Below are 55,300 nucleotides of genomic sequence, written 5' to 3'. Positions count from 1 at the left end.
CATCCGCGCGCCGCAAGCCGCGGGTGGCATAGTGGCCGATGCGCAAAGCATGGCGCTGTTCCTGCGCGACCTGCTGGCCGGGCGCATCGTGTCGCGGGCCCATGTCGCGCTGATGACCCGGACGCTTTACCCGATGTTCGACCAAGGGCTTTGGTATGGCTTGGGCATGATGGTCTATGACGTGCCAAGCGCGGACGGCGCGCAGCTTTGGATCGGGCATTCGGGCGGGGTGCCCGGTGCCAAGGCGATCGTGGCCTATGCACCGGATCTGGATGCGATCGCGGCTGTCGCCCTGACGGGTGGCGGCTCGGCCGAAGCGACGGCACATCTTTTGTTCAAGGCTTTGGATGGAGGGACGTGATGTCCAGATTGCGGTTTCTTCCTTGGGTGTGTCTGGCTTTTCTGATGGCGGGCTGCGCAGACATCAACTGGCGCGGCACCTTTCAGGACTGGGCTGACTCGAGCTGCCGGGAAGAGGGCTATGGCTGCCCCGCTCCGCGATCCTGAAGGGCGCTTGGTCCGGGCCATCAGAATTTCTTTCGACAGATGTCGATTGGGGCGGCGTCCATTCGTCATGGTCATAGGGGCGCTGTTGCCCTTGTTTTCAGAAAGGATGACGACATGACACTGACGCAATTTCTGGGCGGAGGTGCGGCGCTTGTCGCGATATTGGCCGGGGCCACTCTTTTGCTGCCCCGGCATGTGCAGGTTGCCCGCGCGGCCATTGTGGCCCCCGATGCTGTCACGATCCTGCGGCTTGCCGCGTCTGGCGCGGGGTATCAGCGGTTCAACCCCTATCGCGACAGCGATCCCGACTTGGCGATCACGCTGTTCGGCCCCGAAAGCGGCATCGGGTCCGGCTTTCGGTTCGACGGGCGCGAGGGCAAGGGCACGCAGACCGTCGCGGCGCTGGCCTCCGATGCCGTGCGCTATGACATCGACCTTGGCGCGATGGGCCGCCCCGTGCAAACCATCCGCGCAGAGCGGCAAGGCGATGGCACCCATGTGATCTGGACGATGGAGGCCGATCTGGGCTTCAACCCCATCGCGCGCGTGATGGGGCTGTTCATGGACCGTATGGTCGGCCCTACGCTGGAGCGTGGGCTTGCCAAGATCAACACCCTTGCCTAACCCTGAACCACAGGAGATTTGACCATGCGCTATACCTTTCTGCTTTATTCCGACCCGGCAGATTTCGCCGATATGACGCCCGATGACTGGGCCGCCCTGCAAGAGGTCTACGGTGCCTATATCAGCGCCCTGAAAGACGCTGGTGTCTTTGTCGATACCGACTGGTTGCAACCCGTGCAGACCGCGATCACGCTCAGCCTGAAAGGCGGTGCCAAATCCGTGCAGGACGGGCCATTCGCCGATACCAAGGAAACGCTGGGCGGGTATTTCGTGATCGAAGTCCCCGATCTTGATGCCGCGATGGCCTGGGCCGAGAAATGCCCCGCCGCACGCAGCGGCAAGGTGGAAATCCGCGCCTCTGCCATGGGCGGGGCGTGAGCGACACATTTGCTGCCAGCGCCGCCGAACATGCGGCGCGGGTGTCTTATGGCAAGCTGTTGGCCGTTCTTGCCCGGCGCAGCGGCGATATTGCCGCGGCCGAAGACGCGCTGGCAGAAGCTTTTGCCCGCGCGCTGGATGTCTGGCCACGCGAAGGCGTGCCCAACCGGCCAGAGGCCTAGCTGCTGACAACCGCCCGCAACCGGGCCATCGACACGCAACGCCGCGACACGCGCCTGCGCTTTACGGACAAGGTGCCTGACATGCTGCCCCCTGATCCCGCGCAAGATGGGCCGGATGCCCGCCTTGCCATGATGCTGGTCTGCGCGCATCCCGCCCTTGGCACGGATATCCACGCGCCGCTGATGCTGCAAACAGTGCTGGGCGTGCAGGCGGCGGATATTGCACGCGCCTTTGCCGTGCCGGCGCCCGCCATGGCGCAGCGCCTTGTGCGCGCGAAACGCAAGATCCGCGATGCGGCCATTCCCTTCGTCGTGTCGGAAATGGCGCAGCTTTCCGACAGGCTGACAGCCGTGCATGAAGCGATCTACGCCGCCCATGCGCTGGATTGGCTGGCACCAAGCGATGCGCTGGGACAAGAAGCGCTCTACCTTGCCGACCTGTTGTGCCACCTGCTGCCGCAAGACGCCGAGGCCCATGGCCTGAGCGCGCTTATCGCCTTCACGCAGGCGCGGGCGCGGGCGCGCGTGGTGGCGGGTGTGCTGGTCCCGCTGGATGAACAAGACCCCACATTATGGGATGCTAGGCTGATCGCGTTCGGGCAGGCGGCGCTGGCACGGGCACAAGCGCGGCAGGCACCGGGCCGCTTCCAGATAGAGGCCGCGATCCAGGCGGTGCATCTGGACCGTGCCCGATGCGGGGGTGTCGACTGGCTGGCGCTCGATCAGCTTTACTACGCGCTTGACCGGATCGCGCCCTCGCTTGGTGCGTCTGTGGCCCGCGCGCGCGTCGTGGCCGAACGCTACGGCGCACAGGCCGGGCTGGCATTGCTGGACCAGTTGGATGCGCAACGAATTTCCGGTTTTCAGCCCTTCTGGGCCGCCAAGGCGCATTTGCTGGCGCGCGACGGGGCCGCAGGCGATGCCGCGCGCGCCTATGCCAAGGCCATTTCGCTTACGACCGAACCACCCCTGCGGCGCTATCTGGAAGCGCGCTTGGCACAGGTCTTGCGGCCCTAGTCCGGTGCGCTCACGTCCAGCACAACCGCACCACGACGGTGGCGCGTTTCTACCAGCCGATGCGCGTCTTGCGCCTGTGCAAGCGCAAAGCGATGCCCGATGACGGGGGTGAACTGTCCCGCCTCGACCATCTGGACCAGCCGCTGAAGGTCTTCGGCCCGATCCGGGCTGGTTGCGATTCGCGTCTTGCGCGCGCGAAACGGGTTTGCAAATGCCGCCCCGAATTCTCGCAAGCCGAAATTCAGCGGAAAGAACTGGCCACCGGGGGCCAGAAGCCGCCGCGCGGCAGTCGGGGCAAGCAGGCCGATCGTGTCAAGGATCACGTCCTGCCCGCCGGGCCACGCGTCTTGGCGCACAAGGTCATGGGCAATCTGGTGATCTGCGCCAAGGTCGCGGATGAAATCGATATTGGCGCTGCCGCAAACGCCCGTGACCTCTGCGCCCAAGGCCTTGCCGATCTGCACCGCATAAATGCCCACGCCGCCCGACGCTCCGATGACCAGCAAGCGCTGCGCGGCACCAAGCCGGGCGAAATCGGCAAGGAAACACAGCGCGCATAACCCCCCGAACGGCAGCGCTGCGGCCTGCGCATAGTCCAGCCTTGCCGGGATTTCCGCGATGGGGCCGTCTTGCGGGACGGCCAGATAGCCCGCCGATGCCCCGCCCGCCTGCGCGATGCCGAAAACCCTGTCACCGGGCCGGAAACGCGAGACATCTTGCCCCACCGCGACCACCTCGCCCGCGAATTCTGTCCCGATATAGGGGTTGCGGGGGCGCAGAATTCCGAACATCGCCCGCGCGGGAACCGCGAGGATGCCGGGGAAAGCCCCCGCCCGCAAACGCCAGTCGGCGGTGTTGACGCTTGCGGCATGAACCCGCAGCAACACCTCGTTGCGCTTGGGGCGTGGGACGGGGCGGGTTTCCAGCATCACCACCTCTGGCGGGCCGTAGCGGCGGCGCACCAAGGCGGGCATCTCCTGCGGGATCTGTGTCGGCTGGGCGCTAGTCATCCGTCTCAAGCTCCAGAATATCGCCGGGTTGGCAGTTCAGTTCCGTGCAGATCGCTTCCAGTGTCCGAAACCTGACCCCCCGCACCTTGCCAGAGCGCAGCAAGGACAGGTTCTGTTCCGAAATCCCGATGCGGGATGCCAGTTCGCGCGCGGTCATTTTGCGCTTTGCCAGCATGACATCAAGCCTGACAGTGATCGGCATGTCGCACCCCCGTTTGCGCCCTGCGCATCCGGGCGCAGGGGAGATGTCCGGAATTTTGTTTTAAAAAATTCATGTTTTATATTAAACAATAATAACGAATCATGATGCAACAGGTTTTCTCATGCGCGTCTCGAAGCACATCGCTTTCTTGCTTTGCTGCATTGCTGTCGCGGTGCCTGCCTGCACGGCTGTCACGCCTGCGGGCCTGATCGCGGCCAGCCGGCTGGACCCGCTTAGCGCACCGGCGGACGAGATTGCCGTCGCGCTCGGTGTTCCGCAATCGGTGCGACTTGGCCCCGGCGACGCGGTGTTGCGGATTGCGTTCCGGGGTGGGGCGGCGGCATCGACCGTGCAGATCGAGGAAGAGGTGCCGCTGCAAATCGCCGCGCAGCCAGACGGGGCGATCGCGCCGAATTCGCCGGATGAGCGGGTGTTCATCGCCAGCCTTGGCCCAGAGGATGCCGCGCGGTTCAGTGCCGCGCAGCGCGCCATTCAACTGGCCCGTGCGCAAGGGGTCGAGGGGAAGGGAACGCTGACGGCCGAAGTCGTGGACGGGTGCCTGACGGCACCATTGGCAGCAGAGTTTCCCATCAGCACTTGGCTGCGCAGCTCTGGCGATGGCCGCTTCGTGCCCCTGACCCGGCAGATCGATGCGTTCCAAAGCTTGGGGCCAGAGGGGGCGACGGCGCTGCGCAGCCGCTTGGCACCCTGCTAGGGGCCACCCCGCTGGACAAACCCGGCTACACGATTGCAGCCCGCCGGGGCCGATACCGCAGCGCAAGGATATGCAAGGACAGCAGCAGCGGCACGCCCGTCAATGGCAGCAGGTTCACAAAGGGCACATGCGCGTTCGCAGTGAAGAACGGGATCAGCGTGATCGCGCCCAAAACCAGCACATGGCTCAGATCGGCCAGCCCCAGAAGGTTCCACAAGCGGAACTGGCTGGGAGTGGCAGGGCGGCGTTTGAGCAGCAGCGCGCCGCCCACAAGCCCGACAAGAATGTCGCCTAAGCCCACCGACCAGTAAAAGCTTGCAGGCAACCCGCCTGCCACGCCGACCGCAAGCACGGACATGCCGAACACCATGCGCCAGACGGCCATGCCAAGCAGGGGCGTGGGGTCGAATTGTCCGGTGCGGTGGCGCACATGGGGGCCAAGCCAGAGTGCCGACAGGCCAATAAGCGCGATCAGGATCACGCCCGCTTGCCCCAATGGCGGCGGGGCCAGTCGCATCGCGCCAAGCGCCGGAACGTAGGACCACAGCGCTCCCCAGAGCAAGGTCGCAACCGGCGCCAGCACGATCCAGCGCGAGATCAAGGCCTTGCCGAAGACCAAACGCAACGCCCAACAAGCATGGGCCACCAAGGCAAGCGTCAGGACGTCTTGCAACAGGATCAGCCGCGCAAGGTCGCTCATGGTTGTGCCGGGGCAGCTAGTGCCGGTGCCATCCAGATCCCGACGAAATACTCGGGCACAACATCGGACAAGGCGTCCTCTGCCGCGTCGGGCATGTTCGACATAAGTAGCGTCCAGTCGCCTTGGGGCACGCAATCGGCGGGCAGGTCCACGGCCTGACCGGCATAATTGCCCATCACCAGCAAGCGCGTCTGACCGTCATCGCGGGTATAGGCGAATAGCGACGGATGGTCCGGCACCCGCATCTCGAAACGGCCTTCGCTGACCACGGCGCATGTGGCGCGCAGCTCTATCAGGGCGCGATACCATTCGAACACGCCATCGGGGTCGGCCCGATCCGCCGCCACGTTGATCTGGCTGTAATTCGGGTTCAGCGCCATCCAGGGTTGGGCGGTTGAAAAGCCCGCCCATGCGTCAGCGCTCCATTGCATGGGGGTGCGGGCATGATCGCGGGCGTTGGCGTTCGCACCAGCAAGAAAATCTTCCAGTGTTGCGCCGTTCGCGGTCATTTCCGCGTATTGGCCAAGAGTTTCGATGTCCCGAAACTGGTCAAGCCGTTCAAAGCTTGCATTGGTCATGCCGATCTCTTCGCCCTGGTAGATGAAGGGCGTGCCTTTCATCAGGTAGGTCACGGCAGCGAGCATCTTGGCAGAGCGCACCCGGTGCAGGCCATCATCGGCATAATGCGAAACCGGGCGGGGCAGGTCGTGGTTCGACAAATAGAGCGCGTTCCAGCCGTCCTCGGCCAGTGCCGCCTGCCAGTCCGACAGGATCATCTTGTGTGTGGGCAGGTCGAACAGGTTCGGGCCGAAACGGCCAATCGCCGGGTCCCACGCGGCCTGTATGTGGTTGAAACTGAACACCATATCCATCTCGCCCCGGTCGCGCCCGCAATACAGAAGCGCGGTGTCTGGCGTGACCGACCAGCTTTCGCCCACCGTCATGATGTCGCGCGCCGCAAAGCACGCGCGGTGCATGTCCTGAATGAAGCGGTGCATGTCCGGGCCTTCGTAATAGTGGCGCGCGTCGATGTCCTTGCCGACCAGTTCGATCACATCCATCCGAAAGCCGCCGATGCCCCGGTCGAGCCACCAGTTCATCATCTTGTAAATCTCTGCCCGCAGGGCGGGGTTGTGCCAGTTCAGGTCGGGCTGCTGCGGGCCGAAATGGCAATAGCAGTAACGCCGGATGGCTGGCACCCAGTGCCAGGCAGAGCCACCGAAACACGCGCGCTGGTCATCGGGGGGCGATCCGTCGGGTTGGGCGTCGCGCCAGTAGAAATAGGCGTGTTCCGGGCACTCAGCGCTTTCGCAGGCGCGGCGGAACCAGTCGTGATCTGACGAGCAGTGATTGACGACAAGGTCCATGACAATGCGGATGCCGCGCGCGCGGGCCTCTGCGACCAGCCGGTCGAAATCCTCCAGCGTGCCGAATTCGGGTGCGATCCGGTAGTAATCGGCAATGTCATACCCATTGTCCCGCATGGGCGAGGCATAGACAGGCGATAGCCAGATGAAGCCGATGCCCAGATCGGCCAGATGATCCAGCTTCGAGATGATGCCCGGAATATCGCCGATCCCGTCGCCATTGCTGTCGCAAAAGCTGCGCGGGTAGATCTGGTAGCCGGTGGCGGTTTTCCACCATGGCAAGGTCTGCTCTGTCATCGGGTTGGGTCCATTTGGTTGCAAGTCTGAAGAAGCTGGACGGGTCATTTCACCGACCCCGCCAAAAGCCCCCGCACGAGGAAACGCTGCATGGTGAAGAACACCACAAGCGGCACCGCGATGGACACGAAGGCCGAGGTCGCAAGGATTTCCCAGTCGCCCCCGCGCGTGCCCAGTAGTTCCACGATCTGGCGGGTCATCACCGTGGTCTGGCCAGAGCTGTCGATCAGGAACACCATCGCCACCAGCAGGTCGTTCCATGTCCACAAGAACTGGAACACTGCGAAACTGGCGAGCGCGGGAAAGCTGAGGGGCAGCACGATACGGGTGAAAATCTCGAAATCGGTCGCGCCATCGACGCGCGCGCATTCGATGATCTCGCGCGGCAGGCCGACCATGTAATTGCGCAACAAGTAGATCGCGAGCGGCAGGCCAAAGCCGGTATGCGCCAGCCACACCCCCAGATAGCCTTTGCCTATGCCAATGGCGTTGTGCAGGCTGAGAAGCGGGATCAGCGCCAGTTGCAGCGGCACAACCAGCAGGCCCACGATGGTGGCCACCAGCAGGGCGCGGCCCGGAAACTCCATCCACGCCAAGGCATAGGCGGCAAAGGCCGCGATCAGGATCGGGATGACCGTCGCCGGGATCGCCACTGTCAGCGTGTTGAAAAACGCCTGCCGCATCCCTTCGCGGTTGCCGGGGTCCAGCAGAACCCGGCGGTAATTCTCAAGCGTGAAGCTGGGCGGCACGGTGACGGTGACGAACACCCTCTGGCCGCGCCCGCTGATCTGCTCGGCACTGCCTTGCCAGAGATAGTCGCCATTGGTCTGCACGGTGATAGCCTCGCCCTCGGCAAGCTCTGCCCGCGTGCCGGGCGTATAGGCGTCCACATCGCGCGAAGAGACGCCCCAAGACAGCAGGTCGCCGGGTGCAGAGAGATCGGCCTCGGCAAACAGGTTGCCTTCGACGACGAACAGCCCACCCTCTGCCGCCACGCGGGCCAGATCGGGGTCGGCGGTGCGCAAGGTCTGGGTCTGTTCCGCCGGAAAGGCCGCGGCCCACCAGCCAGAGGACCGGATCTGGTCATTCGTGCGAAAGGACGATGCCAACAGCCCCAGCGTGGGAAAGACCCACAGCAGAACCAGCGCCAAAGCCGAGAAGTGAAGCGCCCAGACAAGCGCCGGTTTGCGGCCTGCGATACTGTCCATCAGCGCATCTCCCGGCGGGCGTTGCGCACGTTCCAGATCAGGATCGGTAGCACCATCAGCATGATGACCATGGCACTCGCAGACCCCACGCCCCAATCGCCGGCGCGGAAGAACTTGTCATACATGTAATTGGCCAGAACCTGCGTTTCCCACTGGCCGTTGGTCATGGCAAAGACGATGTCGAACACTTTCAGCACGACAATCGTGATCGTCGTCCAGACCACGACGATGGTGCCGGTGATCTGCGGCACCTTGATAAGAAAGAAGATCTGGAAGGGGCTTGCCCCATCGACAATGGCGGCTTCCACTGTTTCCTCTGGTATGCCGCGCAGGGCCGCCGACAGGATGACCATGGCAAAGCCTGTCTGGATCCAGATCAGAACGATCATCAGGAACAGGTTGTTCCAGAAGGGCAGGGTCAGCCACGCGATGGGCGCCTCGCCGCCGAATTGCAGGTAAAGCGCGTTCAGCACGCCGATCTGTGTCACATCTTCGGGGCGCGCGTCATAGATCAGCTTGAAGATGACCGCCGCGCCCACGAAGGAAATCGCCATCGGCATGAAGATCAGTGACTTGGCGATATTGCCCCAGCCGATCCGGTCGGTCAGTTGCGCGGCCAGCAAGCCCAGCGCGGTTGACGCGGCGGGCACGATCAGCAGCCACAGCACGTTGTTGCGCACCGCTTCCCAGAACTTGGCATCGTCCAGCATCTGCGCGTAATTGGCCATGCCGACAAAGGCGTCATCATTGTTGCGGTCGACCAGCGACAGGCGTAGCGTTTCGAACACCGGATAGGCCAGATAGAGCGCCAGAGCGGCCAATGCGGGCAGCAGGAACAGCCACGGGCGCAGCGCCGCCGCGCGGTTTATGTTGCGCCCCGCATTCGGGCCGCGTGCGGGAAAGATCACCCGGTCCAGCAGCAGGTTCGACAGGTAGAAATAGGCAACGCAGCCGCCGACACCGGCGGTAATGGTCGCCATTGCAAGCAGGGATGGGGACATGTGCCAAGCTCCGCAGGGAATATGAGGGCAGAAAAACCGGCCCGGCTGGGAGGAACGCCGGACCGGACGGGCAAAAGCGCTTATTTCAGCGCGTCCCAGCTTGACTGGATCGCAGCCGCGACAGAGGCCGCATCCGCGCCGCCCGAGTAATCCACCATCCCGGTCCAGAAACTGCCCGCGCCGATGGCACCCGGCATCAGGTCCGACCCGTCAAACCGGAAGGTCGTCGCCTCTTGCAGGATCTGACCCTGACGGCGCAGGCTGTCATTGTGGTAGGCGTCCAGGTTCACGCCGCTATGCGGGGTCAGGAAGCCCTGCGTCTCGATTGCCATCCACAGCTCGTGGGCGATGGGTGTTTTCAGAAACTCGATCAGGCCACGGGTCGCCGGGCTGTCATCTGTAATCGACACAAGCGTGCCTGCGCCCAGAACGGGGTTGCCGAGTCCGGCGCTTTCATAGGCCGGGAAATAGAAGAAATCGACATCCTCGCCGACATTGGTGCCATCGGGGAAAAAATGCCGGGATAAACGACGCCTGCCGGTGCATCATGCATTGCGGCGGGGCCGAGAACAGACCCAGCGGGCTGTCGCGGAAATCGGTCGCGGCGACCGCGCTTGCCCCGCCGCTGACAAAGGCGTCATTGCGCGCGAACCAGCCAAATTCCTCTATGGCGGCCACGATGCGCGGGTCGTCAAAGGCGATCTGGTTCGTGACCCAACCGTCATAGACCTCTGGCGGTTGGGTGCGCAGCAACAGGTCTTCGACCCAGTCGGTCGCAGGCCAGCCCGTGGCGGCACCCGACCCGATGCCAATGCACCAAGGCGTCACGCCATCGGCCACCATCTGCTCTGTCAGCGCGCGCAACTCTTCCATGCTGGCAGGCAGGTCATAGCCCAGATCCTCGAAATTCTCTGGCACATACCAGACCAGCGATTTCACGTTCACATTGTAGGAAAACCCGTAAAACCCCGCGACACCGTCGCAGCTGCCCAAGGCTGTCCAGGACGGCCCGGCGGCATAGGTCGCGCTCATCCACTCGGCGGTTTCTGTGCCCAGATCGGCCAACTGGCCCCGGCGGGCAAGGTCGCACATCAATCCCGGCTGCGGGAAAACCGCGATATTGGGCGGAGAGCCGGCTTCCACGTCGATCACGATCTGCTGCTCGAACGCGTCAGAGCCGTTGACCTGCACCTTGGCCCCCGTCGCCTGCTCGAAATAGGCCAGCACCGCCGCCCCGGCCTCTGCATCCGGGCCAAGCCAGGGCGAGGCCAGCGTCACCTCTTGCCCGGTATAATCATGCTCCGCTGCAAAAGCGTCGTAGCTATCCCAAGAGAACGGCCCCTCGCCGGGCGCGAAGGGCAAGTGTGTCTGCGCGGCGGCGGGCAGCGCGGCGGTGGCGAGGATGACAAGGGCCAGCTTGGAACGTCGTATGGTCATCGCGGTTTTCTCCTCCCGTGTGAATGCGCGGTTGCGCGTCGACAGGCGAAAGGTAGCGATGGGCTGGTTATTATTGAAATACGTTGTATCCTTATTAGTATAGTAAAAACCTATACTAGGGGGCGCTGATGGACCGACGACTTCGCCAGTTTCTGGCCGTGGCTGAAACCGGCAACGTGTCCTTGGCGGCAGAGGCGATGAATGTCTCGCAGCCCACGGTCTCTGTGAATATCCGCAAGCTGGAAGAGCTGCACGGCGTGGCGCTATTCCAGCGCAGTTCGCGCGGTGTGGTGCTGACCGAATACGGGCAAATCCTGTATGAGCACGCCCGCGTCATGGCGCGGCTAGATTCCCACGCGAATGCCGAGATACAGGCGCGCAAGCTGGCCGACCGCCCGGCGCTGAAAATCGGCTGTGGTCACGCGTGGTGGCCGCTTTTCGTGCGCAACGCGATCGACGCGTTTCGCCAAAGCGTGACAGACGCGACCGTGCATGTCGAGATTTGCAGCAGCTTCGACGGGCTGCGACACCTGATGTCCGGCGATGTGCAGTGTTTCATCGGCTCTCGGGTCAGGGCGATCAGCGAGGGGCTGGCCTTTTCCTTCGAGCATCTGTTCGATGTCGAAGACGCCTATTTCGTTCGCGCGGGCCACCCGCTTGCCCAAGGTCCGGTCCGCAGAGAAGACCTTGCCCGCTTTCCGCGTCTGGATGTCGCCCCCTTGGTCAATCGCCATCTGGGGATCGTGAACGCGCCGGGTTACGTGGCCGAACCCGACTGGAGCCATCCGCTGCGCACGCCCCTGTCAACCAATTCGGTCATGGCCGGGCTGGACCTGCTGCAAGACAGCGATGCCTACCTTGTCTATCCGGTCGCGGTGCAGCCGGAATTCAGCCGCGCCGATGTAGTCATTCTGGATGTCGAGGACCGCCCGCGCGACCGCATCCAGATCGGGGTCTATACGCTGTCGGACCTGAGTGTGCCGGATGTCGCCCAGCCGTTTCTGGATGGTCTGAGGGGCCATGATTTCACGACCCTTGTGTCGTTCTAGTGGACAAGGGCCAAGGTCGCCGCCTACCCGGGTCAAAGCCCGTAGATCGCGCCGAATTTCTCGTCCAGATAGGCCAGCAGCGCCGTTTCATCCGGCAGGGTGCCGTCGCAGGCATGGGCGATCGTCTCGACCGAGGGGCGCAGCCCACCATGGCGTTGCACCTTGTCCGCCAGCCAATCGGTCGCAAGTGTCAGATCGCCCGCAGCCAGTTGGGCATCCAGATCCGGGCAATCCCGGCGCAAGGCCGCGTTCAGGCAGCCCGCGTAAATGTTGCCAAGCGCATAGGTGGGGAAATACCCGAACAGCCCCACGGACCAATGCACGTCTTGCAACACGCCATTGGCCGGGCGGTCCACAGGATAGCCGAAATCGGCCGCGAAACGGGTGTTCCAAGCTTCTTCAAGGTCGCGTGGGGCCAAGCTTCCCGCGATCAGCGCGCGTTCCAGATCGAAGCGCAGCATGATGTGCAGGTTATACTGCACCTCGTCGGATTCGGTGCGGATATAGCCCTTGTGAACCCGGTTCACGGCGGCGTGGAAGGCATCCGGGCTGTCGATGTTCAGCGTGCCGAATTCAGCCTGCATCGCCCCGAACAGCCAGCCCGTGAACGCGCGCGAGCGGCCAAGCTGGTTTTCGTAGATGCGGCTTTGGCTTTCATGCACGCCCATCGACACGCCGTGCCCCAAGGGGGTGAGTGCGTAATCGGGCGCGATGTTCTGCTCGTAGGTGGCGTGGCCCACTTCGTGCAGCGTAGAATAGAGGCAGTTGAACGGGTCATCTTCGGCCACGCGGGTGGTGATGCGCACGTCCGACCCGGACCCGCTGGAAAACGGATGCACAGCCAGATCAATGCGGCCGCGGTTGAAATCATACCCGAACCGGCGGGCCAGATCATGCGCCAGCCGCATCTGCCCTTCGGCAGGGAAATGGCCTTGTAGGGCAGGGGGCGTGGGCGCGCCAAGAATGCGGTCGCGCAGGGCGACAAGCCGGGGTCGCATCCGGTCGAAAATGGCGGCCACTTGCGCGGCATCGCTGCCCGGCTCGTAATCCTGCATCAGCGCGTCATAGGCATCGCCCCCCTTGGCGATGGCCTGACCCTCTTCGCGGCGCAGGGCGACGACCTGCTCCAGCCACGGCAGGAAGGCTGCGACGTCATCGCCGGCGCGGGCTTCTTCCCAAGCGGTCTGGGCCAGCGCTGTGACGCGCGCGAGTTCCGATGCCAGACGCGCGGGCACGCTGGTGTTGCGGGCATAGTCGCGCCGCGCCTCGCGCAGGATGGCGTCGCCCACCGCATCAGGAGCATCGGCTTGCTCCAGCAATTCGCCCAGGCGCGGATCGGTGCGGCGTGCGTGCAGCACATCTTCCAGCGCCGCCATTTCCTCGGCGCGCTGGTCATTGGCACCGCGTGGCATCACGGTTTGCTGGTCCCAGCCCAAGCGCCCCGCGACCTCTGCCAAGGCCGCGGTCTGGCGCAGATGGGCGCGAAGGTCTGCGTAGGCGCTCATGCCTTTGCCCCGCGCAGGCTGTCGAAACGCGGGTATTGTGACAGGTGGCGTGCCCGGATGATAAGCACCCACAGCAACACGGCGGTCGCCTGATGGGCAATGCCAAGCTGCCATGGCGCGGCATAAAGCACCGTCACGATCCCAAGGGTAATCTGCGCCAGCAGGACCAACCCGACCGTGTTGAACGCCGCGCGCGTGGCCCCATGTGCCGATTTGCGCCCGCGCAGCCAGACGATCAACCCGAACACGGCCAATCCATAGCCCGCCATGCGGTGAACGAATTGCGCCATGGCCGGGTTTTCAAAGAAGTTTTGCCACACGGGTTGCATGTCCAACGCCTCTGGCGGGAAGAAGACGCCGTTCATCATCGGCCAGTCGGTATATCCGCGCCCCGCGTCGATACCCGCGACCAGCGCGCCCAGCAGGATTTGCAGGAACGCGAAATGCATCAACCCGGTCGAGAGTGAAAAGAGCTTCGCCTCGCGCGACCGTCTTGCAGTCAGCAACTCCGCCTCGGACCGGTTCAAAAGGAACGTATACCAAGCGATGAAACCAAGGATGACAAAGGCCAGCCCCAGATGAGTGGCAAGCCGGTAGCTTGCGACCGACACCATGCCTTCGGTCAGGCCAGAAGCGACCATCCACCAACCAATCGCCCCTTGCAGCCCGCCCAAGGCGCCCAGCCACAGCAAGCGCGGCGTCCAGCCCGTGGGGATGCGCTTGGTCAGCCAGAAGAACAGGAACCCCACCGCCCAGACAAGGCCAATTACCCGGCCCAACTGCCGATGGCCCCACTCCCACCAATAGATGAACTGGAATTCTTCAAGGCTCATGCCCCGGTTCATCAGGCGGTATTGGTCGATCTGGCGGTATTTCTCGAATTCCAGCGCCCAGGCTTCGGCGGTCATGGGCGGAATGGCCCCGGTCACGGGCCGCCATTCGGTAATCGACAGGCCGCTATCGGTCAGCCGGGTCATGCCGCCCACGGCGATCATGACGCAGACCAGCGCGAACAACACCATCAGCCACAGGCGGATCGCGCCGCGCGCGCCCTTGGGGCGGCGGTCGATCACGCCGCCTTGCGGGGCGGGTTTCGTCTGCTTGCTGTCGCTGACCTCTTCGAAAATCGCGCGTTTGGCGGCCATCTGCGCCCTCCTGATGTTTCGCTGGCAAGCTAGTGCCCGTGCCGATTTTGTTCAAGCATCACGGCTTGTCGCGGGTGCGGGCCATGTGCCGCAAGATGCCGTGGAGCGTTTGCACATCGGCACGCGTCAGCGGCAGGCGGCCCCACATGTTGCGCAGCGCCAGTTTCATGCTGGCGGTTTTTTCCGGCGGAAAGAAGAAACCCGTTTCGGCCAGTTGGGTTTCAACATGGTCGCCCAGCTTTTCACGCTCGATGGCGCTTGCAAAGTCCGTGCCCGCCATGACCTGCACTTCGGGCGGTGTGTCGGTGGTCTGGCGCAGGAATTCATAGGCCACGAGCAGCACGCATTGCGCAAGGTTCAGCGAATAGAAGGCGGGGTTGACCGGCACGGTGATGATCGCGTTCGCGCGGGCGACATCCTCGTTTTCCAGCCCCGCACGTTCCGGCCCGAACAAGACCGCCACGCGCTTGCCGGCGGCGGTCAGCGCGCGGGCCTCTGCCATTGCACGCTCTGGCGTCAGCACGGGTTTTGTCATGCCGCGCCCGCGCGCGGTGGTGGCATAGACATAATCGCAATCGCCAATGGCGCTGGGCAGGTCATCGAACACGCCCGCGCGGTCCAGAACGGGCGAGGCACCAGAGGCGAGCGCGACCGCGTCAGGGTTTGGCCAGCCATCGCGGGGGGCTACCACTCGCATTCGCGCGCAGCCGAAATTCAGCATGGCGCGTGCGGCGGCCCCGATATTGCGGCCCATCTGCGGGCGCACCAGCACCATCAGGGGCGTGTTTTCGTCGAATATCGCGTCGTCTTGCGGGGTCATGGCGGTCCTCTTGCGCTTGGCTGTGCTGTTAGCGGGCCGCGCGCGCGCTCGCAAGCCGGGCGCGCTTGTTTCCGGCCCGCGCGCGGTCTAGAAGGCCAGACAGACCTTTGCAGGAAAGACCCCGCCCATGGCCGAGGACACCCCCCAGCTTTACCTTGTCACGCCGCCAAGCTTCGATCTGGACAGCTTCGTGCCGCAACTGGCCCGCATTCTGGATGCGCAGGACGTGGCGTGCCTGCGCCTGCACATGGCCACGCAGGACGAAGACGCGATTTTGCGCGCGGGCGACGCGCTGCGCGAATTGGCCCATGCGCGCGACATTCCGCTGGTGATTGCCGATCATGTGCTGATGGTCGAACGACTGGGGCTGGACGGCGTGCACCTGACCGACCCCGGCACCGGTATCCGCAAGCTGCGCGACACGATGGGCGCTGATGCGATCATCGGCGCGCATTGCGGCAGCTCGCGCCATGACGGCATGGCGGCAGGAGAGGCAGGGGCCGACTACATCGCCTTTGGCCCCGTGGGCGACACGCTGCTGGGCGACGGTGCGCGCGCCGAACGCGAGCTGTTCGAATGGTGGTCCGCGATGATCGAGTTGCCGGTCGTGGCAGAGGGTGCCTTGACCACCGATCTGGTTGAAGCGCTGGCCCCGGTTACGGATTTCTTCGCCATCGGCGCGGAAATCTGGGGCGATGATGACCCGCTGGCACGCCTGCGGGCCTTGATCGCGCCTTTGGGTTAAGCGGCATTCGTCATCGGCAAGCGCCGCGCGACAAGCTCCACCCAATAGGCGCAGCCTGCGGGGATCGCGTCATCGTTGAAATTGTATTTCGGGTGGTGCACATCGGCGCTGTCGCCATTGCCGACCAAGATGTAAGCGCCGGGGCGTTCTTCCAGCATATAGGCGAAATCCTCGCCGCCCATGACAAGAGGCGCAGTCGCGCAATCGCCCGAAATGGCGCGGGCGGCTTCGGCGGCATATTCCGTTTCCGCCTCTGTGTTCACCATCACCGGATAGCCACGCATGTAATTGACCCGCGCGGTCGCGCCATAGGCTTGCGCGGTCATCTCTGCCAGTTTGGGCAAGCGGTCCTCGGCCAAAGCGCGCATTTCGGTCGACAGCGTGCGCACGGTGCCGCGCAGGGTGACATGCTGCGGGATCACGTTGAACGCCTGCGATTCCGTCACGAATGACGTGACAGACACGACGATTTCCTGCGTCGGGTCGGCATTGCGGCTGACAATGCTTTGCAAGGCCAGCACGATATGCGCGGCGACAACGGTCGTATCAATGCAGTGATGCGGCTTCGCGGCATGGCCGCCGCGCCCCTCGACCGCGATTTCGAACTGGTCGGTCGCGGCAAAGAACGGGCCGGGGCGAATGGCGAAAGTGCCGGTGGGCACGCCGGGCCAATTGTGCATCCCGTAAACCTCGGTGATGGCAAAGCGGTCCATCAGCCCGTCCTCGCACATCTCGCGCCCGCCGCCGCCGCCCTCTTCGGCGGGCTGGAAGATGACGGCCACGGTGCCGTCAAAGGCGCGCGACTCGGCCAGATACTGCGCCGCCCCCAGCAGCATGGCGGTGTGCCCGTCATGGCCGCAGGCGTGCATCTTGCCCGCCTCGGTCGAGGCGTAGGGCAAACCGGTTGCCTCATGAATGGGCAGCGCATCCATATCCGCGCGCAGCCCGATGCAGCGCCCCGGACCGTTGCGCCCATGGATCAGCCCAACAACGCCCGTGCGCCCGATGCCGGTTTCGACCGTGTCACAGCCGATCTTGCGCAGGAAATCCGCGACAATGCCGCTGGTGCGGTGACAGTCGAACAAGATTTCGGGATGCGCGTGCAGGTCTTGCCGAAGCGCAACGATCTGGGGCAAAAGGGCGGCAATTCGTTCCTGGACCGGCATTGTGTTCCTCGCTTCATCTGGACCCGGCACAAAAATAGACGCAAAGTGACCCCGGACCAGTTGGAAGCCTTGATGCCACAACAGACCGCGAACGACCAGCCGCGCGATGCGCGTGCGCCACAAGAGCGCCCGGCCCCTGTGATCGTGTTCGGGGCGCTGCGGTCGGGGACCACACTTCTGCGGTTGATGCTGAACGCCCATCCAGACCTGAACAACCCCGGAGAGGTCGATTTCCTGACAGACCATATCCGCCCCGCGCCCGACGCGCCCACGGGCTGGCGCTATGACATGGCGGCGCTGCGCTCGGACCGCATGTTCACCGCGCAGGCCATAGAGATCCCCGAAGGTCTGGACGGGCTGGACCTGATGGATGCCTTGCTTGCACGGCTGGCCGCCAAATCGCGCGGCCTGCTCTGTGTCAGTATGCACCGCGATTTGCCGCTTGCCTTGCGGCTTTTGCCGGGCGCACGCGTCATCCACCTGCTGCGCGACCCGCGCGACGTGGCGCGCTCCAGCGTCGAAATGGGCTGGGCCGGCACGCTTTATCACGGCGCGGACCACTGGGTCCGCTCAGAGCTGGAATGGGACAAGGTGCGCGACAAGCTGCCCGCGGATGGCTGGACCGAGCTGAGCTTCGAATCGCTCATGTGCGCGCCCGAGCAGGAACTGGGACGGATTTGCGCCTTTCTGGGTGTGCCCTATTCACCCAAGATGCTGGGCTACCCCGCGCATTCCACCTACGGCCCGCCCAATCCAAGGGTTGCCGGCCAATGGACGCATAAGTGCAAGCCGCGTGACGTGGCCGATCTGGAAAGCCGTATCGCCAAGATGATGCGGGCGCGCGGCTACATGCCCAGTGCCCCGTTCCGAGCGCCCGGCCCGATCCGCAAGGCCACGCTGGCGCTGCGCCATCGACTTGGCATGTGGCGCTTTGGTGTGCGCGCTTACGGCGCGGTGCCGTTTTTCGGCGTTAGGCTTGCCAACAGGCTGCGGCTGCGCGGGCCTCAGCGCTATTTCCAAGGCAAGATCGACAGGCGCATCCGGCAAATGCTGCGGTAGCCGTCAGTCGGTGACGAACTCGTCCGCGCGATAGCCTTGGATGTAGAGAAGGGCGGTCAGATCGCCGTGGTTGATGCGGATGTCGCATTGCGCGGCGACGGTGGGCTTTGCGTGCAGCGCGACACCAGCCCCGGCCATCCCGAGCATTCCCAGATCATTCGCGCCATCGCCGACGGCCATCGCCTCGAACGGGGTAATGCCGAGCCGCGCGGCAATCTCTTGCAGCGCGGTCACTTTCGCTTCGCGCCCAAGGATCGGCTCTGCCACAGTTCCGGTCAGCTTGGCCCCTTCGACATGCAAAGTGTTGGCGCGGTGTTCGTCAAAGCCAAGCGACTTGGCCACATGCCCGGTAAAGGCCGTGAACCCGCCCGACACCAGCGCCGCGTAGCCGCCATGCGCCTTCATCGTCGCGATCAGCTCGCGCCCGCCGGGGGTGAAGGTTATGCGCTCGGCCAGAACCTTGGCGATCACACTTTCCGGCAGGTCGCGCAGCAATGCCACGCGCTCGCGCAGCGCATCCTCGAAATCCAGCTCGCCATTCATGGCGCGCGCGGTGATGCCCGCCACATGCGCGCCCACGCCCGCTTCATCTGCCAATTCGTCGATGCATTCCTGCCCGATCATGGTGCTGTCCATATCGGCCAGCAGCATCATCTTGCGCCGCCCATGCGCCGGGCGCAGCACCATGTCCACGCCCATGGCTTGCAGGTCGTCCCAGACCTGCCAGCGATTCGCGGGCACTTCTTCCAGCGGGAATTCGGCCGCGATGTCGGGGTTCAGCCATTCCGCCACCCTGCCGCCCCAGGCATTTCGCAGCGACTCGACCGTTGCGGCAGTCAGATTGGCAGCGGCTGGGTTTGCAAGCAGCGTGACGACATACATGGGCATTTCTTCCTGCGATGGGGCGCGTCGCTTTCGCGCGCTCAAGCGGCGCTTTAGAGCAAAAGTTTTCCTTGCGCCAGTCCGGCAACAGGCGTAATGGCGGCAGCGGGACACCCTTCCCCAACGAAGGGCACATATCTGGAAGGATACCATGACGAACCCCGCTCAACCGGCCAAGCGCCCGGTCAATCCGCGCTTCTCTTCTGGCCCCTGCGCCAAAATCCCCACATTCGAGCTTGCGAAACTTGCGGACGCGCCCTTGGGCCGCTCGCATCGCGCTGCTGTGGGCAAAGCCAAACTGAAAGCCGCCATCGACGGCACACGCGAGATCCTGGGCGTGCCCGATGATTACCGCATCGGCATCGTGCCCGCATCCGACACCGGCGCCGTGGAAATGGCGATGTGGTCGCTTCTAGGCGCGCGCAAGACCACCATGGTGGCTTGGGAAAGCTTCGGCGCGGGCTGGGTCACGGATGCGGTGAAGCAGTTGAAAATTGACGCCGAGGTGAAGACCGCCGAGTATGGCCAGATCGTCGATATGGCGGCGATCGACTATGACACCGATGTCGTGTTCACATGGAACGGCACCACTTCTGGCGTGCGTATGCCGCATGGCGACATGATCCCGGCGGACCGCGCAGGCCTGACCATCTGCGACGCGACCAGTGCCGCTTTTGCGATGGACCTGCCCTGGGACAAGCTGGATGTCGTGACCTTCTCTTGGCAGAAGGTGATGGGGGGCGAGGCCGCGCATGGGATGCTGATCCTGTCGCCCCGCGCCGTGGAGCGTCTGGAAAGCTACACCCCCGTATGGCCCCTGCCCAAGATCTTCCGCATGACCAAGGGCGGCAAGCTGATCGAAGGCATCTTCAAGGGCGAGACGATCAACACGCCCTCGATGCTGGCGGTCGAGGATTACCTGCTGGCGCTGGACTGGGCGCGCGATATTGGCGGCCTGCAAGCGCTGATCGCCCGCTGCGATGCGAATGCGGCCGTGATCGCGCGTTTCTGTGCGGCGAATGACTGGATCGCGAACTTGGCCGAAGATCCGGCCACGGCTTCGACCACCAGCGTGTGCCTGAAATTCACCGATCCGACCATCACCGATGGCGCGGCCTTCGCCAAGGCAGTCGCCAAGCGGCTGGAGGCCGAAGGTGTGGCGCTCGACATCGGCGCTTATCGCGACGCGCCTGCGGGCCTGCGCATCTGGTGCGGGGCGACGGTGGAAACCGCCGATCTGGAAGCGCTGATGCCATGGCTTGACTGGGCCTATCACGCAGAGCGCGCGGCCCTCGACGCCGCGGCTTGACCGCACCGAAAACACCTGTCCCGGGCTTGACCCGGGACCGCTCCCCTTTCCCCTTTTGACAGGAGGCTCCGGATCAAGTCCGGAGCGCGACGACAATGACCGCACCCAAAGTTCTGATTTCCGACAAACTTTCTGACGCCGCCGTCCAGATCTTCCGCGACCGTGGCATCGACGTGACCTTCGACCCGTCCATCGGCAAGGACAAGGACAAGCTTCTGGCCGCCATCGGCCAGTATGACGGCTTGGCCATCCGCTCTGCTACCAAGGTCACTGAAAAGGTTCTGGCCGAAGCGACCAATCTCAAGGTCATCGGCCGCGCCGGCATCGGGGTCGATAATGTCGACATCCCTGCCGCGTCCAAGAAAGGCGTGATCGTCATGAACACGCCCTTCGGCAACTCTGTCACCACCGCCGAACATGCGATTTCGCTGATGATGGCGGTCGCGCGCCAGATCCCCGAAGCCAACGAATCCACCCATGCCGGCAAGTGGGAAAAGTCCCGCTTCATGGGGGTCGAGCTGTTCAACAAGACCTTGGGCGTGATCGGCGCGGGCAATATCGGCGGCATCGTCTGCGACCGGGCGCGCGGGCTGCGTATGAAGGTCGTGGCGTTCGACCCGTTCCTGTCGGAAGAGCGCGCCGCAAAGCTGGGCGTGACCAAGGTGGAGCTGGACGAGCTGCTGGCACGCGCCGATTTCATCACCCTGCACGTGCCGCTGACCGACAAGACCCGCAACATCCTGTCGGCCGAGAATATCGCCAAGACCAAGAAAGGCGTGCGCATCATCAACTGCGCGCGTGGCGGTCTGGTCGATGAGGCCGCACTGGCCGAAGCGATCAAATCGGGCCATGTCGCTGGCGCGGGTTTCGATGTGTTCGAGGTCGAACCGGCCACCGAAAGCCCGCTGTTCGGTCTGCCCGGCGTGGTCGTGACCCCGCATCTGGGCGCGTCTACCGCCGAGGCGCAGGAAAACGTCGCCCTGCAAGTGGCAGAGCAGATGTCGGATTACCTTCTGACGGGCGCGGTGCAGAACGCGCTCAACATGCCATCTGTGACCGCCGAGGAAGCGCGCGTCATGGGCCCGTGGGTCAAGCTGGCGGGTCATCTGGGCGCCTTCGCAGGCCAGTTGACGGATGAGCCGATCAAGGCGATCAACATCCTGTACGATGGTGTCGTGGCCGAAATGAACCTCGAAGCGCTGAGCTGCGCCGCCATCGCAGGCGTGATGAAAGCCACCAACCCCGATGTGAACATGGTCTCGGCCCCGGTTCTGGCCAAAGAGCGTGGCGTGCAGATCTCGACCACGACGCAGGACAAGTCGGGTGCGTTTGACGGCTATATCAAGCTGACCGTCGTGACCGAGACGCGCGAGCGTTCGATCGGCGGGACGGTCTTCTCGGATGGCAAGCCGCGTTTCATTCAGATCAAGGGCATCAATATCGACGCGGAAGTGGGTGAGCATATGCTCTACACCACCAACAAGGACGTGCCGGGCATCATCGGCACGCTGGGTGGCACGCTTGGCGCGCATGGCGTGAACATTGCGAACTTTACGCTTGGCCGTCAGGCCGCAGGTGGCGATGCAATCGCGCTTCTCTACCTGGATGGCGCGCCCACGGAGGACGCGCTGACCGCGCTGCGCGGCACCAACCTGTTCCAGCAGGTGCGCCCGCTGGAATTCGTTCTGGGCTAAGGCATGACGTGAAACACGAAAAGCCCCGGTTGACCCGGGGCTTTTTGCGTTGTTGACTGCGCCCAAACACGAGCAGGAAGCCGTAGCACATGCAGGTCTATGCCATTGGCGATATTCACGGGCACTTGTCGCTGTTGCACGGCGCGCATGAGCTGATCGCGCGCGACCGCGACGCGCATGGCGACAACAGCGCCCCGATCATCCATATCGGCGACCTGGTGGATCGTGGCCCCGACAGCCCCGGCGTGCTGCGCTACCTGCGCGAGGGAATCGCGCGGGGCGAGAATTGGGATGTGTTGCTGGGCAATCACGACCGGTTGCTGCTGAATTTCGTGCGGCAGCCCGACTGGCGCGATCCGGGGCTGCGGCCGGGGCTGACCTATCTGCACCCGCTGATCGGGGGGCGCGCCACCTTGCAAAATTTCGGTGTCGACCCCGCCGTGTTCGATGATCTTGAACTGGCGCAGGCGCAAGCCCGCGATCTGGTCCCGGCGGAGGATCTGGATTTCCTTGCCGAACGGCCCCGCGTGATCGACCTTGGGGCGCAGCTTTTCGTCCATGCCGGGCTACGTCCGGGCCGCCCGCTAGAGCACCAGACAGAGGATGATCTGCTCTGGATTCGCGATCCGTTCCTGCAAGACGCGCGCGACCACGGCCCGCTGATCGTCCATGGGCACACGGCCTTGCCGCGTGCGCGGCACTACCGCAACCGGCTGAATATCGACAGCTCGGCTGCCTATGGCGGTCCCTTGTCCGCCGTGGTTCTGGAAGGCCGCAAGGCATGGCTTTTGACCCCCGCTGGCCGGGTCGAACTGGTTCCTGCCTAGCGACAATTTCCGCATATCTTCAAAATCCTATACGGTTCAGAAATAATCTGTGCCAATGTAACCTGTGGTTGTAATCTGGACACGGGTGCCAAAGCAGGATTCGGCCCCTTCGTTCGCAAAAAGGAGATTGTCATGCATCTGCACCAGTTGAAGCAGGCCCGTCCCGCGTCGCATGAATTGGAGCATTTCGAGGATAGCGTTCTGGCGCTCTACCTGGGCCAATACGCCCCTCGGGTATTCGGCCTTGGTGCCCTGTGCCACCTGACGGAGGGCGAGAGCCTTACCTTCGGCGGCCCGCAAACGCTGAACGTGGTTCTGGAAGGTGTTCTGGTGTCGGAACATGGCTGGCAAGGGCCGGGGTGCCACTTGGACGGCGACGGCAGCCGTTACATGGTCAAGGGCGAGAAAGCGGTGGTCTGGGTTCTGGACCGGGGCGCAGAGCCTTGGGCGGTCAAGGGGCTTCAGTCGCTGCATGTCGCGCTGGACAAAGCTTGTCGCGCCGCAGATCGCGCGCTGGCTGCGGCAACGCCGCCCACTGAGCTGCCCGATCCCGAAACCCTGAGCGACGTTGACCATCCGCAAATCCGCCGCACCGCCGCCCGCCTGCGCCGCACCACGCCAGAGGCCACGGCAGACGCGATTTTCCGCTTCGTGCAGGCCATGCCCTACCGTTTCGGCAACTGGCAGGAACGCGCCTCTGACACGCTTGCGCGGGGCAATGGCATGTGCACGACCAAGGCCAATTTGCAGGTCACGCTCATGCGCGCGGCCGGTCTGGAAGCGGGGTTCGTCGAAATGCCCATGTCCATGTCGGTGCTGGGCAAACTGATGCCAAGCGCTTGGCTGGCCATGATGCGCCCCACCGTGCGCCACTATTTCGGTGCGGTCAAACTGGGCGGACGCTGGCACGCGGCGGATTCGTCCTACAATGACGACAGCATGGGCATTTACCTAGAAAGCTTCCCCGATTACGCGCATTTGCTGCCCGCGCATGTATCGACCGGCAAACCCTATAGCCCGACGGCGGAAAAGAACGGCGTGGACCCGTTCGATATTCAGGTCGTGCCGCATCTCAACGAAGAGATGAGCAAGAAAAGCCGCTTCTCGCCCGCGCAGTTCGAGGCGCTGAATACACGGCTTGACCGCGCCCAAGGTTCGTGGCGCAATTGGGTCGAAGACGATCACCCCGATCTGGGCGCCGGTTTGCGCGTCGTCAGCTAAGGCGGAACAGGTATGACTTTCGACTGGGACTTTTCGGCCCCGACGCCAAGCGACATGGGCGACCATGACGTGCCGCCTGCAAGCGAACGGCTTGCAGGCAAACGCGTGGCGCTTCTTGTCACCGGGGGCATTGCCGCCATGAAGACCCCGCAAATCGCGCGGGGTCTGCGGCGGCACGGGGCCGATGTCACCGCCTTCACCAGCACCGACGCGCTCCGCTATGTCGCCCGAGAGGCGCTGGAATGGGCTTGCCTTGGCCAAGTGGTCGACGGGCTGACATGGCGCGCCGAACACCTGTCCGATGGCGCGCCTTTTGACGCCTATCTGGTCGCGCCCGCCACGCATAATACCATCGCCAAGATGGCGCAGGGCATTGGCGACACGCTCGTGACATCGGCGCTCATCTCGGCGCTGGGCCGGATGGAGCAGGGGCGCACCCAGGTGCTGGTCGCGCCCACCATGCACGGGTCGATGCATAACGCGCAGCTTGTCGACAACTCGAAACGACTGGCCGCGCAAGGGGTGCATTTCATCGCCCCGCGCGCTGCTTACGGCAAGCATAACCTGCCCGATACGGATGTGATCTGCACCTCTGTCGGGCGCGCGCTGTCGAACTCGGCCCTCAAGGGCAAGCGCATCCTTGTCACCGCAGGGCCAACGCCCGTGCCCATCGACGGGGTGCGGCGCATCGTCAACCGTTTCCGGGGGCGGCTTGGGGCCGACATCGCGGCGGAACTCACATGGCGCGGGGCCGATGCGGAACTGCTTCTGGGCGATGGCGCGTGGCGCCCTTCGGCGCCGATGCGCTTGAGCATCGCGCGCACCTATGACGACTATCGCGACATGGTGCTGGAACGGGTCGAACAAGGACTGTTCGCGGGCATCTTCTCGGCTGGGGTGGCGGATTACCGGCCCAAGCAGGTGGTCGATGGAAAGATCGTCTCGGGCAGCGCGGAATTGCCGCTGCTGCTGGAGCCGACCGAGAAGGTGATCGACCTGGCAATGGATGCGGGCCGCGACATGCACACGGTGGCGTTCAAGTATCTTGAAAAGGTGTCCGAAGAGGAACTGATCCGCGTCGCCAGCAAACGGCTGGACCGCGCGGGCCTTGTCGTGGCCACGCGTGGCGAGGATACCAAGGGCCGCGAACAGCGTGCACTGATGGTGAAGCGCGAGGGTGTCAGCCCGGTCGAAGGCAAAGCCAAGATCGCCAGTGCAATCGCTGACTACCTCGAAACGCTGACAACACCCGCAGACGCGCGGCTCGCAGCGGAATAGTCAGAAGTTGCGCGAAAACCGGAACCCCCTGCCCACGGGGCAGGGGGTGACATATAGACTTGCGGCGCAGCCGCACCTTCAGGTCAAACCAGGTCAGCCCCATGGGTTGGAACGCCCACGCGACGGGCTTTGCCCTTGTTCTTCCGCCAGTTTCACCAGTGCCGCGATGCGGTTCTCGGTGTTGGGATGGGTGGAAAACAGTTTGTCGCGCTTGAACGCGTGCAGCGGGTTGATGATGAACATATGCGCGGTTTGCGGGTTACGCTCTGCGCGCTCATAATCAATACGGCTGGCAAAGCCTTGAATCTTATCCAGCGCAGAGGCCAGCCACAGCGGATTGCCGCAGATCGCAGCCCCCACGCGGTCGGCCTCATACTCGCGCGAGCGCGAGATCGCCATCTGCACGATCGCCGCCGCCATGGGGGCAAGGATCATGACCAAAAGCGTCACGACAATGTTGCCGCGCTCACGATTGCCGCCAAAGAACATGGCGAAATTCGCCAGCATCGAAATCGCGCCGGCGAAGGTCGCCGTGATCGTCATGATAAGCGTGTCGTAATTGCGGATATGCGCCAGTTCATGCGCCATCACCGCCGCGACCTCTTCTTGCGACATGCGACGCAGCAGGCCGGTGGTTGCGGCCACGGCGGCATTTTCCGGGTTCCGGCCCGTGGCAAAGGCGTTGGGCTGATCCTCGTTTATGACATAGACGCGCGGGCGCGGCATGTTCGCGCCATCGGCCAGATCATGCACCATGCGTTCCAGTTCCGGGTAGACTTGGCTGTTGCATTCCTGCGCATTGTGCATCCGCAAGACGGCCTTGTCGGAATTCCAATAGGAATAGCCGTTCATCGCAATTGCCACCACGAAGGCAATCAGCAAGCCGTTGCCACCGCCCAAGGCATAGCCCACGGCCATGAACAGCGCGGTCATCGCGGCCATCAGAATGGCGGTTTTCGTGTAACCCATCATCTTGCGCACCCCTCGACACTATGTCGCTGATATATGGTAAGGCGGCGCGGCCCGCGCAAGTTTGGCCCAGTCAGCCTCCGAAGCTTTCCATCGCGCGAAAATCCATGGTTTCCAGCACCGGAATGATCGCGTCCAGATCATTCCCTTCGGCCTGAACCAATATCCGGTTCGCGATGATCGCTTGCAGGCTGCCATCGGCCCGCAGGAAGCGCACGCGGTTGATGCGCTCAATCTGCCCACCCATCTGCGTGACCATAGCATTATTGCTCAGCATCATAGCCATTTGCGCGACCATTGGACTATCCGCGATCAGGTTGATGGTGAAGCTGGTGCCGTTCCCCGAATAGGTCGCATTTGCGGACGTTCCCCCGCCCAGCATGGCCATCACGGCATTTGCCTCCTGATCTATTTCGCGCGTCATCCCTTCAGGCGCTTCGGGCAAAAACGCCTGCAACCCATCGGCCTTCATCGCCGAGAGCAGACGTTGCGCCTCATTCAACTCGTCTTGCGCATAGACCACATCGCCGTCCTGATAGGCTTCGATTGCGGCGTTCATTGCTTCCAGAAACGGGTCGGCGGTGGCGGGTGCGGCCAGCAAGGCCGCACAAAAGGCGAGTGTCGCGGTTTTCATTGGAAATCCCTTGTGCTGAATGCCCCTGAAACCATGCCCCGCGGCTCTTGATGACGCAAGCGTGAATCAGGCCAGCAGCTCCGCCGCGCGGAAGGCCGCGCGCATATCGGCCTTGGGGCGCGCGCCGATATGGCCGATGACCTCTGTTGCAGCCATGCAGCCCATGCGTCCGGCTGTTTCCATGTCGCAGCCCGTGGCCAGCCCGAACAGGAACCCCGCCGCGAACTGGTCGCCCGCGCCGGTCGCATCCACCGGGGTGGTGGTTTCAACCGGGATTTCGAAGCGCACGCCTTTGTGCACGATCCAGACCGGGTCGCCCGAGCGGGTGCAGACGATCAGCTCGCATTCCTTGGCGGCCTGCGCCAGCGCGTCGTTCAGGTCATTCGCCTCATAAAGCGACACCCATTCCTGTTCGTTGCCGATGACGTAATCCATATCCTCGGCCACCAGTTTGCGGAAATCGGCGCGGTGGCGGTCCACGCAGAACGGGTCTGACAGGGCGATGCCCGCCATGCCCCCGGTGCTGCGGCAGGTCCGCGCGGCTTTCAGGAACGCCTCTTTGCCCTTGTCCTTGTCGAAGAGGTATCCTTCGAGGAAGACGATCTCGCTATCGGCCATGATGGCTTCGTCCACGTCATCGGGCCCAAGTTCGGCGGACATGCCCAGATAGGTGTTCATCGACCGCTCGCCATCGGGAGTGACGAAGATCATGCTGCGCGAGGTGGGCAATTCGCCGTCCTTGACCGGCGCGTTCACGAATTTCGCGCCCACCTTGTCGGAATCCTGCGCGTAAAAGCGGCCCAATTCGTCGTCATTCACACGCCCCACGAAGGCCGCGCGCAAACCCAGCGCCCCCGCGCCTGCCAGCGTATTGGCGACCGACCCGCCAGAGGCTTGGGCGCGGTCCTCCATTGCCGCAAACAGCGTTTCCGCGCGGTCGCGTTCGATCAGCTGCATGATGCCCTTGTGAATGTCCATCCGCTCCAGAAAGCGGTCTTCGACCGTGCTGATGACATCGACAATGGCGTTGCCGATCCCGGCAATCTGGTAGGTTTTCATAGGGTCTTTTCCTCAAATGGGCATAGATCGCGGATCAGGCAGGTGCCGCAGGCGGGTTTGCGCGCTTTGCAGACATAGCGCCCGTGCAGGATCAGCCAGTGATGCGCGTGAAGCTGGTATTCGGCGGGGATGTTGTCCTCTATCGCGCGCTCAACCACATCGACATCACGGCCGGGGCAGATGCCCGTGCGGTTGCCGACGCGGAAGATATGCGTGTCCACCGCTTGCGCGGGCATACGCCACCACATGTTCAGGACCACATTGGCCGTCTTCCGGCCCACGCCCGGAAGCGCCTGCAATGCGGCACGGGACGAAGGCACCTCGCCGTCATATTGCTCGACCAGGATACGCGACAGCTTGATGATGTTCTTGGCCTTGTTGCGATAGAGGCCGATGGTCTTGATGTGCTCGATTACGCCCTCTTCACCAAGGGCGAGCATCTTTTCGGGTGTATCGGCCACGGCGAACAGGCCACGGGTCGCACGGTTCACACCCACATCGGTGGCCTGCGCCGATAGCGCCACGGCGACGACCAATGTGTAGGCGTTGACATGCTCCAACTCGCCCTTGGGTTCCGGGTCGGCCGCGTGAAAGCGGCGAAAGATCTCGCGGATCGTGAGGTAATCGAGTTGCTTGGCCATCGCCCTTCTATGCAACGGGGCGTGGGCCGGGGCAATCCCCTAGCCGCGCGCCATCTTGGCCAGATCCAATGCGCCCAGATCACGCATGATCGCGCGCACCGGATCGGTGAAATACTCGCCATCTCCGGGGTGATGGTCGCCTTGGTGGATAACAAGGGGCGGCAACAGTACGAAGGGGCTGCGCCCGCTCTTGCGCGCCTGCACGATCACTCGGCGTGCCGGGCGGTGCGCGCGGGCGGCCAAGGGCAGGGCCACAGCGCTTGCACGGCCTTGCAGCGCCGCCAGAATATCGGGCAGGCGGTCCGTCAGGTGGATCACGCTCAGATAGCCGCCATCGCGCAGCCGCCGCAGACCGACATCCAGCCAATCGGCCAATGGTGTATCTTCGCGCAAGGCGCGGTCGCGGCCTGCATCCTGCGCGGCAGGCCCGCACGCCGCGTAAAAGGGCGGGTTGGCGATGACATGGTCAAAGCTTTGGCTGCGCAGGTCGGCGGGCAGGGCGCGCAGGTCGGCCTGCGCCACGGTCATGGCGGCCCCGTTCTCTGCGGCGTTGCGCCGCGCAAGGGCCGCGTAATCGGTTTGCAGTTCCACACCAGCAAGTGACAAGCCCGGCACGCGCGCGGCCAGACACAGGCTGGCCACGCCCACCCCGCAGCCCAGTTCCAACACCGACTGCCCGGTGCGCGCGGGAACAGAGGCCGCCAAGAACACCGGATCGGTCGCTGCACGGTAGCCGTTGCGTGGCTGCCATGCCCAGACATGCCCGCCCAGAAAGGCGTCGCGCGTCAGGTCCGCTTCGGTTGACTCAGTCATGCAACGGAATACCATTTTCCCGCAGGATGGAACTGGCCATGAAAAAATCCTCGCGTCGCACCAGCAGCCTGCGCGGCATCATGCCCAAGGTCGATTCGAGCGTGTGCATATGGACGTCCACATCGAACACCTCTATACCCTCGCCCTGTAGCAAGGCGGTGGCGTACGGGATGATGGTCGGGTTCGTGGTGCGCAAAAGCTCTTTCATGGTCAACATTTAGGGGCGCGGACCTGCCTTTGTCGAGACGGGATGCAGAAGATGGACACGCAACATATGCAAGATCGCCCGCATGATGCGCTTGCCGCGCATCTGTCGGAGGATCTGGTCGCGGTGAATGCCCTGATCCGCAAGACCATGGCGTCCGAACATGCGCCGCGTATCCCCGAAGTGACCGCGCATCTGATCGAGGCGGGCGGCAAACGCATCCGCCCCATGCTGGTTCTGGCCGCGGCGGAATTGTGTGGCTATGACGGCCCCTATCATCACCACCTGGCGGCGACGGTCGAGTTCATTCACACCGCGACGCTGTTGCATGATGACGTGGTCGATGAAAGCGCGCAGCGCCGGGGGCGCGCGACCGCGAACCTGTTGTGGGACAACAAATCTTCGGTGCTGGTGGGCGATTACCTGTTTGCGCGCGCCTTCCAGCTTATGGTGGCCTGCGGGTCGTTGCGGGTGCTGGATATCCTGTCGAATGCCTCTGCCACGATTGCCGAGGGCGAGGTGCTGCAACTGACCACCGCGCAGAACCTTGGCACAACCGAAGAGCAATATCTGCGCGTGATCCGGGGCAAGACCGCCGCGCTGTTTTCCGCCGCGACCGAGGCGGGCGCGGTGCTGGCCGCGGCGCCCGATGACAAGGTGCAGGCGCTCTTCACCTATGGCGACGCGCTGGGCATCAGTTTCCAGATGGTGGATGATTTCCTGGATTTCGGCGGCGCAGGCGACGACATCGGCAAGCGGATTGGCGACGATTTCCGCGAAGGGAAAGTGACCCTGCCCATCATCCGCGCCTATGCCCGCGCGGATGACGACGAGCGCGCTTTCTGGACCCGCACCATCGCCAAGGGCGACCAGAAGGACGGCGATTTCGAGCAGGCTTGCGCCATCATCGCCCGCCACGGCACGTTGGAAGAAACCCGTTCCGAGGCGCTGGCATGGTCGGACAAGGCCAAAGAAGCCTTGGCCCTCCTGCCCGACACGCCCTTGCGCGCCATGCTGTCGGACCTGGCCACTTATGTGGTGCAGCGGTTGAAATAAGCGCTAGAGCGCGTTCAGGATGGCCCGCGCCTGAAGGCTGTCGGCGTTCATCTGCGCGATCAGCTTCTCGATACCTTCAAAGGCCACTTCGTCGCGCAGGTGTTCCACCAGTGCGACGGACAGCTTGGCGCCATACAGATCGCCTTTGAAATCGAACAGGAAGGTTTCCAGATTGGGCGTGTTCACCCCGAACATGGGCCGCACCCCCATGGATGCCACGCCTTGGTAGCGCCCGGCATGGGGGCCGTCCATCACATCGACCAGCACGGCATAGACGCCGAAACGCGGCGGGTGCAGCCCGTCGATGGACATGTTCGCTGTCGGATAGCCCAGCTCGCGCCCGCGTTTTTCGCCATGCAGCACCGGCCCTTCGATGCGGTGCCAATGCCCCAGCATCCGCGCGGCGCGGCGCGGGTCGCCTTCGGTCAGCGCGGCGCGAATAGCGGTCGAGGAAAACACCTCCTCGCCTTGCTTGACCAGATCAGCCACGGTCACATCAAAGCCCAGCTCTGCCCCCAAGGCCTGCAAATCGGCGGCCGTCCCCTCGCGCCCTTTGCCAAAGCAGAAATCCGCGCCGATCACGACATGGCGAATGCCAAGCCCGTCATGCAACACCTGTTGGGCGAAGTCGCGCGCCGATAGCTGCGAGAGCGTGGCATCGAAAGGCAGTTCAAACAGCCGCTCGACCCCCAGCATCTGCATCCGATGCGCGCGGGCGGTGGCGTTCATCAGCCGGAAGGGCGGGGCGTCTGGCGCGAAAAACTCGCGCGGGTGCGGCTCGAACGTGACGACGCCCAAGGGCGCGTCGGGGCGGCGGGCCATGTCCAGCACTGCGCGGTGCCCCAGATGCAGCCCGTCGAAATTGCCCATGGCGACAGACGCGCCACGGGCCTGCGGGTCAAGCCCAGTCCAATGGTGGAAAACCTGCATCTGCCCTCGTCGGGGCAAATGCGCCCCTTAGTCGAATTTACGGCTTGGGGCGAGCACGGTCGCTTCGCCCTTCAGGACCGTCATATCCCCCACCGTGCAGCGACAATCAAGGGTCACGCGGCGTTTGGCGTAGTCAATGGTCAGCACCGACACTTCGGCGCGCACAACATCGCCGGGGCGCACGGGGGCCATGAATTTCAGAGACTGGCCCATGTAGATCGTGCCGTGGCCGGGAAGCTGTTCGCCAATGACCGCAGAGATCAGACCAGCGGTCAGCATACCATGCGCGATACGGCCTTCGAAGATCGTGTCCTGCGCGTAGGAATCGTCCAGGTGCACCGGGTTGCGGTCGGTCGACACCTCCGCGAACAACTCGATGTCGCGGTCGGTGATTTCCTTTTGCAGATGGCGCGCCATCCCGATTTCCAGATCTTCGATGCAGATCGTGCCACGCGGGAAATTATCGTTCATGCCAGTGTCCAACATCGTATCACGCCTTTCCATTCGGTTCAGGGCCATGTTGCGGTGCAGCAATAGCCTATCTGACCGAGTCGCGCAAGCGCCTTGCGTAATAAAATAATAGCGAACCGGGTTTGTGGTGCAATTATGTTGCGTGACATTCTGCCGCAAGAGGCACGCGGGCGCCCCTAGCGCAGCCGCCCGATGGCATAGGTCGGGGATTGCCCTTCCTTGGTCAGCCACGCATCGAGCAACGCTTGCTCGGGATGTTCGACATCCGGGCCAAACTCCTCTGCTGCCAGCCCGCCGGTGATGAACAGCGTATCCACCCCCTCGGCCATGCCGCCCTTCACATCGGTCTGGATACCGTCGCCGATGGCGATGATCCGATCCTCGGCAAAGGCCACGCCAATGCGCTGGGCGTGACGACGGGCCAAATCGTAGATGGGAGGGTGCGGCTTGCCGAAATACAGGCTCTCGCCGCCCATCTGGTCGTAAAGCTGCGCAATCGCGCCCGCACAATAGATGCGGGTTTCGCCGTAATCGACGACGATATCGGGATTGGCGCAGAGCAGTTTCAACCCGCGCGCCTTGGCGGCCAGCAGGCGGCCGCGATAATCCTCTGGGGTTTCCGTCAGCTCCTCGAACGGGCCAGTGCACACAATGCCCTCGGCATCCTCGAAGCTGACGCGTTCGATGGCCGGATACTCGCCCGCCCAATCGGGCAGGTCGGTGAAAAACCCGTCATCCTTGTCCGGGCCAAGATGCCAGACCTTGGTGCCGACCGCGCCCATCAACATGCCCTGCTGTGCGGCGTCGCCAGAGGTGGCGATGGCGTCATAAGCGTCGGGGGACAGCCCCATCTCGTCCAGCCGCGCGCGCACGCCCGCCTCTGGCCGGGGCGCATTGGTGACCAAAATGACCCGGCCACCACCCTTGCGAAAGGCGATCAAAGCGGCTTCGGCGGCGGGATAGATGTCCTCGCCATTATGCACGCAGCCCCAAAGGTCCACCAAGGCAAGGTCATAGATTGCCGAAACCTCGGCGAAACTGCGTAGGATGCGGGTCATGTCAGGCCTTTCAGAGCGCCAGAACCGGGATGATCTGTTTCTTGCGGCTCATGACGCCGGGCAGAACGACCGTGTCGTTGTCCACGCTGACACCGAAAGACTTTTCCGCCACCGTGCGGGTCAGGTCATTGGGCACCAGCATCGTGGCTTCTTCGCGCAGAATATCGACCACGAACAACAGTACCTGGTCTGCGCCGTCCTCGGTCGCGACGGTTTCCATGCTGGCCACAAGGCTGTCCTTGCGCGACAGGATCTGGTCGGGAGAGGTGGTTTCCAGAACAGAGACGCGGAATTTCTTGCCGCCCACTTCGTAATTCTTGGAATCCATCCGCAACAATTCGGCATCGCTGAACGCTGACACGTCTGATTTCGCGGCGAACATGGCGGTCGCCAGCTCATTCATGTCCACGCCCAGATCCTCTGCCAGCGCGTGCGCGATGGCGCGGTCTTCCTGCGTGGTGGTGGGAGAGCGGAATTCCAGCGTGTCCGACAGGATGCAGGACAGCATCAGCCCTTTCACGAAACGCGGGGCTTGTGCCATGTGCTTGCCGATCAGGCTGTGCATGATGGTAGCGGTGCAGGCCAGCGGGCGGATGGTGATGTCGATCGGCCCCTTGGTTTCCAGCCCGCCCACCAGCTTGTGGTGGTCGATGATCGCGGTCACGTCCAGCGCGTTGATATTGGCGGGCAATTCGCCGGGGTTGTTGGTGTCGACGACGACGGCTTGGGTGCCGTCGGCAATCTCTGTCACGATGCGGGGCTTGGGGCAGTCCCAGTGTTTCAGGACAAAGGCGGCTTCGGTGTTGGGTTCGCCCAGCAGAACGGCCTCTGCCGGGATTTTCTTCACCTCGTTCAGGAACCACGCCCAGATAATGGGCGAGCCGGTCGAGTCGGTGTCGGGGGAATAATGGCCGAAGACAAGGGTGGTCATGGGTCAGGTCCGTCCTGCGTGTTGGCGTTTGCCGCGTTATAGGCAGCGCACGCGCTTAGGGAAAGGGGGCGTTCGGCCATGGGCCGCTGGTGCGCGGCGATGTCGGTCGCTAACGTGGCGACCATGCAGCGCGAATCCGACCTTTACCCCCATCTCAAGGCGCATTTCGAAGCACTTGGTCTGACCGTCAAGGGCGAGATCGGCGCGGCCGATCTGGTTGCCATGGGCGGGCCAGAGCCGGTGATCGTGGAAATGAAGCTCGGGTTTTCGCTGGCGCTTTACCACCAAGGCATCGCGCGACTGGCGTTGAGCGATCAGGTCTATCTGGCGGTGAAGCGCCCGCAAGGTGCGCAGGCGCGCCGTATCCTGCGCGACAACACCGCCATGTGCCGCCGCTTGGGGTTGGGCCTGCTGACGGTGCGTGCCCGCGATGGGCTGGTCGAGGTTCTGGCGCAGCCCGGCCCCTATGCCCCGCGCAAATCCGCCGCCAAGCGCAAGAAGCTGGCGGCAGAGTTCGACCGGCGGCAGGGCGATCCCAATGCCGGCGGGGCCACGCGGCATGGGTTGGTGACGGGCTACCGGCAAGACGCGTTGCGCTGCGCGGCCTATCTTGCTGAATACGGCCCAAGCCGGGGCGCAGCGGTCGCGCGTGATACGGGTGTTCCGGTGGCCACGCGGATCATGTCGGACAATCATTACGGCTGGTTCGCCCGCGTCGAAAAGGGCGTCTACGCCCTGTCGGATGCCGGACAAAAAGGGCTTGCCGACTGGGACGGTGCCTTGCCCGATTAGTTGCACGCGCAGCAAAATTTTTCCCGATCCCCCCTGTTGACAGCTTGTCACGCCCTGCCTACCTATGCGCCGTTAGCACTCACCCATGCCGAGTGCTAATCAAATTCAACCTGGAACCAAGGAGTGTTCTCAGATGGCATTCAAACCGCTGCACGACCGTGTGCTTGTCCGTCGCGTCGAAAGTGAAGAGAAGACCAAGGGCGGCCTGATCATCCCCGAAACCGCCAAGGAAAAGCCCGCAGAGGGTGAAGTCATCGCCACCGGTGAAGGCGCTCGTAAGGATTCTGGCGAACTGATCGCGCCCGCTGTCAAGGCTGGCGACCGCGTTCTGTTCGGCAAGTGGTCGGGCACCGAAGTCACCGTCGATGGTGAAGAGCTGCTGATCATGAAGGAAAGCGACATTCTGGGCGTCATCGCCTGATCTCGCACCTGACCCAACACATTCAGACAACCAGGAGGCACCAAAATGGCTGCTAAGGACGTCAAATTCAACACGAACGCTCGCGACCGCATGCTGCGCGGCGTCAACATCCTCGCCGATGCCGTAAAGGTCACGCTGGGCCCCAAAGGCCGCAACGTCGTGATCGACAAATCCTTCGGCGCACCCCGCATCACCAAGGACGGTGTGTCGGTTGCCAAGGAAATCGAACTGGAAGACAAGTTCGAGAACATGGGCGCGCAGATGGTGAAAGAAGTCGCCTCGCGCACCAATGACGAAGCCGGCGACGGCACCACCACCGCGACCGTTCTGGCCCAGGCCATCGTGCGCGAAGGTCTGAAATCGGTTGCCGCTGGCATGAACCCGATGGATCTGAAGCGCGGCATCGACCTGGCGACCAAGAAAGTGGTCGATTCGATCATGGCCGCTGCCCGTCCGGTCAATGACAGCGATGAAGTTGCGCAGGTTGGCACCATCTCTGCCAATGGCGAAGCCGAAATCGGTCGCCAGATCGCCGACGCAATGCAGAAAGTCGGCAACGAAGGTGTTATCACCGTCGAGGAAAACAAAGGTCTGGAAACCGAGACCGATGTCGTCGAAGGCATGCAGTTCGACCGTGGCTACCTGTCGCCCTATTTCGTGACCAACGCCGACAAGATGGTTGCGGAACTTGATGACGCGCTGATCCTGATCCACGAGAAGAAGCTCTCGTCGCTTCAGCCGATGGTTCCGCTGCTGGAGCAGGTCATCCAGTCGCAGAAGCCGCTGCTGATCATCGCTGAAGACGTCGAAGGCGAAGCACTGGCCACGCTGGTCGTGAACAAGCTGCGCGGCGGTCTGAAGATCGCAGCCGTCAAGGCACCGGGCTTCGGCGATCGCCGCAAGGCCATGCTGCAGGACATCGCCATCCTGACCGGCGGTCAGGTCATCAGCGAAGACCTGGGCATGAAGCTGGAAAGCGTGACCATGGACATGCTGGGCACCGCCAAGCGCGTTTCGATCACCAAGGACGAAACCACCATCGTCGACGGTGCTGGCGAGAAGGCCGAGATCGAAGCCCGCGTCACCCAGATCCGTGCGCAGATCGAAGAGACCTCGAGCGATTACGACCGCGAGAAGCTGCAAGAGCGTCTGGCCAAGCTGGCTGGGGGCGTTGCCGTCATCCGCGTCGGCGGCATGAGCGAAGTGGAAGTGAAAGAGCGCAAGGACCGTGTCGATGACGCGCTGAACGCAACCCGTGCAGCCGTCCAGGAAGGCATCGTTGTCGGCGGTGGCGTGGCGCTGGTTCAGGGTGCGAAGGCGCTGGAAGGTCTGGAAGGCGACAACGCTGACCAGAATGTCGGTATCTCGATCATCCGCCGCGCCATCGAAGCGCCGCTGCGCCAGATCGCAGAGAATGCTGGCGTTGACGGTTCGGTCGTCGCAGGCAAGATCCGCGAGTCGGAAGACAAGACCTTCGGCTTCAACGCGCAGACCGGCGAATATGGCGACATGTTCAAGTTCGGCGTGATCGACCCGGCCAAGGTTGTGCGCACCGCGCTGCAGGATGCAGCTTCGGTTGCTGGCCTGCTGATCACCACCGAAGCCATGATCGCCGACAAGCCCGAGCCGAAGGGCTCGAACGCTGGCGGTATGCCCGACATGGGCGGCATGGGTGGCATGGGCGGCATGATGTAAGCCAGCCCGGCACCTGCCGAAAGCTTGAAAGGTCGCCCCTCGGGGCGGCCTTTTTTCGTGCGTAACGCGCGGTTTATTCCCCGCACCCGACCATGGGTTAGAAAATTCTTGTGCGACTCAAGGGCTGCGTTACTCTGGTCCTCACATTTAAGTGAGCGGTTTTTGGGGGGAATATGCACAAGATCTTGTTGATTTGCGCGTCTGTCACCTGCCTGTCGGTGGCAACTGAGACGGCACTGGCCCAGTCGGTCGAGCGCGGCTTCTCTGCGATGGAGCAGGAGGACTTCGCCACCGCCTACCGCGCCTTGCGCGTGGCGGCAGAGCAGGGCGATGCCCGCGCGGGCGCGCTGATGGGCGATATTTTCGGCGTCGGCCCCTATGCGCGTGTGCAGCCACAAGAGGTGCCGCGCTCTGTTCCGCAAACCCGCGCGACACCTGCCAGCCGCACCCGTGTTGCGGCCCCCGTCGTCATTCGGCGCCCACCCGTGCGCCCTTTCGCGCAGCCCTCCAGCCCCGTGGCGCTGACCGCCGATCTGTTCGCGCCGGTCGATCTGGCCTTGGCCGATATAGGCCGCGACCTGTTTTTCGACCCGATCCTGTCGGGCAACAAGGACGTGTCTTGTGCGACCTGCCACCATCCCAGCCTTGGCTCGGGCGACGGGGTGTCGCTGGGCTTGGGCACCGGCGCCGCCGGGCTTGGGCCGGAACGCAGCGTCACCGGCCCCCATGCCGCCGACGAACGCATTCCCCGCAATGCGCCAGCGCTTTGGAACCTTGGCGTGACCGAGCTGCGGGTCTTGTTCCATGATGGCCGGGTCGAGCGTGACCCGGCCAACCCCGGTGCCATCCTGACCCCGCAAGGCCCGCTGGATTACATGGCGCTCGATACGCTTCTGGCCGCGCAGGCGCTTTTCCCTGTGCTGTCCCATGCCGAAATGGCGGGTCGCGAGGGCGAGAACGAGATCGCCACCGCCGTGGTCGAGGAGCGTATCCATGGCGATGATGGGGCTTGGGCCTTGCTGGCGGCCCGGATTGACGCTTTGGAAGGGTATCGGGGCCGGTTCGATGCGTGGCGCGGGCAAGCCGCCCCGGTGCGCATCGACGAGATCGGCAACGCGATTGCCGCCTTCATCGCCCATGAGTTCCGCGCCGATGACACCGCCTTTGACCGCTATCTGCGCGAGGAACAGGCGCTGTCGCCCGGTGCGGGCGAGGGGATGCGCCTGTTCTTCGGCAAGGCGCGCTGCGCCGAATGCCATTCCGGCCCGCTTCTGAGCGATCAGGCCTTCCACGCCATGGGAGAGCCGCCCATCGGCCCCGGCAAGGACCGTGACGAGGACGGCTATACCCGTGACATTGGCCGCGCGGGCGTGACGCTGGACCGTGCGGATGCCTACGCCTTCCGCACGCCGATGTTGCGCAACGTGGTCCATAACGGCCCTTGGGGTCATGCCGGTGCGTTTTCCGACCTGCGCGCCTTCCTGACCCACCACATGGACCCGGTCGCGGGGCTTGACCGCTACAGCCCGCAAGCGGTGCTGCCGCAACTGGCCAGTGCGGAACCGGATTACGCCGCGCTGTCGAACCAGATGCGCGTCGGCGCGGTCAAAGACGCCGCCGCCCGCACGATGGAGCGGTATCGAATGCCTGCCCTATCCGACGGCGAGATGGATATGCTGATGGCATTCCTTGACGCGCTCAGCGACCCCGCGTCGCTGGAGGGCCGCATGGGCGTGCCCGAAAGCCTGCCCAGCGGGTTGCAGCCTGACCGCTAGGGGCGGCGGATCACTCCGCCGCCGCGTGTTGCAACGCGCGCACCCCGATATTGCCCTCGCGCATGGCGCGGATGGCCTGCACCGCTGCATGGCTGCCCGCTGCGGTGGTGTAATAGGGGATCTTGTCATAGAGCGCGACCGCACGAATTTCGCGGCTGTCCTCGATCGCCTGTGCGCCTTCGGTGGTGTTCAGCACCATCGCGATCTCGCCGCTCTTCAGCAGGTCGACGATATTCGGACGGCCCTCATAGACCTTGTTGACCACTTCGCAGGCCACGCCTTGGGTGCCCAGCCATTCGGCGGTGCCGCGGGTGGCGACAATGGTAAAGCCCATCTCGACCAGCAGTTTCGCGGCTTCGGTCATCATCGGGCCCTTGTCGTAATCCTTGATAGACAGGAACACGCGGCCCTCGGACGGAAGGTCCACGCCCGCACCAAGCTGTGCCTTGTAGAAGGCGCGGTCGAAGCGGCGTGCCCAGCCCATCACCTCGCCGGTAGAGCGCATTTCCGGCCCCAGAAGCGTATCGACACCGGGGAAGCGCGCGAAGGGCAGCACCGCTTCCTTGACAGAGAACCATGGCGTTTGCGGGTCCGCCAGCGTCATCGGATCGCCCATGGGCATGGGTTCGTTCGGGGCCACATCGGACGTAATCGGTGCGCGCAGCGGGAAGTTCGACAAAGGCTCGCCCGCCATCAGCCGCGCGGCGATGGACGCAATCGCGCTATCGGTGGCCTTGGCCACGAAAGGAACGGTGCGCGAGGCACGCGGGTTCACTTCCAACACGTAAATCTCGCCATCCTTTATGGCGAATTGCACGTTCATCAGCCCGACCACGTTCAGCCCGCGCGCCATGGCTTCGGTCTGTGCACGCAGTTCCGTGATGGTCTCGGGGCTTAGCGAATAGGGGGGCAGCGAGCACGCGCTGTCGCCCGAATGGACGCCCGCTTCCTCGATATGCTGCATGATGCCCGCGACATGCACGTTCGTTCCGTCGCAGAGCGCGTCCACATCCACCTCTGTCGCGCCGACAAGGTAGCTGTCCAGCAGCACCGGGTTCTTGCCCGAGACCTGCACAGCGTCACGGATATAGCGTTCCAGATGCGCGTCATCGCGCACGATCTCCATGGCGCGGCCACCCAGCACATAAGACGGGCGGATCACCAGCGGATAGCCGACCTTTTGCGCGATCTCGAACGCCTGTTCGGGGCTGGAGGCAATGCCGTTCACCGGTTGACGTAGGCCCAGCTTGTTCAGAAGCGCCTGGAACCGCTCGCGGTCCTCGGCAAGGTCAATCGCATCGGGCGAGGTGCCAAGGATCGGGATGCCCTCTGCTTCCAGCGCATTGGCCAGCTTGAGCGGTGTTTGCCCGCCAAACTGCACGATCACCCCGTGCAGCGTGCCGTTTTCCTGCTCCACCCGCAGGATTTCCAGCACATGCTCCAGCGTCAGCGGTTCGAAATACAGACGGTCCGAAGTGTCGTAATCGGTCGAGACGGTTTCCGGGTTGCAGTTAATCATGATCGTTTCGTAGCCGACATCGGTCAGCGCGAAGCAGGCATGGCAGCAGCAATAGTCGAACTCGATCCCTTGGCCGATCCGGTTCGGGCCGCCGCCCAGGATCACGACCTTCTTGCGGTCGGACGGGCGCGCTTCGCATTCGGCGTCGCCCATGACCGGGGTCTCATAGGTCGAATACATGTAGGGGGTTTGCGCCTCGAACTCTGCCGCGCAGGTGTCGATCCGTTTGAACACGGCATTCACACCCAGATTGCGGCGGGCGCGGCGGACCTGATCCTCGTCGCGGCCCGTCAGCGTGGCAAGGCGTGCGTCGGTAAAGCCCAGCATCTTGACCTCGCGCAGCCCTTCGGCGGTCACGGGCAGGCCGTTCTTGCGGATGACGGCCTCTGCGTCGATGATCTCTCGAATGCGGGCCAAGAACCATGGGTCGAAGGACGTGGCGGCCTGAATGTCGTCATTGCTCAGCCCTTCGCGCATGGCCTGCGCGATCAGGCGCAAACGGTCAGGGGTCTGGGCGCTGATGGCCTTGATGATCGCGGCACGGTCGGGCGCGCCGGGAATGGCGATCTCGTCAAACCCGCTCAGGCCCGTTTCCATGCTGGCCAGCGCCTTTTGCATGGATTCGTGGAAGGTCCGTCCAATCGCCATCGCCTCGCCCACCGATTTCATGGCGGTGGTCAGCTCGGGTTTCGATCCGGGGAATTTCTCGAATGCGAAACGCGGGATCTTTGTCACAACATAGTCGATGGTCGGCTCGAAGCTGGCGGGCGTGACCTTGGTGATGTCATTGTCCAGCTCGTCCAGCGTGTAGCCCACGGCCAGTTTCGCCGCGATCTTGGCAATCGGAAAGCCGGTGGCCTTGGACGCCAGCGCCGACGAGCGCGACACGCGCGGGTTCATCTCGATCACGACCATGCGGCCATCGGCTGGGTTGATCGCCCATTGCACGTTGGACCCGCCAGTTTCGACCCCGATTTCACGCAGCACGGCAATGCTGCCGTTACGCATGATCTGGTATTCCTTGTCAGTCAGCGTCAGCGCCGGGGCGACCGTGATCGAATCGCCCGTATGAACGCCCATCGGGTCCACGTTCTCGATAGAGCAGACGATGATGGCGTTGTCGGCGCGGTCGCGCACGACTTCCATTTCATACTCTTTCCAACCCAGCAGCGATTCATCGACCAGAATCTGCGCCACGGGTGACGCATCCAGCCCAGAGCGGCAGATGCGTTCATAATCGTCGCGGTTATAGGCCACACCGCCGCCCGTGCCGCCAAGCGTAAAGGCGGGACGGATGATCGTGGGCAGACCGATCTCTTCCAGCGCGGCCATCGCTTCGGCCACACCGGCATTGATGTCGTATTTGCCATTTGCCAGCTTCGGCGCCGCCACGATGGTGGCGCGGGGGTTTTCCAGCCCGATGCGGTCCATCGCCTCGCGGAACAGCTTGCGGTCCTCGGCCATTTCAATGGCCGCGCGGTTCGCGCCGATCAGCTCGACCCCGAATTTTTCCAACACGCCCATATCGGCCAGCGCAAGCGAGGTGTTCAGCCCCGTCTGCCCGCCCATGGTGGGCAGCAGCGCATCGGGGCGTTCCTTCTCGATGATCTTGGCCACGATCTCGGGGGTGATGGGTTCGATATAGGTGGCATCTGCCAGCCCCGGATCGGTCATGATCGTCGCAGGGTTCGAATTGACCAGAATGACCCGATAGCCTTCCTCGCGCAGTGCCTTGCAGGCCTGAGCGCCGGAATAGTCGAACTCGCAGGCCTGCCCGATCACGATGGGCCCGGCCCCGATAATCATGATGGACTGGATGTCGGTTCTTTTCGGCATGGCTGGCCCCCTTGCACGCGCAGGCGCAGGCCCCCGGCCGGGCCCGCGCAAATTGAGGCGGGTTATAGGCAAAGGCCGTGCCAGTGCAACCCCATTCGCGCGGCCGTGTTCCTTGACTTGCCAGTTGCGCGCATAAATTGAATATTAAGAATGTGTCCACTACTCTCGGCTGCGTGCGTTAAGCCAAGACATTTCTGGAAAGTCCTTTTATGATGGAACAGGCCGATTTTCACCGGCGCCGATGGCGAGGTTTGTCTTTGGCTGACGAGAAACAAGAAGCCACGGTTCTTGCGGGTGGCAACGAGCAACGCCTGACAGAGATTCAGGCGCTTGTCGTCATGTTGATAAACCGGATGCTGTCCGCCCCGATCGAAGAGGTGGATAAAGCGGTTCAGGACGGGCTGGCGCAGCTGGGCGCGTTCACCGGGCGTGACCGGGTCTATGTCTTTGTCATCGAAGGAGAGACGGGCAGCAACACGCATGAATGGTGCAGTGATGCCACTGAACCGATGATCGACCAGTTGCAAGACCTGCCGGTTGACGCGTTCGGCTGGTTCCTGGCCCCGATCCAGAAGGGTGTCGCGTTTCATCTGCCCGACATCGCGCAACTGCCTGCCGAATCGGAAGAACGCACGTTTCTGGAACAGCAGGGCATCCGCTCGCTTCTGGTCGTGCCCATGATCGACGAGGACAAGCTCGTGGGGTTCGTGGGTTTCGACAGTGTCAGCAATACCGGCCAGTTCCTGCCGGGTGAGATATACCTGTTGCGTTCTTTCGCCGATGTGGTCCGGTCTGTTCTGATGCGGCGCAAGACAATGATCGAAATGCGCCGCGCGCAAGAGGAGCTGGCGAAGGAACGCGCCTTTCTGAAAGGCATTGTCAGCACCAACGCGGCGGGGTTCGTCGTTTTGTCGGAAACCGGCACCATCGTCTACGCCAATGACGAGGCAGAGCGCGTTCTGGGCGTGACGATAGAAGAGATGATGGGGCAGGCCTACAATTCCCCGAACTGGCGGATCACCGATATCAATGGCAAGCGCGTTCGCGACCGGGATGAGCCGTTCGCGATCGTCAAACGCACAGGCCAACTGGTCGAGAACCACCGCATCGCGCTGCATTGCCCCGACGGGGTGCGCTACGCGTCCATCAACGCAGCACCGATTGCGCGCGACGGGATTGATGCGGCATCGGTCGTCTATTCCGTCACCGATGTAACCGACCTTGTTCTGGCCGAGCAAGCCCGCGAAACCGCGCTGCAAGAAGCGCATCGCGCGAATATCGCGAAGTCGAATTTCCTCGCGAAGATGAGCCATGAAATCCGCACGCCGCTGAACGGTATTCTGGGGATCTCTGACATTCTGGAAGAGATGATCGAAGACCCCGCCCAGGTGCGCATGTTGGATGTTCTGCGCGACAGCGGCGGGCTGTTGATGGGCATCATCAACGATCTTCTGGACATGTCCAAGATAGAGGCCGACGCGCTGGAGCTGGAATCCACCGCCTTTTCGCTGAGCAAACTCGCGCGCCGCACCGAAGAAGTGCACACGCTGCGCGCCTCGGAAAAGCAGTTGTCTTTCGCCGTGACGATAAAAGACGTGCTGGCCAAGGACCGGCTTGGCGATCCGCAGCGCCTGATGCAAATCCTGCACAACCTGATCTCGAACGCGATCAAGTTCACCGAAAAGGGCTTTGTCAGCGTCTCGATTTCAGCGCCAGACAAAGACAGCGTTATCCTGACCGTCGAAGACAGCGGCATCGGTATGACAGAGGCGCAACATGCCCGCCTGTTCGAACCCTTCGTTCAGGCCGACAGCAGCATCTCGCGCCGTTTCGGGGGCACTGGCCTTGGCATGTCGATCGTGCGCAACCTTGTCGACTTGATGGGCGGTCAGATCGACACCAAAAGCGCGCCGGATGTCGGCACAAGCATTACCGTGCGACTGCCGATCCCCGTGGCTCCCGACGATGCCCCACATGCAGCCGCCCCCAAGCCCATGTCGAGCGCGGCGCGCAAATTGCCCGAATTGTCGATCCTTGCCGCGGATGACAATCGCACCAACCAGATGATCCTCAGCATCATGCTGGGCCAGCTTGGCGCGCGTGTCACTTTGGCGAATGACGGGCTGGACGCTCTGGAGAAAAGCCGGAAAGAACGCTTTGACCTGATGATCCTCGACATTTCCATGCCGGGGATGGACGGTGTCACGTTGCTGAACACCATCCGCTGCGAAAAAATGCGCGCGGGCCGGACGAAGATACCGGCCTTCGCCTTTACGGCGAATGCTATGTCAGACCAGGTCGACAGCTATCTGAAAGCCGGGTTCGATGCGTGCCTGACCAAGCCGCTGAAACTGGAACGCCTGCACGACACCCTGCTTCAGTTCTTCGCCGTGGCGGATTGATCAGGCGGCTGGCGCGCCTGTTACGGTCAGAATCGGCCCTTGCGCGGCTTTTGCATCGTCTTGGTCATGGGTGACAAGGATCGTCGGCAATCCTTTGGCCTGTTCAAAGGTGAAGGCCCGCATCTGGTCGCGCAGCGCCGCATCCAGCTTCGAGAAGGGTTCGTCCAGCAAAAGTGCCCTCGGTGCGCTGAGAAGCGTCCGCATCAGCGCCACGCGGGCGCGCTGCCCGCCCGACAGCGTGGCCGGGTCACGCGTGCCCATGCCGCCTAGCCCGGCCTTGCCTAGCGCGTCCTCTATCCGGGCGGCGCGGTCAGGCGTGTCGCGCGACAGCCCGAAGCCCAGATTGCCCGCGACCGAAAGGTGCGGAAACAGGATGTCATCCTGAAACAACAGCCCCATCTGGCGGCGATGGGTGGGCAGATGCGTCACGTCCCGCCCATCCAGCCATATTCGCCCGCTGAGCGTGAAGGCGGGCGGCAAAGCGCCCACGATGGCGGCCAGTAGGGTCGATTTCCCGCACCCGGACGGCCCCATGATGGTCAGCACCTCGCCTGCCGCGACGGTCAGGTCCAGCGAGACCATGGGGGCGCCGTCGCGCAGGATGCGCAGGTCGTCCAGCCGTAGGCTCATGTCACTTTCAACCCCGACCTGCGCCGCGCGACAAGGGCTGGCGCGGCCAAGGCCAGCGCGAAAACCAGCATCGGCAGCGCCATTTGCACCACCGCCCAGACCCCGATCAGCCGCCGGTTGCCAGAGGCGGCGAGCGCCACCGCCTCTGTCGTGACGGTGCCGACACGGCCCGCGCCGATCAAGAGCGTGGGCAGGTATTGCGCGATGGAGGTCGCAAAGCCCACGGCAAACGCAATGAAAAGCGCCCGCAACAGCATGGGCAGGCGCACCGTCAGCAACACCCGCCATGGTCCTGCGCCAAGGGATGCCGCCGTCAGCCCCGCACGCGCGTCCCATGCGCGCCACGGGTCCGACAATGACAGCGCCACATAAGGCAGCACGAAGACCAGATGCACCGCCAGCACCGCGCCCCAAGACCCGTCCAGCCCAAGCCAAAGCGCAAAGGCCGACAGCCCCGGCAGGAATGCGATCTGCGGCACCAGAAGCGGCAGGTAGATGATGCCTAGAAGCCGCGATGCCCCGGCCTGCAAATAGCCAATGGTCAGCCCCAACGCGATCAGGGCAGAGGCGGCTGCCAGCCCCGCGCTTGTGCCCGCCAGCCGCCAAAGCTGCGCCGACTGGTCCGCCCAGACGCGCCAGCCGAAGCTTTGCGGCAAAAGGTCGGGAAAGCGCCACAGGCCCGCGACGGACCAAAGCGCCAGCCCCGCCAGCCCCGCGCCCACGCCCAGCCCGATCAGCGCCATGGGCAGGGCGCTTGCAATGCGCAAGGGTGCGTCCAGCGCCTGCCCGCGCCCGCCGCCCGCGGCCCAGATGCGCCCGCGTGCCGCGATCAGGCGTTCTGCCAGCAGCCACGCGCCCAAGGCCGCCAGAACCAGCAGCAATTGCAAAAGTGCCCCGGCGCTGGCCATGAAACGCAGGCTCAGGTCGGGCGCGGTCATCCAGTCCAGCACTTGCACTGCCAGCGTGGGCGGGCGTGTTGGCCCAAGGATAAGCGCCACATCGACCACCGACATGGAATAGGCCAGAACCGCGAAAACCGGCAGGCGGATTTGGGTATAAACGGCGGGCAGCACGGTCTTGACCCAGCCGGTGACGCGGCCATAGCCAAGGCTGCGCGCCACGGCCATGCGCCGTGCGCTGTCGGCTTGGCCAAGCGCGGCGAGGGTCATCAGCAGCAGGAAGGGCACTTCCTTCATCACCAGCCCCGCGATCAGCGCAAGGCCCGAAGGGTCATTCACGATCAGCAGGTCGGGCGGTCGCTGCCACCCCGTGGCCCATGGCGAGATTGCACGCGCAAACCAGCCCGAGGGGGCGATCAGAAAGGCCAACCCGAATGCCGCCGCTGCATGGGGCAGCGATAAAAGCGGCGCAAGCAGGCTTGTGACAACCCGAAAGCTGCGGGTGCCCTGCCATGCCGCCACGATCAACAGCGTGATAGCCAGCGACAGGATCGTCGCAGCCAGACCCGTCACCAGTGACAGCCGCACCGATGCCCCAATCCCCGGCCAGTCCAGCAGCGCGCGCCATGGGGCAAGCGCGAAAGCTGTGCCCCCCAATGCCGGGAAATAGCCGAAGGCGGGCAGCACCACGCCCGCCAGCCCCGCCGCGACCGGCAGCGCCATCAGCGCGACCACCAGTCCCGGCGCGGCGCGGATCACTGGGCTGTGCCGTAGCGCGCGGTCCAGTCGGCGGCGACGCGGGTCATCCAGCTTGGGTGCGGCTCTAGCAGGCCGGTGCCCATCTGGTCGGGCGCAAGGGTTGCGATGCCCAACTCCAGCGCGTCAAAGCGGGCGCGGTCCTCTGGGGCAAGCCGGTCCATGCCCAGCACTGTCTGAAAGCCCAGAACGGCAGGGTCTTGGGCCAAGGCCTGGATTTCCGGGTCAAGGATCAGGTTCGCCAGCACCAGCGCACCCGCTTGGTTCGTGGCATTATAGGGGATCGACAGGTAGGATGAATTGGCCAGCGTGCCTTCGTCGAAGACCATGGTGCGCACCGTGTCGGGCAATTCGCCATCGGCAATGGCGGCAGAGGCGCGGCCGGGGTTGAAGCTGAAGCCTATGTCAACCTCGCCATCTGCCAGAAGCTGGCCAAGCGCGGGCTCATTCGCCGGGTAGGCGCGGCCGGAGCGCCACAGGTTGGGCGTGATCTCGTCCAGAAACGCCCAAAGGGGTGCTGTGACCGCGTCGTAATCGACGGTCTCGGAAGGCTGAAGCAGAACCGACGGGTCATCCAGCACCCCGTAGAGCGCCTGTTTCAGAAAGCTTGTGCCAAGGAAATCGGGCGGCTGCGGATAAGTGAAGCGGCCCGGATTCTCGGCTATCCATGCGCGCAGGGCGTTTAGCGAGCGGGGCGGCTCTGGCACCGTGGCGCTGTCATATTCGAACACCATCTGGAACATGGCCCATGGGCTGCCATAGCCTTCGACCGGCAGGGTAAAGTCGATCAGGATCGCGGGGTTCGCATCGGTGTCGACCAAGGGCCAATTGGGCAGGCTTTCGGCAAAGGGGCCGAAGAGCAGGCCTTGGTCCTTCATGGACGCGAAATTCGCGCCGTTGATCCAGATCGCATCGACCGCGCCACCCGTGTCACGCCCAGCCGCACGCTCTGACACAACCCGCGTGACGGCATCGGCGGTATCGGCCAGACGCACATGTTCCAGCGTGACCCCGTGACGCTCGGACAGCTCTGCGCCCACCTGCGCGATAAAGGCGTTGATGCGCGGATCGCCCCCCCATGCGTGCCAATACACCGTCTGGCCGCGCGCCTGTTCCAGCACCGCGGGCCAATCTGCCGGGTCCGGGGTCTGGGCCGTGGCGGGCATGGCAAATGCCAGCGCGGACGCGGCAAGGCAGGTCAAAAATCGCATGGAATGGTCCTTCCTGTTTTCCTTCTATGTGCCTTTACGCTAAGAAACTGTCAAAGGTTACGGCAAGTTTCAGGTTGCGACACCTTAACGTGAAACAATCGGTGCGCGTGTTGCGTATAGTGACCAGACACACCGCCGCGCCCATCCCTCCCGAGGTTCCATGTTCGACCGCCACCTGCGCCCCCTGATCGACCCGCCGCTGAACATGATCGGCGGGCAACTTGCGCGCACGGGGTTGACGGCGAATGCCGTCACGCTCATCGGGCTGGCCTTTGGCTTGGCCGGAGCGGGCGCCATAGTCTTGGGGCAGTTCTACCTTGCGATTGCGCTTATCTTGGCGTCGCGGGTGGCCGATGGTCTGGATGGTGCCGTGGCCCGCGCCCATGGTGTCACGGATTTCGGCGGCTATCTGGATATTACCAGCGATTTCGTCTTTTACGCCGCGATCCCCTTGGCCTTCGTGCTTTATGACCCGGCCAGCAATGGCGTGGCGGGGGCAGTGCTTTTGGCCAGTTTCTACATCAACGGGGCGTCGTTTCTGGGCTATGCGATCCTGGCAGAGAAGAAGCAGATGCGCAGCGACAGCCACGGGGTGAAGTCGCTCTATTTCACCGGTGGCTTGCTGGAAGGCGCCGAAACCATCGCCTTTTTCATCGCGCTCTGCCTATGGCCCGCATGGTTCGCGCCGCTGGCCTATGTGTTCGCGGCACTTTGCGCGCTGACCATGGCCGCGCGTCTTGCCTTGGCGGCGCGCGTCTTTCGCGACTAACGCTTGGGTTTCGGGGCTGCCATATCGACCGGCCCGCCCATTTCAGACGGCAGCGACAGTTTCGCCACCTGCTCGGCAATGGGCTGAACGGAAAGCGGATGTGTCGTGCCAGAGAATTTTGCTGGATCGTCCATCTCGCGCCATGCGCCGTCATGGTAGACATCCAGTGCTGAAAAGCGTGCCTTGTAGTCCATCTTGGGACTGCCGGGCACCCAATAGCCCAGATACACATAGGGCAGGCCCACCCGGCGCGCGAGCTCGATCTGGTCAAGGATCATGAAGCTGCCCAGCGACTGGTCGCGCAGCGCGGGGTCGAAAAAGGAATACACAAGGCTCAGCCCGTCATCGAGCACATCGCTTAGGCAGGCGGCGACAAGCGGGCCGTTGGGGCCGGTCGCGGCATCGCGGTATTCCAGCACGCGGGTGCGCACCGGCGTTTCTTCGACCATGGCGGAATATTCAAACACGTCCATATCCGCCATGCCGCCATGGGTGTGGCGATGGTCCAGGTAGCGGCGGAACAGGGCATATTGGTCTTCGGTCGCCCATGCGCTGGTCACATCGCGTTGCAAATGCGCGTTGCGCTTCAAAATACGGCGCTGCGAGCGCGAGGGTTTGAAATCCTCCACCCGGATGCGCGCCGACAGGCACGCCGCGCAATCGGCGCAAGAGGGCCGATACAGCACGTTCTGAGACCGCCGGAAGCCCTGTTGCGACAGCTTGTCATTCATTGCTTCGGCATGTTCGCCATGCAGCGCCGTGAACAGCTTGCGCTCCATCCGGCCCGGCAGGTAGGGGCAGGGTTGTGGCGCGGTCACGTAGAACTGCGGAACTGTCGGCAGGGAATGACGCATCAGGTGCTCTTGGTCACAGAAAACCAGCAGAGGCTAGCAAGCGTTTCGGCATCTGCCAAGCCTGCATTCAAGGCGATGCGCTTATTCCGGCGCTACCTTGTGCAGCATCGTCGTCGACAGCAGGTAATCGTGCAACCCTTGCCGCTGAGGTGACAGCAATATCAACGCAACGGAAACAATCTGAAGCGGAAACACCGTCCACATGACCGCATGTGCCCCGCTATACAGCAACGCCGTGGTGGTATCGGGTGCCCGCCCATTCAGGTGGCGCCATTTCAGCGCCATCATCATCATGCCCAAGGTGGCCCCGTAGCGCGACAGCATCACCGTGCGATAGGCCACAGAGACGGCGGCGAACAGAAGCGGCAGCAGGAACGCGCTGAGAAACAGGGTCAACACCAGCCCGACCAGCGTGAGCGCGACGGTGACAAGCAGGTCGATGGTCCATGCACCGACCCGCTTGAAGGGCACATCGGCGTAGAATTCGGGCTGAAGCGCCGGGTCTGGCAAGGTCATTCGGTAAAATCCGCGACTGTGACTTTGGCAACAGAGATAAGGACGCGTGGCGCGATTGAAAAGACATGGCGCGGCGTTCCCGCCGCCGCAAAGACCGTTTCAAAGTCCAAAAGGCAGGGGTCGGCCCATGTTTTTGGCGCGGTCAGATGGCCGATAGGGGCCACCCCGCCGATGGCAAAGCCCGTCACTTCGCGCACCTGAGCGGCATTGGCGCGGCCCAACGCCTCGCCCGCAAGCGCGCTTGCTTTCGCTGCATCTATCCGATTGCCGCCTGCGGTCAGGAACAGGTAAAGCGCGCCGCTGGATTGTCCCGCAAACAGGATCGACTTCACGATCTGGTCCAACTCGCAGCCGCATGCCTGTGCCGCCAGTTCGGCGGTGCGCGCCTCTCCGGGTTCAGAGATGGTGTTGGCAAGGCCCGCATCCTGCAAGGCGCGGGCCACGCGGGCGACCGATCTACTCAAGGGTTTCCAGAACCTCTGCCAAGGTGCCGATCAACTGGTCGATATGTGACTTCTCGATAATCAGCGGTGGCGACATGGCGATGATGTCGCCCGTGGTGCGGATCAGGATGCCCTTGTCATAGGCTTTCAGGAACGCATTGAACGCGCGCTTCGTGGGCGCACCCGCAATCGGTTCCAGTTCCACCGCGCCGATCAGCCCCAGATTGCGGGTGTCGATGACATGGCGATGACCTTTCAGCGAATGCACGGCCTCTTCCCAATAGGGGGCGATGGCATCGGCGCGGGCGAACAGATCGTCCTGCTTGTAGGTTTCCAGCGTCGCCAGACCTGCGGCAGAGGCAATGGGATTGCCCGAATAGGTATAGCCGTGGAACAGCTCGATCAGGTTCTCCGGCCCGTGCATGAACGCGTCGTGAATATCCGCAGAGGTCAGCACCGCCCCCATCGGGATCACGCCGTTGGTCAGACCCTTGGCACAGGTAATCATGTCGGGCGTCACGTCGAAATGCTGCGCGGCAAAGGCGCTGCCAAGGCGGCCGAAGCCGGTGATGACCTCGTCGAAGATCAGCAGAATACCATGCTTGCGCGTGATCTCGCGCAGGCGCTGCAAATAGCCCTTGGGCGGGATCAGAACGCCGGTGGACCCGGCCACGGGTTCGACGATCACGGCCGCGATCGTGTCGGCCCCGTGCAGCGCGACGATACGCTCCAGATCATCCGCCAGATGCGCGCCATGTTCCGGCATCCCGCGCGACCATTGGTTTTCCGGCAGATGCGTGTGGGGCAGGTGGTCGACACCGGCCAGCATGGTACCGAAATGGCGGCGGTTGTTAACAATGCCGCCCACTGAAATGCCGCCGAAGTTCACCCCGTGATAGCCGCGCTCGCGCCCGATCAGGCGGGTGCGGCTGCTGTCGCCGCGCGCGCGGTGGTAGGCGATGGCAATCTTTAGCGCGGTTTCCACGCTTTCGGACCCGGAATTGGTGAAGAAGGCGTGATCTATGCCATCTGGGGCCAGATCGACCAGCCGGTTGGCCAATTCGAACGCCTTGGGGTGGCCCATCTGGAAGGCGGGGGCATAATCCAACTCTGTCGCCTGTTTCTGGATGGCTTCTGTAATCAGCGGGCGGGCATGACCCGCGTTGCAGCACCACAGGCCCGCCGTACCGTCCAGAATCTGCCGCCCGTCAGAGGTGGTGTAATGCATCCCCTCGGCGGCGACCAACATGCGCGGGGCCGATTTGAATTGGCGGTTCGCGGTAAACGGCATCCAGAAGGCGCGCAGGTCATTGGGGGTGGGGCGGTCCAGCATCGGTGGCTCCTGATATGCGGGGTGACTTGGCCAAGACGCTACCATAATAGCCGGCCCGCGCAAGCCCGACCGGCGCTTGAACCGGGCAGCACTTTGGGGCATTTCCTTTGGCAAAACATGGGTAGGAGACTGACATGAGCCGCGCTTTTCTATTTCCCGGTCAAGGGGCACAAACCATCGGGATGGGCCGCGCGCTGGCCGACACTTACCCGGCGGCGAAAGACGTATTCCAAGAGGTGGATGACGCGCTGGGCGAAAGCCTGTCGGCGCTGATCTGGGAGGGCGATATCGCCGAGCTGACCCTGACCGCCAATGCCCAGCCCGCGCTGATGGCCACGTCGCTGGCCACGCTGCGCGCGCTTCAGGCCGAAGGCGTGGCGATCACCGACGCGGCCTTTGTCGCAGGGCATTCGCTGGGGGAATATTCGGCGCTTGCGGCGGCAGAGGCGCTGAGCGTGACCGACGCGGCGAAACTGCTGCGCATCCGGGGCCGCGCGATGCAGGCGGCCACACCCGTGGGCGAGGGCGCGATGGCGGCGCTGTTGGGGCTGGATTTTGCGACCGTCACCGAGGTAGCGCAGGAGGCAGCGCAGGGCCAGGTTTGCCAAGCCGCCAATGACAATGACCCCGCGCAGGTGGTGGTGTCGGGCCACAAGGCGGCGGTCGAGCGCGCGGTAGAGATCGCGAAAGCCCGCGGCGCAAAGCGCGCGATGCTTCTGCCCGTCTCTGCGCCGTTTCATTGCGCGTTGATGCAACCCGCTGCCGATGTGATGGCCAATGCCTTGGCCGATGTCACGCTGAATGCCCCGGTTGTGCCCGTGGTCGCCAATGTCCGCGCCGAAGCCGTGAGCGACGCCGACACGATCCGCAAGCTGCTGATAGAGCAGGTCACTGGGTCTGTGCGCTGGCGCGAGTCCATTGCGTGGATGGCGGCGCAGGGCGTGACCGAGTTCTGGGAAATCGGCGCGGGCAAGGCGCTGTCGGGCATGGTCAAGCGCATTGCCAAAGAGGCCGGCACGCGCAACTTTGCGACGCCAGAGGACGTGGCGGCACTGCGCGCCTGACCAAGAGGCCCCGGATCAAGTCCGGGGCGCGTGTCGCTTAAGGGATGATGCGGGCGTATTTGACGCCGGCGAGCGATGCGCCCGCCAGAATGCCCGACTGGCCGAACACAACCGCGATCACGGGGGCGAATTGCGTTGTCGTTTCTGCCCCGAGCGAGCCGCCCTGCGAGGGGGTCGCATAGCGCAAATCCGCGCTGGCTGCCCAGCCTTCGGAATAGCGGAAATCCGACAGGGCCTGTTCGGTCATGAAGAACAGCGCATGGGCATATTGCTGTGCGCCGATTTGCAGGCCGACGCTGGCGCGTGTGGCCGAATAGTAATCCACCGTCGCATCGTTGATGCGCAGCGCCCCGCGCCCGTAGGCACCGCCCACGAACAGTCCGGCTTCGGTCACGACCGGGATGTAGAGGATGCCGCGCGCGTTGCGGAACAGCTCTTCAAGGCTGGGATACGTGTTGCGCAGGTAGTCGCGCGCCGCGTCGACCCGTGCATCCAGCCGGTCGGCCCCCTGGCCCCCGACCGGGTTGCCACATGCCGCCAATGCCGTCGAAACGCCTGCTAACCCCGCGAGCGTGAACGCCCGCCTGTTCATCTGTGTCATTGCTCTGCCTCTGGTATGGTGATCGCTTTGTGCGACTTTTGCCAAAAGATAACGCGAATGCCGCCCCTTGTCACCTGCAAGGGGCGGCCCTTGGCAGTTACTTGCGCAAAGCCTCGGCCACGCGCGGGGCGAAATAGGTCAGAACCCCGTCGCAGCCTGCGCGCTTGAAGGCCATCAGGCTTTCCAGCATGACCTTGTCGCCATCCAGCCAGCCGTTTTGTGCCGCTGCCATCAGCATCGCGTATTCGCCCGACACCTGGTAGGCGAAGGTCGGGCGCTGGAAGCGGTCCTTGACGGCGCGGCAGATGTCCAGATAGGGCATTCCGGGTTTGACCATGACCATATCGGCCCCTTCGGCCAGATCGCGGGCTACGCAGGCCAAGGCCTCTTCGCGGTTGGCGGGGTTGATCTGGTAGGTCGCCTTGTCGCCCACCAGTCGCGCGCCCGCGCCCACCGCATCGCGGAAGGGGCCGTAAAAGCCGCTCGCGAATTTCGCGGCATAGGACAGGATCGCCACGTCGCGGTGCCCGGCGGCTTCCATGGCGCAGCGCAGCGCGCCGATGCGTCCGTCCATCATGTCGGACGGGCCGAGGATATCGGCCCCCGCTTCGGCCTGGGCCAGCCCCATCTTGACCAGCGCTTCGACGGTTTCGTCATTCACGATCTGACCGTCCACGACGAAGCCGTCATGGCCATTGGCGTTATAGGGGTCGAGCGCGATGTCGGTCATGACCATCAGCTCTGGCAGTTCCGCCTTCAAAATGCGGATAGCGCGGTTGGTCAGGTTTTCCGGGTTCCACGCCTCGGCGCAATCTTCGGTGCGCAGCTCTTGCGCGGTATAGGGAAAGAGGCAGATCGCCGGGATACCAAGGGCCAGTGCACGTTCAGCGGCGGGCAGCAGACGATCAAGCGACAGGCGGCTGACACCGGGCAGCGAGGCGATAGGCTCTTCCACGCCCGCGCCGTCGCGGATGAAAACCGGCCAGATCAGGTCGCTCACGGACAGCCCGTTTTCCTGCACCATCTCGCGCAGGGCGCGGGTGCGGCGCAGGCGGCGCATACGGGCGGCGGGGAAGGGGGCGGGGCTTTGCATGTCTGTCACCTATCACGGGGCTTTGCGCTTTGGTGCCACGCGCCCGCCCGAAAGGAAAGCGGCGCGTTAGCGAAACACCATCAGGGCAGAGAGCGCCAGAAGCGCCGCCATGATGCGCATGAACACTTTCCAGCGCGCGGGCGAAGACAAAAGCGTGGTCAGAAGCGCGCCCGCGCTGGTCCAGAACAGGCAGACGAACAGGTTCACGCTGCTGAAGGCCGTGGCCAGCCGCGCCGATTCCAGAACCGGCCCCAACCCCGCGCCATAGCCTGCCGAGGCTGCGAAGGCGACCGCCCAGACCTTGGGGTTGATCCATTGAAACAGCACCGCCTGCCACAGTGTCATGGGTTTGCCGTCGTCCTTGGCCTGCGCGGCGGGGCGGCGTGTGGCGTTGAAATAGTTCCACGCCATATAGAGGATCCAGCCTGCCGCGAGTGATTTCAGCACCAGCGCCAGCGCCGGGTTGGCAAGGATCAGCGCACCCACGCCCAAGCCAGTGACCGCGCCGATCACGCCCACGCCCAGCACCACGCCGAACAGATGCGGAAGGCTGCGCTTGAGCCCGAAACGCGCGCCAGA

General features: G+C 63.6%; 54 protein-coding genes and 1 pseudogene (2 of these 55 running past the window's edge). 22 read left to right on the top strand and 33 right to left on the bottom strand.

Features of this window, described 5'->3' with window-relative positions; translation table 11 throughout:
• From J1C52_RS02210 to J1C52_RS02190, 5 genes are all read left to right on the top strand, one after another.
• Window positions 1-361: the 3' end of a serine hydrolase domain-containing protein gene (locus tag J1C52_RS02210; protein ID WP_227426272.1), read on the top strand. 785 nt of this gene lie to the left of the window's left edge; 361 of the gene's 1,146 nt are visible here — the last part of the coding sequence; its start codon lies off the left edge, out of view; it ends in the stop codon at window positions 359-361.
• A gap of 260 nt (window positions 362-621) precedes the next feature.
• The gene (locus tag J1C52_RS02205; protein WP_227426271.1) at window positions 622-1,131 is read left to right on the top strand and encodes an SRPBCC family protein; all 510 of its coding nucleotides are present in this window, start codon (window positions 622-624) and stop codon (window positions 1,129-1,131) included.
• Between the two features lie 24 nt (window positions 1,132-1,155).
• Window positions 1,156-1,509, top strand: coding sequence for a YciI family protein (locus tag J1C52_RS02200; RefSeq protein ID WP_227426270.1), 354 nt, complete (start codon window positions 1,156-1,158; stop codon window positions 1,507-1,509).
• Window positions 1,506-1,691 carry a hypothetical protein gene (locus J1C52_RS02195; protein ID WP_227426269.1) on the top strand — a complete coding sequence of 62 codons (186 nt, stop codon included), beginning with the start codon at window positions 1,506-1,508 and terminating at the stop codon, window positions 1,689-1,691. The genes J1C52_RS02200 and J1C52_RS02195 overlap by 4 nt, the downstream gene beginning before the upstream one ends.
• An 81-nt stretch (window positions 1,692-1,772) precedes the next feature.
• Window positions 1,773-2,708, top strand: a complete 936-nt coding sequence (locus J1C52_RS02190; protein WP_227426268.1) for an RNA polymerase sigma factor — start codon at window positions 1,773-1,775, stop codon at window positions 2,706-2,708.
• On the opposite strand, the gene J1C52_RS02185 is transcribed toward J1C52_RS02190, so the two are convergent.
• Window positions 2,705-3,718: an NAD(P)-dependent alcohol dehydrogenase gene (locus tag J1C52_RS02185; protein WP_227426267.1), complete on the bottom strand. Its 1,014-nt coding sequence runs from the start codon at window positions 3,716-3,718 to the stop codon at window positions 2,705-2,707. The two genes, J1C52_RS02190 and J1C52_RS02185, sit on opposite strands and share 4 nt — an antisense overlap.
• Window positions 3,711-3,920: a helix-turn-helix domain-containing protein gene (locus J1C52_RS02180; RefSeq protein ID WP_227426266.1), complete on the bottom strand. Its 210-nt coding sequence runs from the start codon at window positions 3,918-3,920 to the stop codon at window positions 3,711-3,713. Before J1C52_RS02180 ends, J1C52_RS02185 begins: the two co-directional genes overlap by 8 nt.
• 121 nt (window positions 3,921-4,041) lie before the next feature.
• Here J1C52_RS02180 and J1C52_RS02175 point away from each other — a divergent pair, with 121 nt between their 5' ends.
• Window positions 4,042-4,635: a hypothetical protein gene (locus tag J1C52_RS02175; protein ID WP_227426265.1), complete on the top strand. Its 594-nt coding sequence runs from the start codon at window positions 4,042-4,044 to the stop codon at window positions 4,633-4,635.
• A 25-nt stretch (window positions 4,636-4,660) separates the two neighbouring features.
• On the opposite strand, the gene J1C52_RS02170 is transcribed toward J1C52_RS02175, so the two are convergent.
• The 5 genes and pseudogenes from J1C52_RS02170 to J1C52_RS02150 all read right to left on the bottom strand — a co-directional run bounded on the left by J1C52_RS02170 (window position 4,661) and on the right by J1C52_RS02150 (window position 10,645).
• On the bottom strand, window positions 4,661-5,335 hold the full coding sequence (locus tag J1C52_RS02170; RefSeq protein WP_227426264.1) for a hypothetical protein: 675 nt from the start codon (window positions 5,333-5,335) through the stop codon (window positions 4,661-4,663).
• Entirely contained in the window at window positions 5,332-6,999 is a 1,668-nt protein-coding gene (locus tag J1C52_RS02165; RefSeq protein ID WP_227426263.1) for a glycoside hydrolase family 13 protein, read from the bottom strand. The genes J1C52_RS02170 and J1C52_RS02165 overlap by 4 nt, the downstream gene beginning before the upstream one ends.
• 44 nt (window positions 7,000-7,043) lie before the next feature.
• Entirely contained in the window at window positions 7,044-8,207 is a 1,164-nt protein-coding gene (locus J1C52_RS02160; protein ID WP_227426262.1) for a carbohydrate ABC transporter permease, read from the bottom strand.
• Complete coding sequence (locus J1C52_RS02155) at window positions 8,207-9,208, bottom strand: carbohydrate ABC transporter permease (RefSeq protein ID WP_227426261.1); 1,002 nt, start codon at window positions 9,206-9,208, stop codon at window positions 8,207-8,209. Before J1C52_RS02155 ends, J1C52_RS02160 begins: the two co-directional genes overlap by 1 nt.
• 80 nt (window positions 9,209-9,288) lie before the next feature.
• Window positions 9,289-10,645: pseudogene (locus tag J1C52_RS02150) on the bottom strand (ABC transporter substrate-binding protein).
• A gap of 128 nt (window positions 10,646-10,773) precedes the next feature.
• Here J1C52_RS02150 and J1C52_RS02145 point away from each other — a divergent pair.
• Window positions 10,774-11,694 carry a LysR family transcriptional regulator gene (locus J1C52_RS02145; protein ID WP_227426260.1) on the top strand — a complete coding sequence of 307 codons (921 nt, stop codon included), beginning with the start codon at window positions 10,774-10,776 and terminating at the stop codon, window positions 11,692-11,694.
• A 32-nt stretch (window positions 11,695-11,726) separates the two neighbouring features.
• Here J1C52_RS02145 and J1C52_RS02140 read toward each other — a convergent pair whose 3' ends face one another.
• From J1C52_RS02140 to J1C52_RS02130, 3 genes are read right to left on the bottom strand one after another with little or no spacing between them, the layout of a single operon-like run.
• The gene (locus J1C52_RS02140; protein WP_227426259.1) at window positions 11,727-13,199 is read right to left on the bottom strand and encodes a carboxypeptidase M32; all 1,473 of its coding nucleotides are present in this window, start codon (window positions 13,197-13,199) and stop codon (window positions 11,727-11,729) included.
• The gene (gene ctaA, locus J1C52_RS02135; RefSeq protein ID WP_227426258.1) at window positions 13,196-14,344 is read right to left on the bottom strand and encodes a heme A synthase; all 1,149 of its coding nucleotides are present in this window, start codon (window positions 14,342-14,344) and stop codon (window positions 13,196-13,198) included. The genes J1C52_RS02140 and ctaA overlap by 4 nt, the downstream gene beginning before the upstream one ends.
• Window positions 14,345-14,402: 58 nt before the next feature.
• Entirely contained in the window at window positions 14,403-15,164 is a 762-nt protein-coding gene (locus J1C52_RS02130) for an RNA methyltransferase (RefSeq protein WP_227426257.1), read from the bottom strand.
• 127 nt (window positions 15,165-15,291) lie between these two features.
• Between J1C52_RS02130 and J1C52_RS02125 the strand changes: the two genes are divergently transcribed.
• Window positions 15,292-15,909, top strand: coding sequence for a thiamine phosphate synthase (locus tag J1C52_RS02125; protein WP_227426256.1), 618 nt, complete (start codon window positions 15,292-15,294; stop codon window positions 15,907-15,909).
• Here J1C52_RS02125 and J1C52_RS02120 read toward each other — a convergent pair.
• Window positions 15,906-17,075 (bottom strand): M20 aminoacylase family protein, encoded by a 1,170-nt coding sequence (locus tag J1C52_RS02120; RefSeq protein WP_227426255.1) that lies wholly within the window; start codon window positions 17,073-17,075, stop codon window positions 15,906-15,908. The genes J1C52_RS02125 and J1C52_RS02120 overlap by 4 nt on opposite strands.
• A gap of 72 nt (window positions 17,076-17,147) precedes the next feature.
• On the opposite strand from J1C52_RS02120, the gene J1C52_RS02115 reads away from it, so the two are divergent.
• The gene (locus tag J1C52_RS02115; RefSeq protein ID WP_227426254.1) at window positions 17,148-18,134 is read left to right on the top strand and encodes a sulfotransferase family protein; all 987 of its coding nucleotides are present in this window, start codon (window positions 17,148-17,150) and stop codon (window positions 18,132-18,134) included.
• Window positions 18,135-18,137: 3 nt separating this feature from the next.
• Here the strand turns inward: J1C52_RS02115 and serB are convergent, their stop codons facing one another.
• Window positions 18,138-19,016 carry a phosphoserine phosphatase SerB gene (gene serB, locus J1C52_RS02110; protein ID WP_227426304.1) on the bottom strand — a complete coding sequence of 293 codons (879 nt, stop codon included), beginning with the start codon at window positions 19,014-19,016 and terminating at the stop codon, window positions 18,138-18,140.
• Between the two features lie 151 nt (window positions 19,017-19,167).
• Between serB and J1C52_RS02105 the strand changes: the two genes are divergently transcribed.
• The 5 genes from J1C52_RS02105 to J1C52_RS02085 all read left to right on the top strand — a co-directional run bounded on the left by J1C52_RS02105 (window position 19,168) and on the right by J1C52_RS02085 (window position 25,345).
• Window positions 19,168-20,325, top strand: coding sequence for a phosphoserine transaminase (locus J1C52_RS02105; protein ID WP_227426253.1), 1,158 nt, complete (start codon window positions 19,168-19,170; stop codon window positions 20,323-20,325).
• Window positions 20,326-20,420: 95 nt separating this feature from the next.
• Window positions 20,421-22,019, top strand: coding sequence for a phosphoglycerate dehydrogenase (serA, locus tag J1C52_RS02100; protein WP_227426252.1), 1,599 nt, complete (start codon window positions 20,421-20,423; stop codon window positions 22,017-22,019).
• A gap of 89 nt (window positions 22,020-22,108) precedes the next feature.
• A complete protein-coding gene (locus tag J1C52_RS02095; protein WP_227426251.1) occupies window positions 22,109-22,846 on the top strand; it encodes a metallophosphoesterase in 738 nt (245 codons plus the stop codon).
• Between the two features lie 132 nt (window positions 22,847-22,978).
• Window positions 22,979-24,067 carry a transglutaminase-like domain-containing protein gene (locus J1C52_RS02090; protein ID WP_227426250.1) on the top strand — a complete coding sequence of 363 codons (1,089 nt, stop codon included), beginning with the start codon at window positions 22,979-22,981 and terminating at the stop codon, window positions 24,065-24,067.
• 12 nt (window positions 24,068-24,079) lie between these two features.
• A complete protein-coding gene (locus J1C52_RS02085) occupies window positions 24,080-25,345 on the top strand; it encodes a phosphopantothenoylcysteine decarboxylase (RefSeq protein ID WP_227426249.1) in 1,266 nt (421 codons plus the stop codon).
• Window positions 25,346-25,438: 93 nt separating this feature from the next.
• Here the strand turns inward: J1C52_RS02085 and htpX are convergent, their stop codons facing one another.
• The 6 genes from htpX to J1C52_RS02055 all read right to left on the bottom strand — a co-directional run bounded on the left by htpX (window position 25,439) and on the right by J1C52_RS02055 (window position 29,669).
• Window positions 25,439-26,314 (bottom strand): zinc metalloprotease HtpX, encoded by an 876-nt coding sequence (gene htpX / locus J1C52_RS02080; RefSeq protein WP_227426303.1) that lies wholly within the window; start codon window positions 26,312-26,314, stop codon window positions 25,439-25,441.
• Window positions 26,315-26,387: 73 nt separating this feature from the next.
• Complete coding sequence (locus tag J1C52_RS02075; RefSeq protein WP_227426248.1) at window positions 26,388-26,948, bottom strand: hypothetical protein; 561 nt, start codon at window positions 26,946-26,948, stop codon at window positions 26,388-26,390.
• A 66-nt stretch (window positions 26,949-27,014) separates the two neighbouring features.
• The gene (locus J1C52_RS02070) at window positions 27,015-28,007 is read right to left on the bottom strand and encodes an adenosine kinase (protein WP_227426247.1); all 993 of its coding nucleotides are present in this window, start codon (window positions 28,005-28,007) and stop codon (window positions 27,015-27,017) included.
• Window positions 28,004-28,648: an endonuclease III gene (gene nth, locus J1C52_RS02065; RefSeq protein ID WP_227426246.1), complete on the bottom strand. Its 645-nt coding sequence runs from the start codon at window positions 28,646-28,648 to the stop codon at window positions 28,004-28,006. The genes J1C52_RS02070 and nth overlap by 4 nt, the downstream gene beginning before the upstream one ends.
• 39 nt (window positions 28,649-28,687) lie before the next feature.
• The gene (locus J1C52_RS02060; RefSeq protein ID WP_227426245.1) at window positions 28,688-29,461 is read right to left on the bottom strand and encodes a tRNA1(Val) (adenine(37)-N6)-methyltransferase; all 774 of its coding nucleotides are present in this window, start codon (window positions 29,459-29,461) and stop codon (window positions 28,688-28,690) included.
• Entirely contained in the window at window positions 29,454-29,669 is a 216-nt protein-coding gene (locus J1C52_RS02055) for a DUF2007 domain-containing protein (protein ID WP_227426302.1), read from the bottom strand. The genes J1C52_RS02060 and J1C52_RS02055 overlap by 8 nt, the downstream gene beginning before the upstream one ends.
• A gap of 51 nt (window positions 29,670-29,720) precedes the next feature.
• Here J1C52_RS02055 and J1C52_RS02050 point away from each other — a divergent pair, with 51 nt between their 5' ends.
• A complete protein-coding gene (locus tag J1C52_RS02050) occupies window positions 29,721-30,722 on the top strand; it encodes a polyprenyl synthetase family protein (RefSeq protein ID WP_227426244.1) in 1,002 nt (333 codons plus the stop codon).
• A 3-nt stretch (window positions 30,723-30,725) separates the two neighbouring features.
• Here the strand turns inward: J1C52_RS02050 and J1C52_RS02045 are convergent, their stop codons facing one another.
• The 4 genes from J1C52_RS02045 to J1C52_RS02030 all read right to left on the bottom strand — a co-directional run bounded on the left by J1C52_RS02045 (window position 30,726) and on the right by J1C52_RS02030 (window position 34,112).
• Window positions 30,726-31,652, bottom strand: a complete 927-nt coding sequence (locus tag J1C52_RS02045; protein WP_227426243.1) for a bifunctional riboflavin kinase/FAD synthetase — start codon at window positions 31,650-31,652, stop codon at window positions 30,726-30,728.
• Between the two features lie 27 nt (window positions 31,653-31,679).
• Window positions 31,680-32,123 (bottom strand): MaoC family dehydratase, encoded by a 444-nt coding sequence (locus J1C52_RS02040; RefSeq protein WP_227426242.1) that lies wholly within the window; start codon window positions 32,121-32,123, stop codon window positions 31,680-31,682.
• Window positions 32,124-32,299: 176 nt separating this feature from the next.
• Entirely contained in the window at window positions 32,300-33,181 is an 882-nt protein-coding gene (locus tag J1C52_RS02035; protein WP_227426241.1) for a TIGR01459 family HAD-type hydrolase, read from the bottom strand.
• A gap of 10 nt (window positions 33,182-33,191) precedes the next feature.
• Window positions 33,192-34,112, bottom strand: a complete 921-nt coding sequence (locus J1C52_RS02030) for a manganese-dependent inorganic pyrophosphatase (protein ID WP_227426240.1) — start codon at window positions 34,110-34,112, stop codon at window positions 33,192-33,194.
• Window positions 34,113-34,235: 123 nt separating this feature from the next.
• On the opposite strand from J1C52_RS02030, the gene J1C52_RS02025 reads away from it, so the two are divergent.
• The 4 genes from J1C52_RS02025 to J1C52_RS02010 all read left to right on the top strand — a co-directional run bounded on the left by J1C52_RS02025 (window position 34,236) and on the right by J1C52_RS02010 (window position 38,795).
• Entirely contained in the window at window positions 34,236-34,904 is a 669-nt protein-coding gene (locus J1C52_RS02025; RefSeq protein WP_227426301.1) for a DUF2161 domain-containing phosphodiesterase, read from the top strand.
• Window positions 34,905-35,037: 133 nt separating this feature from the next.
• Window positions 35,038-35,325 (top strand): co-chaperone GroES, encoded by a 288-nt coding sequence (locus J1C52_RS02020; RefSeq protein WP_072245183.1) that lies wholly within the window; start codon window positions 35,038-35,040, stop codon window positions 35,323-35,325.
• A gap of 45 nt (window positions 35,326-35,370) precedes the next feature.
• Entirely contained in the window at window positions 35,371-37,020 is a 1,650-nt protein-coding gene (gene groL / locus J1C52_RS02015) for a chaperonin GroEL (RefSeq protein ID WP_227426239.1), read from the top strand.
• Between the two features lie 173 nt (window positions 37,021-37,193).
• Complete coding sequence (locus J1C52_RS02010; RefSeq protein ID WP_227426238.1) at window positions 37,194-38,795, top strand: cytochrome-c peroxidase; 1,602 nt, start codon at window positions 37,194-37,196, stop codon at window positions 38,793-38,795.
• 10 nt (window positions 38,796-38,805) lie between these two features.
• Here the strand turns inward: J1C52_RS02010 and carB are convergent, their stop codons facing one another.
• Window positions 38,806-42,150, bottom strand: a complete 3,345-nt coding sequence (carB, locus tag J1C52_RS02005; RefSeq protein ID WP_227426237.1) for a carbamoyl-phosphate synthase large subunit — start codon at window positions 42,148-42,150, stop codon at window positions 38,806-38,808.
• Window positions 42,151-42,407: 257 nt separating this feature from the next.
• On the opposite strand from carB, the gene J1C52_RS02000 reads away from it, so the two are divergent.
• A complete protein-coding gene (locus tag J1C52_RS02000; protein ID WP_227426236.1) occupies window positions 42,408-44,552 on the top strand; it encodes an ATP-binding protein in 2,145 nt (714 codons plus the stop codon).
• Here J1C52_RS02000 and J1C52_RS01995 read toward each other — a convergent pair whose 3' ends face one another.
• From J1C52_RS01995 to J1C52_RS01985, 3 genes are read right to left on the bottom strand one after another with little or no spacing between them, the layout of a single operon-like run.
• A complete protein-coding gene (locus J1C52_RS01995) occupies window positions 44,553-45,182 on the bottom strand; it encodes an ATP-binding cassette domain-containing protein (RefSeq protein ID WP_227426235.1) in 630 nt (209 codons plus the stop codon).
• The gene (locus tag J1C52_RS01990; RefSeq protein ID WP_227426300.1) at window positions 45,179-46,804 is read right to left on the bottom strand and encodes an ABC transporter permease; all 1,626 of its coding nucleotides are present in this window, start codon (window positions 46,802-46,804) and stop codon (window positions 45,179-45,181) included. Before J1C52_RS01990 ends, J1C52_RS01995 begins: the two co-directional genes overlap by 4 nt.
• 32 nt (window positions 46,805-46,836) lie before the next feature.
• Window positions 46,837-48,048, bottom strand: coding sequence for an ABC transporter substrate-binding protein (locus J1C52_RS01985; protein ID WP_227426234.1), 1,212 nt, complete (start codon window positions 48,046-48,048; stop codon window positions 46,837-46,839).
• A 160-nt stretch (window positions 48,049-48,208) separates the two neighbouring features.
• On the opposite strand from J1C52_RS01985, the gene J1C52_RS01980 reads away from it, so the two are divergent.
• Window positions 48,209-48,817: a CDP-alcohol phosphatidyltransferase family protein gene (locus J1C52_RS01980; protein WP_227426233.1), complete on the top strand. Its 609-nt coding sequence runs from the start codon at window positions 48,209-48,211 to the stop codon at window positions 48,815-48,817.
• Here the strand turns inward: J1C52_RS01980 and J1C52_RS01975 are convergent.
• The 4 genes from J1C52_RS01975 to J1C52_RS01960 form a co-directional block, all read right to left on the bottom strand.
• Entirely contained in the window at window positions 48,814-49,671 is an 858-nt protein-coding gene (locus J1C52_RS01975) for an arginyltransferase (protein WP_227426232.1), read from the bottom strand. The genes J1C52_RS01980 and J1C52_RS01975 overlap by 4 nt on opposite strands.
• A gap of 81 nt (window positions 49,672-49,752) precedes the next feature.
• Window positions 49,753-50,187 (bottom strand): RDD family protein, encoded by a 435-nt coding sequence (locus tag J1C52_RS01970; RefSeq protein WP_227426231.1) that lies wholly within the window; start codon window positions 50,185-50,187, stop codon window positions 49,753-49,755.
• Window positions 50,184-50,651 carry a YbaK/EbsC family protein gene (locus J1C52_RS01965; RefSeq protein WP_227426230.1) on the bottom strand — a complete coding sequence of 156 codons (468 nt, stop codon included), beginning with the start codon at window positions 50,649-50,651 and terminating at the stop codon, window positions 50,184-50,186. The genes J1C52_RS01970 and J1C52_RS01965 overlap by 4 nt, the downstream gene beginning before the upstream one ends.
• Window positions 50,644-51,963 (bottom strand): aspartate aminotransferase family protein, encoded by a 1,320-nt coding sequence (locus J1C52_RS01960; protein WP_227426229.1) that lies wholly within the window; start codon window positions 51,961-51,963, stop codon window positions 50,644-50,646. The genes J1C52_RS01965 and J1C52_RS01960 overlap by 8 nt, the downstream gene beginning before the upstream one ends.
• 134 nt (window positions 51,964-52,097) lie before the next feature.
• On the opposite strand from J1C52_RS01960, the gene fabD reads away from it, so the two are divergent.
• Window positions 52,098-53,027, top strand: coding sequence for an ACP S-malonyltransferase (gene fabD, locus J1C52_RS01955; RefSeq protein ID WP_227426228.1), 930 nt, complete (start codon window positions 52,098-52,100; stop codon window positions 53,025-53,027).
• A 37-nt stretch (window positions 53,028-53,064) separates the two neighbouring features.
• Here fabD and J1C52_RS01950 read toward each other — a convergent pair whose 3' ends face one another.
• The 3 genes from J1C52_RS01950 to J1C52_RS01940 form a co-directional block, all read right to left on the bottom strand.
• Complete coding sequence (locus J1C52_RS01950) at window positions 53,065-53,628, bottom strand: YSC84-related protein (RefSeq protein WP_227426227.1); 564 nt, start codon at window positions 53,626-53,628, stop codon at window positions 53,065-53,067.
• 97 nt (window positions 53,629-53,725) lie between these two features.
• Window positions 53,726-54,721 carry a porphobilinogen synthase gene (gene hemB / locus J1C52_RS01945; protein WP_227426226.1) on the bottom strand — a complete coding sequence of 332 codons (996 nt, stop codon included), beginning with the start codon at window positions 54,719-54,721 and terminating at the stop codon, window positions 53,726-53,728.
• A 66-nt stretch (window positions 54,722-54,787) separates the two neighbouring features.
• Window positions 54,788-55,300, bottom strand: partial view of a LysE family translocator gene (locus tag J1C52_RS01940; RefSeq protein ID WP_227426225.1) — the 3' portion only. It continues 81 nt past the right edge of the window; only the last 513 of its 594 coding nucleotides appear in the window; the start codon falls outside the window, past its right edge; it ends in the stop codon at window positions 54,788-54,790.

Source organism: Roseibaca sp. Y0-43 (assembly GCF_020667835.1).
In the GTDB taxonomy this organism is placed as follows: domain Bacteria; phylum Pseudomonadota; class Alphaproteobacteria; order Rhodobacterales; family Rhodobacteraceae; genus Roseinatronobacter.
This window is presented reverse-complemented; position numbering and strand designations above follow the sequence as displayed.

What these genes read in the sequence shown, in the direction of transcription:
- J1C52_RS02120 (WP_227426255.1), bottom strand. Translation starts at nt 17,075, where the DNA reads ATGCCGGTCCAGGAACGAATTGCCGCCCTTTTGCCCCAGATCGTTGCG.
- J1C52_RS02190 (WP_227426268.1), top strand. Translation starts at nt 1,773, where the DNA reads ATGCTGCCCCCTGATCCCGCGCAAGATGGGCCGGATGCCCGCCTTGCC.
- J1C52_RS02085 (WP_227426249.1), top strand. Translation starts at nt 24,080, where the DNA reads ATGACTTTCGACTGGGACTTTTCGGCCCCGACGCCAAGCGACATGGGC.
- J1C52_RS02115 (WP_227426254.1), top strand. Translation starts at nt 17,148, where the DNA reads ATGCCACAACAGACCGCGAACGACCAGCCGCGCGATGCGCGTGCGCCA.
- J1C52_RS02035 (WP_227426241.1), bottom strand. Translation starts at nt 33,181, where the DNA reads ATGACCCGCATCCTACGCAGTTTCGCCGAGGTTTCGGCAATCTATGAC.
- J1C52_RS02045 (WP_227426243.1), bottom strand. Translation starts at nt 31,652, where the DNA reads ATGCAGGTTTTCCACCATTGGACTGGGCTTGACCCGCAGGCCCGTGGC.
- J1C52_RS02175 (WP_227426265.1), top strand. Translation starts at nt 4,042, where the DNA reads ATGCGCGTCTCGAAGCACATCGCTTTCTTGCTTTGCTGCATTGCTGTC.
- J1C52_RS01990 (WP_227426300.1), bottom strand. Translation starts at nt 46,804, where the DNA reads ATGGCGCTGCCGGTCGCGGCGGGGCTGGCGGGCGTGGTGCTGCCCGCC.
- J1C52_RS01960 (WP_227426229.1), bottom strand. Translation starts at nt 51,963, where the DNA reads ATGCTGGACCGCCCCACCCCCAATGACCTGCGCGCCTTCTGGATGCCG.
- J1C52_RS02180 (WP_227426266.1), bottom strand. Translation starts at nt 3,920, where the DNA reads ATGCCGATCACTGTCAGGCTTGATGTCATGCTGGCAAAGCGCAAAATG.
- J1C52_RS02170 (WP_227426264.1), bottom strand. Translation starts at nt 5,335, where the DNA reads ATGAGCGACCTTGCGCGGCTGATCCTGTTGCAAGACGTCCTGACGCTT.
- J1C52_RS02160 (WP_227426262.1), bottom strand. Translation starts at nt 8,207, where the DNA reads ATGGACAGTATCGCAGGCCGCAAACCGGCGCTTGTCTGGGCGCTTCAC.
- J1C52_RS02025 (WP_227426301.1), top strand. Translation starts at nt 34,236, where the DNA reads ATGCAGCGCGAATCCGACCTTTACCCCCATCTCAAGGCGCATTTCGAA.
- J1C52_RS01950 (WP_227426227.1), bottom strand. Translation starts at nt 53,628, where the DNA reads ATGACACAGATGAACAGGCGGGCGTTCACGCTCGCGGGGTTAGCAGGC.
- serB (WP_227426304.1), bottom strand. Translation starts at nt 19,016, where the DNA reads ATGTATGTCGTCACGCTGCTTGCAAACCCAGCCGCTGCCAATCTGACT.
- J1C52_RS02055 (WP_227426302.1), bottom strand. Translation starts at nt 29,669, where the DNA reads ATGAAAGAGCTTTTGCGCACCACGAACCCGACCATCATCCCGTACGCC.
- J1C52_RS02060 (WP_227426245.1), bottom strand. Translation starts at nt 29,461, where the DNA reads ATGACTGAGTCAACCGAAGCGGACCTGACGCGCGACGCCTTTCTGGGC.
- J1C52_RS02050 (WP_227426244.1), top strand. Translation starts at nt 29,721, where the DNA reads ATGGACACGCAACATATGCAAGATCGCCCGCATGATGCGCTTGCCGCG.
- J1C52_RS02090 (WP_227426250.1), top strand. Translation starts at nt 22,979, where the DNA reads ATGCATCTGCACCAGTTGAAGCAGGCCCGTCCCGCGTCGCATGAATTG.
- fabD (WP_227426228.1), top strand. Translation starts at nt 52,098, where the DNA reads ATGAGCCGCGCTTTTCTATTTCCCGGTCAAGGGGCACAAACCATCGGG.
- J1C52_RS02125 (WP_227426256.1), top strand. Translation starts at nt 15,292, where the DNA reads ATGGCCGAGGACACCCCCCAGCTTTACCTTGTCACGCCGCCAAGCTTC.
- J1C52_RS01995 (WP_227426235.1), bottom strand. Translation starts at nt 45,182, where the DNA reads ATGAGCCTACGGCTGGACGACCTGCGCATCCTGCGCGACGGCGCCCCC.
- ctaA (WP_227426258.1), bottom strand. Translation starts at nt 14,344, where the DNA reads ATGGCCGCCAAACGCGCGATTTTCGAAGAGGTCAGCGACAGCAAGCAG.
- J1C52_RS02095 (WP_227426251.1), top strand. Translation starts at nt 22,109, where the DNA reads ATGCAGGTCTATGCCATTGGCGATATTCACGGGCACTTGTCGCTGTTG.
- J1C52_RS01985 (WP_227426234.1), bottom strand. Translation starts at nt 48,048, where the DNA reads ATGCGATTTTTGACCTGCCTTGCCGCGTCCGCGCTGGCATTTGCCATG.
- J1C52_RS02185 (WP_227426267.1), bottom strand. Translation starts at nt 3,718, where the DNA reads ATGACTAGCGCCCAGCCGACACAGATCCCGCAGGAGATGCCCGCCTTG.
- J1C52_RS02145 (WP_227426260.1), top strand. Translation starts at nt 10,774, where the DNA reads ATGGACCGACGACTTCGCCAGTTTCTGGCCGTGGCTGAAACCGGCAAC.
- J1C52_RS02070 (WP_227426247.1), bottom strand. Translation starts at nt 28,007, where the DNA reads ATGAAAACCTACCAGATTGCCGGGATCGGCAACGCCATTGTCGATGTC.
- J1C52_RS02140 (WP_227426259.1), bottom strand. Translation starts at nt 13,199, where the DNA reads ATGAGCGCCTACGCAGACCTTCGCGCCCATCTGCGCCAGACCGCGGCC.
- J1C52_RS02105 (WP_227426253.1), top strand. Translation starts at nt 19,168, where the DNA reads ATGACGAACCCCGCTCAACCGGCCAAGCGCCCGGTCAATCCGCGCTTC.
- J1C52_RS02030 (WP_227426240.1), bottom strand. Translation starts at nt 34,112, where the DNA reads ATGACCACCCTTGTCTTCGGCCATTATTCCCCCGACACCGACTCGACC.
- htpX (WP_227426303.1), bottom strand. Translation starts at nt 26,314, where the DNA reads ATGGGTTACACGAAAACCGCCATTCTGATGGCCGCGATGACCGCGCTG.
- J1C52_RS02020 (WP_072245183.1), top strand. Translation starts at nt 35,038, where the DNA reads ATGGCATTCAAACCGCTGCACGACCGTGTGCTTGTCCGTCGCGTCGAA.
- J1C52_RS02130 (WP_227426257.1), bottom strand. Translation starts at nt 15,164, where the DNA reads ATGACCCCGCAAGACGACGCGATATTCGACGAAAACACGCCCCTGATG.
- J1C52_RS02205 (WP_227426271.1), top strand. Translation starts at nt 622, where the DNA reads ATGACACTGACGCAATTTCTGGGCGGAGGTGCGGCGCTTGTCGCGATA.
- J1C52_RS01980 (WP_227426233.1), top strand. Translation starts at nt 48,209, where the DNA reads ATGTTCGACCGCCACCTGCGCCCCCTGATCGACCCGCCGCTGAACATG.
- J1C52_RS01970 (WP_227426231.1), bottom strand. Translation starts at nt 50,187, where the DNA reads ATGACCTTGCCAGACCCGGCGCTTCAGCCCGAATTCTACGCCGATGTG.
- J1C52_RS01975 (WP_227426232.1), bottom strand. Translation starts at nt 49,671, where the DNA reads ATGCGTCATTCCCTGCCGACAGTTCCGCAGTTCTACGTGACCGCGCCA.
- carB (WP_227426237.1), bottom strand. Translation starts at nt 42,150, where the DNA reads ATGCCGAAAAGAACCGACATCCAGTCCATCATGATTATCGGGGCCGGG.
- serA (WP_227426252.1), top strand. Translation starts at nt 20,421, where the DNA reads ATGACCGCACCCAAAGTTCTGATTTCCGACAAACTTTCTGACGCCGCC.
- J1C52_RS02155 (WP_227426261.1), bottom strand. Translation starts at nt 9,208, where the DNA reads ATGTCCCCATCCCTGCTTGCAATGGCGACCATTACCGCCGGTGTCGGC.
- J1C52_RS02165 (WP_227426263.1), bottom strand. Translation starts at nt 6,999, where the DNA reads ATGACAGAGCAGACCTTGCCATGGTGGAAAACCGCCACCGGCTACCAG.
- J1C52_RS02010 (WP_227426238.1), top strand. Translation starts at nt 37,194, where the DNA reads ATGCACAAGATCTTGTTGATTTGCGCGTCTGTCACCTGCCTGTCGGTG.
- hemB (WP_227426226.1), bottom strand. Translation starts at nt 54,721, where the DNA reads ATGCAAAGCCCCGCCCCCTTCCCCGCCGCCCGTATGCGCCGCCTGCGC.
- J1C52_RS02040 (WP_227426242.1), bottom strand. Translation starts at nt 32,123, where the DNA reads ATGAACGATAATTTCCCGCGTGGCACGATCTGCATCGAAGATCTGGAA.
- nth (WP_227426246.1), bottom strand. Translation starts at nt 28,648, where the DNA reads ATGGCCAAGCAACTCGATTACCTCACGATCCGCGAGATCTTTCGCCGC.
- groL (WP_227426239.1), top strand. Translation starts at nt 35,371, where the DNA reads ATGGCTGCTAAGGACGTCAAATTCAACACGAACGCTCGCGACCGCATG.
- J1C52_RS02075 (WP_227426248.1), bottom strand. Translation starts at nt 26,948, where the DNA reads ATGAAAACCGCGACACTCGCCTTTTGTGCGGCCTTGCTGGCCGCACCC.
- J1C52_RS02200 (WP_227426270.1), top strand. Translation starts at nt 1,156, where the DNA reads ATGCGCTATACCTTTCTGCTTTATTCCGACCCGGCAGATTTCGCCGAT.